50 protein-coding genes (2 of these 50 cut by a window edge) are annotated in these 57671 nt (G+C 45.9%); 18 read left to right on the top strand and 32 right to left on the bottom strand.

Annotation, left to right across the window (positions count from 1 at the left end; all coding sequences use genetic code 11):
• From betA to R7R24_RS01365, 11 genes are all read right to left on the bottom strand, one after another.
• On the bottom strand, window positions 1–1125 hold the 5' portion of the coding sequence (gene betA, locus R7R24_RS01415) for a choline dehydrogenase (RefSeq protein WP_005382647.1). The gene continues 591 nt to the left of window position 1, outside the view; the window shows 1125 of its 1716 coding nt (coding positions 1–1125); the start codon lies at window positions 1123–1125; its stop codon lies off the left edge, out of view.
• Window positions 1126–1305: 180 nt separating this feature from the next.
• Window positions 1306–2766: a betaine-aldehyde dehydrogenase gene (gene betB / locus R7R24_RS01410; RefSeq protein WP_191115745.1), complete on the bottom strand. Its 1461-nt coding sequence runs from the start codon at window positions 2764–2766 to the stop codon at window positions 1306–1308.
• 18 nt (window positions 2767–2784) lie between these two features.
• Entirely contained in the window at window positions 2785–3384 is a 600-nt protein-coding gene (betI, locus tag R7R24_RS01405; protein ID WP_017820329.1) for a transcriptional regulator BetI, read from the bottom strand.
• Between the two features lie 605 nt (window positions 3385–3989).
• The gene (locus tag R7R24_RS01400) at window positions 3990–6011 is read right to left on the bottom strand and encodes a diguanylate cyclase (RefSeq protein ID WP_373920862.1); all 2022 of its coding nucleotides are present in this window, start codon (window positions 6009–6011) and stop codon (window positions 3990–3992) included.
• A gap of 462 nt (window positions 6012–6473) precedes the next feature.
• Complete coding sequence (locus R7R24_RS01395; protein WP_033906450.1) at window positions 6474–7232, bottom strand: SDR family oxidoreductase; 759 nt, start codon at window positions 7230–7232, stop codon at window positions 6474–6476.
• A 9-nt stretch (window positions 7233–7241) separates the two neighbouring features.
• Window positions 7242–8138, bottom strand: coding sequence for a 3-hydroxyisobutyrate dehydrogenase (gene mmsB / locus R7R24_RS01390; RefSeq protein WP_206946536.1), 897 nt, complete (start codon window positions 8136–8138; stop codon window positions 7242–7244).
• 19 nt (window positions 8139–8157) lie between these two features.
• Window positions 8158–9288 (bottom strand): enoyl-CoA hydratase/isomerase family protein, encoded by a 1131-nt coding sequence (locus R7R24_RS01385; protein ID WP_206946538.1) that lies wholly within the window; start codon window positions 9286–9288, stop codon window positions 8158–8160.
• A gap of 10 nt (window positions 9289–9298) precedes the next feature.
• On the bottom strand, window positions 9299–10075 hold the full coding sequence (locus R7R24_RS01380) for an enoyl-CoA hydratase (RefSeq protein WP_005382662.1): 777 nt from the start codon (window positions 10073–10075) through the stop codon (window positions 9299–9301).
• A gap of 49 nt (window positions 10076–10124) precedes the next feature.
• Window positions 10125–11279 carry an acyl-CoA dehydrogenase family protein gene (locus R7R24_RS01375; RefSeq protein ID WP_005373226.1) on the bottom strand — a complete coding sequence of 385 codons (1155 nt, stop codon included), beginning with the start codon at window positions 11277–11279 and terminating at the stop codon, window positions 10125–10127.
• 93 nt (window positions 11280–11372) lie between these two features.
• The gene (locus R7R24_RS01370; RefSeq protein ID WP_005373229.1) at window positions 11373–12866 is read right to left on the bottom strand and encodes a CoA-acylating methylmalonate-semialdehyde dehydrogenase; all 1494 of its coding nucleotides are present in this window, start codon (window positions 12864–12866) and stop codon (window positions 11373–11375) included.
• A 70-nt stretch (window positions 12867–12936) separates the two neighbouring features.
• Window positions 12937–14115: a thiolase family protein gene (locus R7R24_RS01365; protein ID WP_005373232.1), complete on the bottom strand. Its 1179-nt coding sequence runs from the start codon at window positions 14113–14115 to the stop codon at window positions 12937–12939.
• Window positions 14116–14324: 209 nt separating this feature from the next.
• Here R7R24_RS01365 and R7R24_RS01360 point away from each other — a divergent pair, with 209 nt between their 5' ends.
• From R7R24_RS01360 to R7R24_RS01330, 7 genes are all read left to right on the top strand, one after another.
• Window positions 14325–14711 (top strand): MerR family transcriptional regulator, encoded by a 387-nt coding sequence (locus R7R24_RS01360; protein WP_005373242.1) that lies wholly within the window; start codon window positions 14325–14327, stop codon window positions 14709–14711.
• 45 nt (window positions 14712–14756) lie between these two features.
• Window positions 14757–15926, top strand: a complete 1170-nt coding sequence (locus R7R24_RS01355) for an isovaleryl-CoA dehydrogenase (protein WP_005373245.1) — start codon at window positions 14757–14759, stop codon at window positions 15924–15926.
• 115 nt (window positions 15927–16041) lie between these two features.
• Window positions 16042–17649 (top strand): carboxyl transferase domain-containing protein, encoded by a 1608-nt coding sequence (locus R7R24_RS01350; RefSeq protein ID WP_005373247.1) that lies wholly within the window; start codon window positions 16042–16044, stop codon window positions 17647–17649.
• Window positions 17650–17753: 104 nt separating this feature from the next.
• Window positions 17754–18536: an enoyl-CoA hydratase-related protein gene (locus R7R24_RS01345; protein ID WP_005373249.1), complete on the top strand. Its 783-nt coding sequence runs from the start codon at window positions 17754–17756 to the stop codon at window positions 18534–18536.
• A complete protein-coding gene (locus tag R7R24_RS01340; protein WP_005373251.1) occupies window positions 18529–20577 on the top strand; it encodes an acetyl/propionyl/methylcrotonyl-CoA carboxylase subunit alpha in 2049 nt (682 codons plus the stop codon). Before R7R24_RS01345 ends, R7R24_RS01340 begins: the two co-directional genes overlap by 8 nt.
• A complete protein-coding gene (locus R7R24_RS01335) occupies window positions 20558–21460 on the top strand; it encodes a hydroxymethylglutaryl-CoA lyase (RefSeq protein ID WP_005373253.1) in 903 nt (300 codons plus the stop codon). Before R7R24_RS01340 ends, R7R24_RS01335 begins: the two co-directional genes overlap by 20 nt.
• 173 nt (window positions 21461–21633) lie before the next feature.
• Entirely contained in the window at window positions 21634–21954 is a 321-nt protein-coding gene (locus R7R24_RS01330) for a DUF1840 domain-containing protein (protein ID WP_005373256.1), read from the top strand.
• 98 nt (window positions 21955–22052) lie between these two features.
• On the opposite strand, the gene R7R24_RS01325 is transcribed toward R7R24_RS01330, so the two are convergent.
• On the bottom strand, window positions 22053–22919 hold the full coding sequence (locus R7R24_RS01325) for a mechanosensitive ion channel family protein (RefSeq protein ID WP_005373258.1): 867 nt from the start codon (window positions 22917–22919) through the stop codon (window positions 22053–22055).
• A 337-nt stretch (window positions 22920–23256) separates the two neighbouring features.
• Between R7R24_RS01325 and R7R24_RS01320 the strand changes: the two genes are divergently transcribed.
• Window positions 23257–23805 carry a sugar O-acetyltransferase gene (locus tag R7R24_RS01320; protein WP_005373259.1) on the top strand — a complete coding sequence of 183 codons (549 nt, stop codon included), beginning with the start codon at window positions 23257–23259 and terminating at the stop codon, window positions 23803–23805.
• A gap of 9 nt (window positions 23806–23814) precedes the next feature.
• On the opposite strand, the gene R7R24_RS01315 is transcribed toward R7R24_RS01320, so the two are convergent.
• The gene (locus tag R7R24_RS01315) at window positions 23815–25248 is read right to left on the bottom strand and encodes a PLP-dependent aminotransferase family protein (RefSeq protein ID WP_005373261.1); all 1434 of its coding nucleotides are present in this window, start codon (window positions 25246–25248) and stop codon (window positions 23815–23817) included.
• Window positions 25249–25384: 136 nt separating this feature from the next.
• On the opposite strand from R7R24_RS01315, the gene R7R24_RS01310 reads away from it, so the two are divergent.
• The 3 genes from R7R24_RS01310 to R7R24_RS01300 are packed head-to-tail and all read left to right on the top strand — an operon-like array spanning window position 25385 to window position 27934.
• Window positions 25385–26749, top strand: a complete 1365-nt coding sequence (locus R7R24_RS01310) for a cytochrome ubiquinol oxidase subunit I (protein ID WP_005373264.1) — start codon at window positions 25385–25387, stop codon at window positions 26747–26749.
• Window positions 26750–26777: 28 nt separating this feature from the next.
• Window positions 26778–27785, top strand: coding sequence for a cytochrome d ubiquinol oxidase subunit II (cydB, locus tag R7R24_RS01305; protein ID WP_005373265.1), 1008 nt, complete (start codon window positions 26778–26780; stop codon window positions 27783–27785).
• A 20-nt stretch (window positions 27786–27805) separates the two neighbouring features.
• Window positions 27806–27934, top strand: coding sequence for a DUF2474 domain-containing protein (locus R7R24_RS01300; protein ID WP_005373267.1), 129 nt, complete (start codon window positions 27806–27808; stop codon window positions 27932–27934).
• A 69-nt stretch (window positions 27935–28003) separates the two neighbouring features.
• Here R7R24_RS01300 and R7R24_RS01295 read toward each other — a convergent pair whose 3' ends face one another.
• Together R7R24_RS01295 and R7R24_RS01290 are read right to left on the bottom strand one after the other, a co-directional pair.
• Window positions 28004–28759 (bottom strand): PhzF family phenazine biosynthesis protein, encoded by a 756-nt coding sequence (locus tag R7R24_RS01295; protein WP_005373270.1) that lies wholly within the window; start codon window positions 28757–28759, stop codon window positions 28004–28006.
• Between the two features lie 178 nt (window positions 28760–28937).
• On the bottom strand, window positions 28938–29819 hold the full coding sequence (locus R7R24_RS01290; protein ID WP_047101317.1) for a LysR family transcriptional regulator: 882 nt from the start codon (window positions 29817–29819) through the stop codon (window positions 28938–28940).
• A 97-nt stretch (window positions 29820–29916) separates the two neighbouring features.
• Between R7R24_RS01290 and budA the strand changes: the two genes are divergently transcribed.
• Genes budA through R7R24_RS01275 form a run of 3 tightly spaced genes read left to right on the top strand, consistent with a single transcriptional unit; the run spans window position 29917 to window position 33190 of the window.
• Window positions 29917–30702 (top strand): acetolactate decarboxylase, encoded by a 786-nt coding sequence (gene budA, locus R7R24_RS01285; protein ID WP_005373273.1) that lies wholly within the window; start codon window positions 29917–29919, stop codon window positions 30700–30702.
• Window positions 30703–30731: 29 nt separating this feature from the next.
• On the top strand, window positions 30732–32435 hold the full coding sequence (gene alsS / locus R7R24_RS01280) for an acetolactate synthase AlsS (RefSeq protein ID WP_053349211.1): 1704 nt from the start codon (window positions 30732–30734) through the stop codon (window positions 32433–32435).
• Window positions 32432–33190 carry an SDR family NAD(P)-dependent oxidoreductase gene (locus R7R24_RS01275; RefSeq protein ID WP_017820351.1) on the top strand — a complete coding sequence of 253 codons (759 nt, stop codon included), beginning with the start codon at window positions 32432–32434 and terminating at the stop codon, window positions 33188–33190. The genes alsS and R7R24_RS01275 overlap by 4 nt, the downstream gene beginning before the upstream one ends.
• 288 nt (window positions 33191–33478) lie before the next feature.
• Here the strand turns inward: R7R24_RS01275 and R7R24_RS01270 are convergent, their stop codons facing one another.
• The 9 genes from R7R24_RS01270 to R7R24_RS01230 all read right to left on the bottom strand — a co-directional run bounded on the left by R7R24_RS01270 (window position 33479) and on the right by R7R24_RS01230 (window position 44220).
• Window positions 33479–34075 carry a methyltransferase domain-containing protein gene (locus R7R24_RS01270; protein ID WP_053349212.1) on the bottom strand — a complete coding sequence of 199 codons (597 nt, stop codon included), beginning with the start codon at window positions 34073–34075 and terminating at the stop codon, window positions 33479–33481.
• A 136-nt stretch (window positions 34076–34211) separates the two neighbouring features.
• A complete protein-coding gene (locus R7R24_RS01265; protein WP_053349213.1) occupies window positions 34212–35414 on the bottom strand; it encodes a phenylacetate--CoA ligase family protein in 1203 nt (400 codons plus the stop codon).
• Between the two features lie 9 nt (window positions 35415–35423).
• Window positions 35424–36245 (bottom strand): ABC transporter ATP-binding protein, encoded by an 822-nt coding sequence (locus tag R7R24_RS01260; protein ID WP_005373283.1) that lies wholly within the window; start codon window positions 36243–36245, stop codon window positions 35424–35426.
• Between the two features lie 80 nt (window positions 36246–36325).
• Complete coding sequence (locus R7R24_RS01255; RefSeq protein ID WP_005373285.1) at window positions 36326–37570, bottom strand: ABC transporter substrate-binding protein; 1245 nt, start codon at window positions 37568–37570, stop codon at window positions 36326–36328.
• A 45-nt stretch (window positions 37571–37615) separates the two neighbouring features.
• Complete coding sequence (locus R7R24_RS01250; RefSeq protein WP_005382737.1) at window positions 37616–38683, bottom strand: branched-chain amino acid ABC transporter permease; 1068 nt, start codon at window positions 38681–38683, stop codon at window positions 37616–37618.
• An 11-nt stretch (window positions 38684–38694) separates the two neighbouring features.
• The gene (locus R7R24_RS01245; RefSeq protein WP_005373295.1) at window positions 38695–39588 is read right to left on the bottom strand and encodes a branched-chain amino acid ABC transporter permease; all 894 of its coding nucleotides are present in this window, start codon (window positions 39586–39588) and stop codon (window positions 38695–38697) included.
• On the bottom strand, window positions 39588–41540 hold the full coding sequence (locus R7R24_RS01240) for a long-chain fatty acid--CoA ligase (protein ID WP_005382741.1): 1953 nt from the start codon (window positions 41538–41540) through the stop codon (window positions 39588–39590). Before R7R24_RS01240 ends, R7R24_RS01245 begins: the two co-directional genes overlap by 1 nt.
• A complete protein-coding gene (locus tag R7R24_RS01235) occupies window positions 41540–42340 on the bottom strand; it encodes an ABC transporter ATP-binding protein (protein WP_005373297.1) in 801 nt (266 codons plus the stop codon). The genes R7R24_RS01240 and R7R24_RS01235 overlap by 1 nt, the downstream gene beginning before the upstream one ends.
• A 242-nt stretch (window positions 42341–42582) precedes the next feature.
• Window positions 42583–44220 carry an electron transfer flavoprotein-ubiquinone oxidoreductase gene (locus R7R24_RS01230; protein WP_213883420.1) on the bottom strand — a complete coding sequence of 546 codons (1638 nt, stop codon included), beginning with the start codon at window positions 44218–44220 and terminating at the stop codon, window positions 42583–42585.
• Window positions 44221–44375: 155 nt separating this feature from the next.
• Between R7R24_RS01230 and R7R24_RS01225 the strand changes: the two genes are divergently transcribed.
• The 3 genes from R7R24_RS01225 to R7R24_RS01215 all read left to right on the top strand — a co-directional run bounded on the left by R7R24_RS01225 (window position 44376) and on the right by R7R24_RS01215 (window position 48166).
• Window positions 44376–45128 (top strand): electron transfer flavoprotein subunit beta/FixA family protein, encoded by a 753-nt coding sequence (locus tag R7R24_RS01225; protein WP_213883418.1) that lies wholly within the window; start codon window positions 44376–44378, stop codon window positions 45126–45128.
• Window positions 45125–46051, top strand: coding sequence for an electron transfer flavoprotein subunit alpha/FixB family protein (locus R7R24_RS01220; protein ID WP_206954232.1), 927 nt, complete (start codon window positions 45125–45127; stop codon window positions 46049–46051). The genes R7R24_RS01225 and R7R24_RS01220 overlap by 4 nt, the downstream gene beginning before the upstream one ends.
• Window positions 46052–46138: 87 nt before the next feature.
• Window positions 46139–48166, top strand: a complete 2028-nt coding sequence (locus tag R7R24_RS01215; RefSeq protein WP_155604259.1) for an acetoacetate--CoA ligase — start codon at window positions 46139–46141, stop codon at window positions 48164–48166.
• A 177-nt stretch (window positions 48167–48343) separates the two neighbouring features.
• Here the strand turns inward: R7R24_RS01215 and R7R24_RS01210 are convergent, their stop codons facing one another.
• Both R7R24_RS01210 and R7R24_RS01205 read right to left on the bottom strand, forming a co-directional pair.
• Complete coding sequence (locus tag R7R24_RS01210; RefSeq protein ID WP_053308067.1) at window positions 48344–49894, bottom strand: alpha-glucoside-specific PTS transporter subunit IIBC; 1551 nt, start codon at window positions 49892–49894, stop codon at window positions 48344–48346.
• 55 nt (window positions 49895–49949) lie between these two features.
• Window positions 49950–51278: a 6-phospho-alpha-glucosidase gene (locus R7R24_RS01205; RefSeq protein ID WP_005373308.1), complete on the bottom strand. Its 1329-nt coding sequence runs from the start codon at window positions 51276–51278 to the stop codon at window positions 49950–49952.
• A 180-nt stretch (window positions 51279–51458) separates the two neighbouring features.
• Between R7R24_RS01205 and R7R24_RS01200 the strand changes: the two genes are divergently transcribed.
• On the top strand, window positions 51459–52166 hold the full coding sequence (locus R7R24_RS01200; RefSeq protein ID WP_053307578.1) for a GntR family transcriptional regulator: 708 nt from the start codon (window positions 51459–51461) through the stop codon (window positions 52164–52166).
• 19 nt (window positions 52167–52185) lie between these two features.
• Here R7R24_RS01200 and mnhG read toward each other — a convergent pair whose 3' ends face one another.
• The 6 genes in view from mnhG to mbhE are tightly spaced (each overlapping or abutting the next) and all read right to left on the bottom strand, a layout consistent with a single transcriptional unit that may run on beyond the window.
• Entirely contained in the window at window positions 52186–52479 is a 294-nt protein-coding gene (gene mnhG, locus R7R24_RS01195; RefSeq protein ID WP_005373314.1) for a monovalent cation/H(+) antiporter subunit G, read from the bottom strand.
• Window positions 52479–52757, bottom strand: coding sequence for a cation:proton antiporter (locus tag R7R24_RS01190; RefSeq protein WP_005373317.1), 279 nt, complete (start codon window positions 52755–52757; stop codon window positions 52479–52481). Before R7R24_RS01190 ends, mnhG begins: the two co-directional genes overlap by 1 nt.
• On the bottom strand, window positions 52750–53226 hold the full coding sequence (locus tag R7R24_RS01185) for a Na+/H+ antiporter subunit E (protein WP_005373320.1): 477 nt from the start codon (window positions 53224–53226) through the stop codon (window positions 52750–52752). The genes R7R24_RS01190 and R7R24_RS01185 overlap by 8 nt, the downstream gene beginning before the upstream one ends.
• Complete coding sequence (locus R7R24_RS01180; RefSeq protein ID WP_053307577.1) at window positions 53223–54719, bottom strand: Na+/H+ antiporter subunit D; 1497 nt, start codon at window positions 54717–54719, stop codon at window positions 53223–53225. The genes R7R24_RS01185 and R7R24_RS01180 overlap by 4 nt, the downstream gene beginning before the upstream one ends.
• Window positions 54716–55069, bottom strand: coding sequence for a Na+/H+ antiporter subunit C (locus tag R7R24_RS01175; protein ID WP_017633704.1), 354 nt, complete (start codon window positions 55067–55069; stop codon window positions 54716–54718). The genes R7R24_RS01180 and R7R24_RS01175 overlap by 4 nt, the downstream gene beginning before the upstream one ends.
• Window positions 55069–57671, bottom strand: the 3' portion of a protein-coding gene (gene mbhE / locus R7R24_RS01170; RefSeq protein ID WP_155484638.1) for a hydrogen gas-evolving membrane-bound hydrogenase subunit E. Its footprint extends 67 nt past the window's final position; only the last 2603 of its 2670 coding nucleotides appear in the window; its start codon lies off the right edge, out of view — the gene reads right to left on this strand; the stop codon is at window positions 55069–55071. Before mbhE ends, R7R24_RS01175 begins: the two co-directional genes overlap by 1 nt.

The following is a 57671-nucleotide window of genomic DNA, read 5'->3' as shown; positions in this document are numbered from 1 at the left end:
CCCGTCATAACGCATTGCCGCTGGCAAGAAGTGATATTGAATATTTGGCCACTTTAGCCCTTCTCGAGAGCGGATAAACGCACACGATTCAAAGTGGTTAGTAGCACCAAGGCCTTTGCGAGTTAATATCCACTCAGTACCAATCAAGCCCTTGCTCACCAAACCTAATTTGCTGTTGAGCGTGATAGGTTGCTTACAGTGATATTGGAAGTACACTTCTAAGTGATCTTGCAGGTTTTTACCTACCCCCTCCAACGAGTGTTTCACCTCAATGCCCGCTTTTTCTAATACTGCCTTAGGGCCAATGCCTGAAAGCTGCAACAGCTGAACGGAGCCAACCGAACCCGCACTCGAAATCACTTCATTATTCGCAAAACATTGCTGAATTGAACCTGACTTTTCAAATTCAACGCCTACCGCTTTCTTTCCTTCTGAACCAGTTTCTTCTAATAAAACTCGATGAACCGTCACCCTCTTCATTAGGGTGAAGTTTTTGCGTTTTTTAGCGCGGCTTAAGTATGCATTAGAGGTCGAAGCGCGTACGCCTTTGTCGACGGTCATATGCATTGGGCCAAAGCCCTCTTGCTGATAACCGTTGTAATCTTTTGTTTCTGGGTAGCCCGCTTCTTTGCCTGCATCAATAAAAGCTTGGTACAGTGGATTGAGCTTCATATCGTTGCCGTTACATGTGCCGACTGGACCGTGATCGCCCCGATATTCATCAGCACCACCAATCCAAGACTCTGCTTTACGGAAATAAGGCAAACACGACTGATAATTCCAGCCTTTCGCGCCTTCCTCTTCCCACTGGTCAAAGTCACAAGCGTGTCCGCGAACGTAAACCATGCCGTTGATAGATGAGCTACCGCCCAGAACTTTTCCGCGAGGACAATGAAGTTGGCGACCATCCAACCCTTGCTCTTCAACCGTCTCAAACTGCCACGCGTATTTTTCAGTGTTCATCGGGTAAGAAAGCGCTGTTGGCATTTGGATAAAAATACTTTTATCCGACCCACCCGCTTCGAGTAATAGGACCGAATTTTGACCACTTTCACTTAAGCGATCCGCTAACACACAGCCGGCCGAACCCGCACCGACGATGATGTAATCGTAGTGTTGTTGCATTTTTATTCTCCTAGGAGTTAATACTAATCACCCTAGATAAGTGAACGAAATTAGCGTAGGAAAAATGCTTGAGAACAAGGCGGAAATTTTGATAAGTAGTTAACCTACAATCAAAATTGACAACGTAGTTATCGAGCATTTTAACAAGCTAAAGTGGTCAGTTATCTACTATGAGTAGTATCATTTGTAAGGGCTTTCGAAGTCGCTTAGCTGAACCAGAACACTCTTCGTTTGTGTGTAATGTTTAAGGGTTTCGACTCCGTTTTCACGGCCAACACCTGATTGCTTGTAGCCGCCAACTGGCATTTCCGCAGGTGAGTCACCCCATGTGTTCACCCAACAAATACCCGCTTGAATTTGATGGATCACACGGTGCGCACGAGATAGGTTTTGAGTAAATACACCTGCCGCTAAGCCATAATCGGTGCCATTTGCACGCGCAATCACTTCCGACTCATCGCGGAATTTCAGAACTGACATTACCGGGCCAAAGATTTCTTGTTGAACGTGGCTCATGTCATCATCGCAATCGACAAATACGGTTGGAGCAACAAAGTTACCATTGGCTAGGCCATTGTCTGTTACTTTGTAGCCGCCAGTCAGTAACGTCGCGCCACTCGCTTTCGCGGCTTCAATCGCTCCTAGAACTTTCGATTCATGATCTTTAGAGATTAGCGCGCCAATTTGCGTGTTCTCATCAAGCGGATCGCCGACGACTAACAGCTCGGTTCGGGCTTTAAGCTGTGCGATAAAGTCGTCATAAATACCTTCATGGACAAATACACGTGTACCGTGCGTACAAACCTCACCTTGGGTGTAGAAGTTCGCCACCATGGCCGCAGAAACGGCATCGTTTAACTTCGCATCATCAAAAATAATCAGTGGAGACTTACCACCAAGCTCCATCGTTACTTGTTTTAGTGTCTTAGCGCTGTCACTCATGACGACTTTACCGGTGCCTGACTCACCCGTGAATGACACTTTTGCGATATCAGGATGCGCCGTTAGCATCTGTCCTACTCGGTAATCCCCTTGCACGACATTAAATACGCCATCTGGCATGCCCGCTTCTGAATAAATTTCGGCGAGCTTAAGCGCCGTTAATGGTGTTTCTTCTGATGGCTTGAAGATCATTGCGTTGCCCGCAGCGAGTGCTGGCGCCGATTTCCACATCGCAATTTGAATTGGATAATTCCAAGCACCAATACCCGCGCAAATGCCCAATGGCTCACGACGTGTATAGAAAAACTGATCGTCGCTGAGTGGCTGCTGTTCACCTTGTAGACTTGGAGCAAGGCCCGCGTAGTACTCAAGAACATCGGCACCTGTTGTGACATCAACCGCGATAGCTTCTTGAATTGGCTTACCAGTATCTGACACTTCCAATGCAGCCAGCTCGTCATTACGCTCACGTAAAATGGCAACGGCTTTGTGTAAAATACGGCTGCGCTCAATCGCAGTCATCGCCGACCATGCAGCAAAACCTTTTTTTGCCGATTCAATCGCTGCTTGAAGATCGTCTTGGTTCGCTTGTTTAATGTTGGCCAATGGCTCACCATTCGCCGGATTGTAAGTGGTGAAGTGTTCATCTGAACACCCGTCGTACATCGCACCATTGATATAGTGTGCTTTCATTTCCATTTTGAAGACCTGTAACTTTTATATTTTTTCAGAATAAAACGTAAGTTGTTTTTCGAGATAATCGTTGATGATGATTCTCGCTCTTTCTGCATCAATGCCTTGCGGGTTGAGCGTTCCGCGCAGCCAAATTCCATCAATAAGTGATGCAATACCATGAGCAACCAATTCAGCCTGCTCTGCATTTAATAATGCTTTGAGTTCTTTTCTTAGGTGGGACAATAGACGTCGTTCGTTGACACGCTGTAAACGCTTGAGCTGCTCGTCATGCATTGAGTACGACCAAAACGCCAGCCAAGTCTTAGCAACTTGGTTTTCTGCCTGATAGCCGACAAAGTTACCATCAATGATGGCGTTAATTCTTTGGTGATGAGCATCACTTGGCAGCTCACGTAACTTCTGTGTGATAGTGGACGAAAGCTGACGCAAGATTTCTCGCATCGTTTCCTCCAGCAATCCGTGCTTACCACCGAAATAGTGGTTGATAATCCCCGTTGATACACCGGCTTCTTTGCTGATTAACGAAATACTCGCCGCGTGTAAACCGACTCTATCAATCACTGACATTGTCGCTTTCACAAGCTGCGGTTTTCTGATTTCAGGCATCCCCACCTTTGGCATTTTGCGTCCCTGTTATTTTTAATTGAACGGTTAGTTAAATATAAAATGCCTGAAAATTAATTCGAACTCAAATTATTTTTAAAGAAAAATGTTAGTAAAAAAGGATGAAAAGTTGAGGGTGTACGAAAAATTGCTCGGTAAGAACTTGTCGGGATAACTAGATTTCAGTTTAAGAACAAACAAATGAAGCAAGTAAAATCAAACACTTAAATGTCAATCCATTTTTAAAACGATGATGAACGAGTTGATTTTTGAACAACAAAAATCTGTGCCACAAAAAATTTATATCGACCACTAATCATTTCACCTGTACATGGTTTGTTTGTACAAAGAATAGACACACTAGTTTGTTATAGTTTTGTAGACACAAGTGGCATTCGTACTTTGAAGGTGAAGGAGGCAAAAAGAGAGGTTATATTGAACGCCATGAATATGCGATTCGATATCCTTAAGCCATTTTTAAGTAATATCGCCAAGTGACTTTAAGATGTTAGATTCAGCGTTTTATATTCGAAGCAAGGATCTCAAAGTCACTTGGCTATCAAAGTAAATGGGAGGGATAAGTTCAGATTCATCGTGCGATGAGCCTGAACTTTTGATTTCTGTTACGCTAGCGAGCGACCTTTCACGCAGTTGCGTCCGTTCGCTTTCGCTTGATAAAGCAATTTATCGGCCTGATCGCAAAGTGATTTAAAATTCATCTCATTATCTTCAGTGGTAACGACTCCAAAACTACAGGTCACTCTCACTTCTTCTTTCTGTTCCGTAACAAAGCAATGTAGGGATAAAGCGCTACGTAAACGTTCGGCAGTAATAAGAGCGTTTTCATGGTCTGTATTGGGCATAACAACAACAAACTCTTCACCACCAAAGCGAGCAACAATGTCGTTCTCACGTACAGTTTCCTCCAACACTTTGGCAACGCCCGTTAGTACGGTATCTCCAAACACATGCCCATAGGTATCATTTACCTGCTTGAAATAATCCACATCGATTAACGCTAAAGTTACTGGCCCCGATTGTGGTTTATTTGGCACCATTTTCTGTTTATCGAGTTTGCTATCTACCCATTTATTTAAAGCTAGATAACCGTACTTGACTTGCTCGACTTGCTCAAAAACAAAGTGTTGTATCTTTTCTTGCTTAGATTGAGGTACCGGTTTCTCTTTTCGCTCACGCCTCACTTCTACTGGCTTAGTGAACCAGTCCTCTAAAAAACGGCGATTGAACAACCCTGTCAATGTGTCTGTCTTTGCGAGGCGACGCATTCTCAAACGCGAGCGATTGACGACGAGAAATACTACCGCCATCAAAAATAGAACACCGATGAGCGCAAGTAGCGCTTCACCCAATAAGTAAAAAGTACGACGGTTATTTTCTAGCTCCATACGCTGCAACACATTGTTCCAATTGAGATCTTCGTTCTCATATTCAAGTCGTTCCAACTCAAATAACGTCTGCTGGCGCTCAAGATTTTCAACTTCTCTTTGATTGCTAAATTGGATAAATTTATCGTGATAGTTACCGTAAGTTTCGAATGCTAGTTTAAAGTCATTGCTTCCCGCATAGGCCATAGCGGCGACTTTTAGTAGCTCCATTTGCTGTTGCTTGACGTATCGACTCTCTATAATCTCCGGCAGCATTGGCGCGATCATCGCTAAAAGTATTTCAAATTGCTGCTGCTCTAACATATATTCGGCTTGTAACAACTTAAATGTTGCCAAATACGCGCTAGACGTTTCTCTGTACTGTAAATTCTCCGCCAGCTTCAAGTGGTTAACCATCTTCTTTTCTTGTTTCGTCTCGCGATATAAAGCTGCAAGTTCAAGGTTAACTCGAAATCTAAAGCGTCCATCACCGATAATTTGAGCCAGCTTTAACGCTCGCTGATATGACGCTATCGCCTCTTCGTATTGGAACTGTGCTTTATGAAGTTTCGCTATCGTCAAAACGCTCAACAACTCATTGAACGACATACGCCTATCCCTAAAATAGCGATATGCTTGTTCCAAAAGCGCCTCAGATCGGTCGTAACCCTGAATTTTGACAAGTACGTCACCTAGCTCTAGTGCTGCACGTTCGACCAGCCCGTGAACACCTGAAGATTCAGCCGCATCCATGGACGACATAAGTGCAGCATAGGATTTTTTAAACTCACCTTGCTCATCGTAATAGCGTCCTTTTAGCAACAGGATTTCTGATTCAAGTTGCTTATCACCATTCTCACGCGATGTTTCCAACAAGCTATCCAACGCAGAAAGCGCGGTATCGATATCGCTCTTTCCAACCATAGTTCGCATCTGAATCAACTTAAACAGGAGATACTCATGGCTCTGTGGACGTACAAGCTCCAATCCTTTTTGAACGACACTCTGACTCTCTTCTACGCGCCCTAGCAGCTCTAAAACCGTGGCCTTGGCAAGCCAGTAACGCACCAACAGCGCTGTTGGTTGGTTTTGTAGTAAAGACTCTTCTTCTAACGCTTCAATCAAAGCTAAAGAACTCTGAGGTAATGCGTAAATTTGATTTTCGATGCCTTCTAACGACTGTAAAAACTTACCTTCCTGTTCCACCTTTTCTGTGGAGGCCTGAACAGAAAAACACAGACACCCCAATAATAGCGGCATCGTCCTAAGCGAATGAAATAGTGACATTATTGCTCTTCCCTAATGGGTAGTTACTTCAGTGTAATTGAGAATTCTGATTATTTATTATTAAGACAACTGAAGGTTATTCAGTCAGCCTCATATTCCCATGTATTTTGCGCTGAATAATAAATCACCATCTTTAGATGCCGAAATAGTTTTCGGTTACAATATGACCAATAAGAATGTTTTTTACACACCAAGAATAACGATCTCGTTAGTGAGACAAAAGATCGTCTTAGTTGTGAGTTAATACATTTACATGACAAGCAATATAGAACTAGCCATTCACATTAGAAATAGAATAAATTTTTATACCGTTCGATGAGATAACAGTCGACCATGCATCCAATACATTTTTCAGATAGAAGCAATAAAAGAAAGAAGAAAGTGGAAGGAAGCGGACAATCAAACTCGCTCCCCTTTTTTATGTTGCAGAGGGGGTTACATTCGCATTCCGCCATCGACTTCGAACACTCGTCCGGTCACGAATTCGTTGGTTAACACGTATTTTATGGTCGATGAAATTTCATCCGCCAAACCTAAACGTCCAACCGGAATCATTCCGATTAAACGTTCCATCGCTTCAGGTTTTATTTGGTCTGTCATGGCAGTTTTGATGACACCCGGAGCAATCGCCACTGAGCGAATTCCGAAACGCCCTAACTCTTTCGCCCACACCGTTGCCATGGTGGCTACCGCCGCTTTAGATGCTGAATAGTTGGTTTGACCAATATTCCCGGCACGCGCAACGCTGGATATGTTGATCAGAACCCCTTTGCTATCGGTGTTCAGCATTACCTTGCTCGCTTCACGGCCACACAGGAAAGTGCCTGTTACATTCACATCTAGAACAGACTGAAATTGTTCCAGCGACATCGTGTTAACCTGACCATCTTTGACTTTAATGAACATACCATCACGCATAATACCTGCGTTATTGATAACGCCATTGAGCTGCTTGAAATCTGCCTCAATTTGCTCAAAAGCAGTGCACACCTGCTGTTCGTCAGTCACGTTCGTCACATAAAAACGAGCGGTAACGCCGAGAGATTCACATTCCGCTTTCGTTTCAGCCAGTTGCTCTGAATTGAGGTCGATAAGCGCAAGATGAACGCCATTTTCCGCCAGTGACAGTGCCATTTGTTTACCCAGCCCCTGCCCTGCCCCCGTGATCGCAATGACCTTATTTGCTAACTCCATAAGCGCTCCTTAGGCCTGATTTTGCTTTTGGTAGAACTCAAACAAGCTTGAAAAATCTTTTTGCCCGTTGCCCTGACCGTTGTGAAAATTAAACAGATTACGAGCCAAGCTGCCCATTGGCGTTGATGTTTGACTGGCAACCGCCGCTTCCATCGCAAGACCCAGATCTTTAGCCATTAACTGGCTCATAAAGCCGCCTTGATAACCATGGCTTGCAGGCGTATTTTCCATCACACTTGGACAAGGGTTATAAAGCTCTAGCGCCCAGTTACGCCCTGAACTTTGCAACATGATGTCGGAAAGCACTTTGGGATCGAGTCCGTTTTCCATCCCTAAATTGAGTGCTTCACAGGTGCCGCTCATCAAAATGCCCAACATCATGTTATTGCAGATCTTCGCGACCTGACCAGCTCCAACATCGCCCGCATGGAAGATGTTTTTACCCATGTGGCTAAGCACCGCTTTGGCTTGAACAAAGTTCTCTTGTGAGCCGCCAACAATGAAAGTTAACGTACCTGCTGCTGCGCCCGCAACGCCACCAGATACTGGTGCATCAACAAAACTGATACCAAGTTGCGATGCTTTTTCGCCAACCAAACGAGCAGTCGCCGGATCGATGGTGGATGAATCAATCAGCAAGGTGCCTGATTCGACGCTATCTAAGATGCCATCTTGACCAAGATAAACGCTTTGAACGTGTTGGCTCGCTGGCAGCATAGTGACAACCACCTCCACACCTTGTACTGCCTGCTGAACGGAATCGGCACTTGAAGCGCCCAATGCGGTCAACTCCTCAACTGCGCTTGGGTTCAAATCAAATACTTCGACATTCAAGCCCGCTTTGAGTAGATTCTTAGCCATAGGCGCGCCCATGTTACCAAGGCCAATAAATGCAATTTTGTCCATATCGTATTTCTTCCTTGTACTAAAGTGCCGCTATAGCTACCGACGATGCGGTCAGTGGGTATTCTGCTGAGTCAATTGGCGAGAAGAAGCGCTCCAAAACTTGTGGCGTTACGTCAGAAACCGTGCGATGTTGCCAAGTCGGTTGATTGGTTTTATCAATAATCAGCGCACGAACCCCTTCTCTAAAATCACCTTCTAAGCCACAACGTAGTGTTAGGTTAAACTCCATATCAAAACACGCTTTCAAAGAGAGATTTTGATACTGCGTTAACTGCTGATAAGTGATACTGAGCGACAACGGACTGCCATAGTTCAGTGACTTCTGCGCATTGACGAACCACTTGTTATCAACGTTAGCACTGCTGATTGCGTCAACAATTGACGCTAAGTCACCCGAACATAACTGCTCAATCAATTCCGCATAGGGCATCAACATCCCTTCGCTTGGCTCGTCCACGTGTACCGAACGCAGCGTAGTAGCGATTTTTTCGTTGATGTTCGCTTCACCTTTCCAACTTATCGATGCAAGCAGATCCAGCAGCACTTGCTTGTTTTCTGGCTGTGCAATCCATTGGTTTAACCCCAACGCTTTCATATCTGTTGCGTTAATTTGGCAAGCCGTCAAACTTAAGAACAGTGCCAAATGTTTTGGCAACTGGTTTAGGAAGTACGTCGCGCCTACATCTGGGTAAAGGCCAATTTTAATCTCTGGCATTGCAAAGCGTGTGGTCGTTTCTGCAACGCGATGGCTAGCACCCATAAATAAGCCCACACCGCCGCCCATCAAATAACCATGTCCCCACGCGATGATCGGTTTTGGATAAGTATGAATAAGATGGTCACAGCGATATTCGAGGTCAAAGAAGGTTTCCATCGCTGAAAACGCAGAATCAAAGTCTTGCTCTTTGTTTTCAAGTGCACGGTAGATCGCTTGAATATCACCACCAGCACAAAACGCTTTTTCACCTTGAGCATGCAAGAATACCGCGATGACGCTGTCGTCCGTTTGCCATTCATTAAGCTGTTTGTACAACTTCTCAATCATCACGTAACTCAACGCGTTGAGAGCTGCTGGGTTATCAAGCTCTAGCACACCAATAACAGAGCCATCAGCGCACTCAAGTTTTGAAACATTTACTGTACCTGTCATTTGGCCTCCGCTAGCTGTTTGTCCATTGTGGCTTGCGCTTTTGCAAAAACGCATTCACACCCTCAGTCTGATCTTGTGTATTGAACAGCTGTAAAAACAGTTCACGCTCCAAAACCAATCCAGCTGCATGAGTTTGGCTGCGTCGACCTTGAATGAGCGTTTTGCACGCAGACACAGATTTCGGTGATTGACCTGCAACACGCTGTGCTAGCTCCATAGCCGCTTCGAGTGCTTGACCTTTCGCCACCACCTCTTCGACTAACCCAATTTTTTCCGCTCGCTCGGCCGTCACACGCTCGCCACACAGGATCATACGCTTCGCCCAACCTTCACCTACCAACGCGGTCAGGTTTTGCGTCCCACCCGCACACGGCAACAAACCTACCGATGCTTCAGGAAGTGCCATTTGTACTTGTTCTTCTGCGATACGAATGTCACACGCCATCGCCACTTCCAGACCGCCGCCCATCGCATAGCCATTAATCGCTGCGATAGAAACCCCATCGAATGCAGACAGCGCTTCAAACGCTTCACCAAATGCGAACGCCATGTCTGCTGCTTGTGATTTATCACCCGATGCAAAGTTATTAAGATCTGCTCCAGCAGAAAAGAATTTCTCGCCTTCGCCTGTTAAAACCAACGCATAAATAGAGCGATCATTGCTAAGTTCAATCGCCAACTCTTTTAGCTGATTCAAAGACTCAAGCGTCCAAGTGTTCGCTGGCGGATTACTAATCGTGAGCTTGGCAATATGCGCTTCGCGCTCTAATTTGATTTGTGCCGTCATAATCTTTCAGTCCTTTTTAATTTCTTTAGGTAAGGCTGTGTCTCGCTGACTAAAGCAGCTCAACGCCTTCCGTTAGTAATCGTCTTGCGACGATCAGACGCATGATTTCGTTGGTACCTTCAAGAATTTGGTGAACACGAACGTCTCGGAAATGGCGCTCGACTGGATATTCTTTGATGTAGCCATAGCCACCGTGAATTTGCAGCGCCTGATCGCAGACTTTAAAGCCCACATCAGTAGCAAAGCGTTTTGCCATGGCACAGTACGCACTTTTTTCTGCGTGCTGGGCATCGAGTTTAGCGGCAGCGAGTCGCACCATTTGACGCGCAGCGACCAGCTCAGTCGCCATATCAGCAAGCTTGAACTGCAACGCTTGAAATTGCGCCAGTGAACGGCCGAACTGTTTGCGTTCGTTCATATATTGCTTGGCTTCGTTCAGTGCTTGTTGCGCAGTACCGACGGAACAAGTAGCGATATTGATTCGACCACCATCAAGGCCAAGCATGGCGAACTTAAAGCCCTCTCCCTCTTCACCCAACAGATAGTCAGCCGGAATGCGGACATTTTCGAAGGTAATCATGCGAGTTGGCTGGCAGTTCCAACCCATTTTGGCTTCTTTTTTACCGTAGCTAATGCCTTCGCAATCAGCAGGAACAACGAATGCAGAAACGCCACCCGCTCCTTCACCACACGAACGCGCCATCACGACGAGAACATCTGTATCACCCGCACCCGAGATAAACACTTTTGCTCCATTGAGGACAAACTCATCGCCATCACGCACTGCGCTAGTCGTTAGAGAAGCGGCGTCAGAGCCGGCATTAGGTTCGGTTAAACAGTAGGAAGCGAGCTTTTCACCCGAAATTAGATCCGCGCTAAATTGCTGCGCCACTTCGGCTTTGGCAAAGCTGGTTATCATCCACGTCGCCATGTTGTGAATGGTCATAAACGCAGTAGTCGCGGTACAACCCATAGCCAACTGCTCGAAAATGATCGCCGCATCCAAACGAGATAACCCCAAGCCACCATGCTCTGGCGGCGTATAGATGCTCAGAAAACCAAGTTCACCTGCTTGACGCAGTACGTCTTTAGGGAAATGATGGTTTTCATCCCACTCGGCCGCATGAGGCGCTAACATTTGGTCTGCAAACTGCTTTGCTACTTCGGCAAACGCGAGTTGATCTTCGTTTAATTCAAAATCCATCTTGAAGTCCTAAGGTCTAATTCGTTGCATTTGTATCCGAGCCAAGCCCACTTAAACGGTGGCGCTTGGCTAGAGGTGTCGCTAATCCAGTAATTAGCTAAGTTGAATGGTCATGTTTGGACCGCTTGGAATGTCATCTTCAAACCAACGCGCGGTGACAGTTTTCGTCTCGGTGTAGAAGCGAACCGCTTGTTTACCGTAAGCATGCAGGTCGCCGTAGAAGCTGCCTTTCCACCCAGTAAATGAGAAAAATGGCAATGGCACTGGAATCGGCACGTTGATGCCTACGTTACCTACTTCGATATTGTGTTGATACTTTCTCGCGGCAGCGCCGTTCGCCGTGAAAATAGACGTACCATTACCAAAGCGGTTTGCATTGATCAGTTCAATCGCTTCATCTAGGTCATCCACTTCCATAGTTAACAGTACAGGCCCGAAAATTTCTTCCTGATAAATCGACATGTCTGTGGTCACGTTAGTAAACAGTGTTGGCCCCACCCAGTTACCGTTCGGGAAGCCAGGTACTTGGCAGTCTGTCCCGTCCAGAACACAATTCGCGCCTGACGCTTTGCCTTCATTAATCAGATTCACCACTCGCTGCTTCGCTTGAGGGCTAATCAGTGGACCATAACCGGCGGTTTCATCATCCCACGCGCCAGGCTGAACCTGAGCTAACGCCTCTTTAAGCTCTGGAATCCATTCTTTGGTTTCGCCGACAAATACGGCAACCGAAATCGCCATACAGCGTTGGCCTGCAGCACCAACTGACGCGCCAACTAGGTTATTGATGACTTGCTGTTTGTTTGCATCCGGCATGATGACCATGTGGTTCTTAGCACCTGCAAATGACTGCACGCGTTTCAGGTTGTCTGTACCTGTTTTGTAGATGTACTCACCAACGGGCACAGAGCCAACAAAAGAGATCGCACGAACAACTGGATCAGTCAGAATGCGGTCGACTTGCTCTTTGGTCCCGTGAACAACTTGCAATACGCCTTTTGGTGCGCCAGCTTGTTCAAACAGCTCCGCCAGTTTCATTGCCGTTAGTGGCACTTGCTCTGACGGCTTCAAAATAAAGGTGTTGCCACAAGCGATCGCCATCGGGAACATCCACAATGGGATCATCGCAGGGAAGTTAAACGGTGTAATGCCAGCACAAACGCCGAGCGGTTGAATGTAAGAGTAACCATCAATATTGGTCGCGACGTTCTCAACCGTTTCGCCCATCATTGAGCTACAAATGTTTGCAGCTTGCTCTACCACTTCAATTCCGCGCCAAATGTCACCCTTTGCATCCGCGAGGGTTTTGCCTGTCTCACTTGAAAGCAGTATCGCCAACTCATCGTGTTGCTCTTTTAGCAGATGTTGGTAACGCAACATCAATCTAGCACGCTCCGGCGCTGCAACTTCTTTCCAGCGTTTGAACGTTTCTGTTGCGCTGGTAATCGCCGCATTCATTTCCGATTCCGTGGCACAAGGTACTTGTGCAATCACTTCGTTGGTTGCCGGGTTAGTTACATCTAGCCATTGTTTTGAATCGGAGATGGCAAATTCACCACCGATATACTGCTTTACTTGTTCTGTCATGATGACATCCTTGTATTTTTCAGCTTGTTACTGACTACTGTTATGTAAGTGAAACTTTGTTGAGAGTGATTTAGCAGATTTCAATCGCGATAGCGGTAGCTTCGCCGCCGCCAATACAAAGCGATGCAACGCCACGCTTACCACCAGTTTGTTTTAGCGCATGAATCAAAGTGACAAGGATTCGATTGCCACTTGCGCCTATTGGATGCCCCAGCGCACAAGCCCCTCCGCGAGGGTTCACTTTGCTCTCGTCCAGTTCGAGAGCTTTCACCGCGTATTGAGTCACGACAGCAAAAGCTTCATTGATTTCCCAAAGTTCCACGTCTGATTTGTCCCAGCCCGTTTTTTCCAGCAGCGATTCAATCGCGAAGACTGGTGCGATGGTGAACTCATCAGGCTGTCTTGCATGCGTGCTGTACGCGACAATTTTGGCTAGAGGCTGAAGGTTTTCCTGACGACCAAACTCACTATCGACTAAGATCATTGCCGACGCACCATCCGAAATGGAACTAGAGTTTGCTGCGGTTACGCCGCCATCTTTGGCAAACGCAGGGCGTAAGGTAGGAATTTTAGTGACGTCGAGTTTGCTCGGTTGCTCATCATCTACAACCAAGGTTTCGCCGCGCCGACTTTTTACGTTAACAGGCACGATCTCTTCTTTGAACAAACCTTGTTCGATTGCTTGCTGCGCACGAGTCACCGACTGCTGCGCCCAGGCATCCATACTTTCACGGCTAAACTGATACTTTTGCGCCGTCTGTTCTGCAAAGACACCCATCAGCTCGCCTTGGTAGGCATCCTGCAACCCGTCATAAAACATGTGATCAAGCACTTGCTCGTGACCTAAACGGAAACCATCACGCGCTTTCTTTAATAGATAAGGAGAAGACGACATGTTTTCCATGCCACCAGCGATGACAGCATGCGCATTGCCAGATTGAATAAGGTCATATGCCAGCATGACGGTTTTCATACCCGAACCACAAACTTTGTTCAGTGTCGTACAACCAATCGATTGTGGCATTTCAGCTTTAAGACTTGCTTGTCTTGCAGGCGCTTGCCCCACACCGGCGGTTAAAACGCATCCCATCAACACTTCGTCTATTTTGTGCACATCGAGTTGGCTTTCGGCTAGCGCCCCTTGAATGGCTTTCGCACCGAGTTCCGTGACATCTGTTGAAGCTAATGCACCTTGAAAAGAGCCGATAGGCGTTCGCTTAGCGGCAACAATCCATGTTTCATTTTTCATTCCATTAACCTTTTGTTGACGTTTACGTCATAACTATACTAACATTTACGTTAACGTCAAGTTTGAGGTTATTGTTTGTTCGAGTGATTCTTTGATTTCGAGTAAATGCGAGTGATATCAAGGCTCAAGAGTGGATGTTGTTTGTTTACTTTAACGTTAACGAATTGTATATTCATGTGAATGTTATACGAAAGTCGTAAGGTTAAGGAATGAACACATTTAAGATCAGCGAGCTCGCGAAAGAGTTCGACATTACTACTCGAAGCATTCGCTTCTACGAAGATTTAGGTCTCCTAACTCCAGAACGTAAAGGCAACACTCGAATCTACAATGGTCGCGATCGAATTCGACTAAAACTGATTTTGCGAGGTAAGCGATTGGGCTTTTCTCTTGCAGATATCAAAGAGTTATTTGAACTCTACGATACCGATCAAAGTACTGAGCAGTTGAACTATATGATTCGGTTGATCGAAGAGAAGAAGGCAGCATTGCAACAGCAAGCAAACGACATTCAAGCGGTAATGATGGAGTTAAATGCTGCGCAGTTGCGATGCCAAAACACACTGAGATCCATGAAAGGCGAAAAAGTCACCTAACACCTCAACTCTGGGATGTAGGTGACGTAAAGGCAAGGACACGCAATGAAATCTACCTACTCTTCCCTGAACTTTGTTTATGACGAAAATACCGATTTGCTTCGCGAGCAAATCAATAGTTTTGCTGCAAGAGAAATTGCGCCGCTAGCGCAATCTATCGACCAAACTAACGACTTTCCAAACCATCTTTGGTCCAAATTAGGTGACATGGGTCTTTTAGGTGTGACCACCAGCGAAGAGTTTGGTGGTGCAGGCATGGGCTATCTCGCCCACGTTATCGCTATGGAAGAAATCAGCCGAGCATCCGCTTCGGTTGCGTTAAGTTACGGCGCTCACTCCAACCTTTGCGTCAACCAAATCCACCGTAACGGCACACAAGCGCAAAAAGAGAAATACCTACCTAAGCTCATCTCCGGTGAACATATCGGCGCCCTTGCTATGAGTGAACCCGGCGCCGGCTCTGATGTGGTCTCTATGCAGCTTAAAGCCGAACGTAAAGGCGATATTTTCCTATTAAATGGCAACAAAATGTGGATCACCAACGGCCCTGATGCACACACCTATGTTGTCTACGCAAAAACCGACCCAAGCCAGCACTCCAAAGGCATCACGGCGTTTATTGTGGAACGCGGATTCCCTGGATTTACTCAAGCACAAAAACTCGACAAGTTGGGCATGCGCGGCTCGAATACGTGTGAGCTGGTCTTCCAAAACTGCGAGGTCCCTGCGGAGAATATTCTCGGCGAAGAAAACCAAGGCGTGAAAGTATTGATGAGCGGCCTCGACTACGAACGTGTGGTGCTTGCAGGCGGCCCACTTGGCATCATGCAGGCGTGTATGGATATCGTTGTGCCTTACATTCACGACCGTAAACAGTTCGGTAAATCCATCGGTGAATTCCAGCTAGTTCAAGCAAAAATCGCGGATATGTACACACAAATGAATGCCGCTAAAGCGTATGTTTACGCCGTCGCTGCCGCTTGTGATCGCGGTGAAACCACACGTAAAGATTCTGCTGGCGCGATCCTCTACAGCGCAGAGCTGGCAACCAAGATGGCACTGGATGCGATTCAACTACTTGGCGGTAACGGCTACATCAACGAGTTTGATACGGGCCGTTTGTTGCGAGATGCCAAGCTGTATGAAATCGGTGCGGGCACGTCAGAAATTCGCCGCATGCTTATTGGTCGCGAATTGTTTAACGAAAGCGCCTAATCATCATACCTAGGCGGTTCGAACTCGAAACAACTTCCTTATTCAATCTAAATCTTATTCAACCTAAATAAAGACGGGTGGTGACACCCGTCTACCGAATGGAGATCGGCTATTTATGGCTTGTTTGACGACCAATATTAATACCCATTCAGAGCAGTATCAGGAAAACTACCGCTCTATGGCTTCACTTGTAGATCAACTTTATACCGTGACTGCCCAAATAGAAGATGGTGGCGGTGAGAAAGCCCGCGAGCATCAGCAGAAGAAAGGCAAACTTCCGGTACGTGAGCGCATTCTTGCCCTACTCGACCCTGGTTCGTCCTTTCTAGAAATTGGTCAATTTGCTGGCTGGGATGTGTATCCAGATTACGTTCCATGTGCTGGAGTGGTTGCAGGTGTGGGTGTGATTGACGGCACTGAGTGCATGATCGTCGCGAACGACGTGACGGTAAAAGGCGGCAGTTACTACCCACTCACCGTGAAAAAGCACTTAAGAGCACAAGAAATTGCAGAAAAATGCCAACTGCCGTGTGTTTACTTAGTCGACTCTGGCGGTGCTAACCTCCCCCGCCAAGATGAAGTCTTCCCAGATAAAGACCATTTTGGCCGTATTTTCTACAACCAAGCCCGTATGTCGGCCAAAGGCATTCCACAAATTGCGGTGGTCATGGGGCTATGTACCGCTGGCGGCGCTTATGTCCCTGCCATGTGCGACGTATCCATCATAGTCAAAGAACAAGGCACGATTTTTTTGGCAGGTCCACCTCTTGTAAAAGCAGCGACAGGTGAAGAAGTCAGTGCGGAAGATCTTGGTGGCGCAGACGTTCATTGTCGCACCTCTGGTGTGGCGGACTATTACGCAGAAAATGATCACCACGCGTTAGAGTTGGCAAGACAAGCCGTTTCTCAAATTAACCACTTGAAACCCGTTCAACTCAAGCAAAAAGCACCACAGGAACCACATTTTCCTGCCCAAGAGCTGTACGGCATCGTCGGGACCGATCTCAAAAAGCCGTTTGATGTTAAAGAGGTCATTGCCCGAATTGTTGATGATTCCCAGTTCGATGAATTTAAAGCCTTGTTCGGCGAAACCTTGGTCTGTGGCTTTGCCCATATTCACGGTATGCCGATTGGCATTGTCGCTAACAACGGCATTCTATTTTCGGAATCAGCACAAAAAGGCGCGCATTTTATTGAGCTGTGCGCACAACGCAAAATTCCTCTGCTCTTCTTGCAGAACATCACGGGCTTTATGGTCGGTCAGAAGTACGAAGCCGAAGGCATCGCCAAACATGGTGCGAAAATGGTAACTGCTGTTGCGTGTGCAGACGTGCCGAAGTTTACCGTGGTTATTGGTGGATCGTATGGCGCAGGAAACTACGGCATGTGTGGCCGCGCTTATGATCCAACCATGATGTGGATGTGGCCAAACGCGCGCATCTCCGTCATGGGTGGAGAGCAAGCGGCTGGCGTGATGGCGCAAGTGACCCGCGATATCAAAACTCGCAAAGGTGAAAGCTGGAGCGTAGAGGAAGAAGAAGCGTTCAAACGTCCAATTGCGGAGCAATATCAGACTCAAAGCCATGCATACTACGCCAGTGCACGCCTGTGGGACGACGGCATTATTGACCCTGCGAAAACCCGTGATGTTGTCGGCATTGCTCTGTCTGCTGCGCTTAATGCGCCAATACCAGACAGTAAATTTGGCATCTTCCGCATGTAGCCGGATGCAAGGCAAACCTTAACTCCTCGCGAATACCGATGTTTAAAAAGTAATGGTTAGCGAGCATTGAAATACAGACTGAAATGTCAGACAAAGGAAGTCACATGACCGGACTACTGCTTGAAAAAGACAGCAATGGCGTTGCTTGGTTGAGCCTCAATCGACCAGAGAAACACAACGCGTTTAATGATGAATTAATTGCTTCACTTATCGACACCTTGGAAAAACTTGAGAGAGACAACTCTCTACGTGCATTGGTACTAACGGCGCAAGGTAAACACTTTTCTGCGGGTGCGGATCTTGGCTGGATGCAGTCAATGGCCACCAAAACCGAGGGGGAAAATCTGCAAGATGCACAGCAGTTAGCGTTGCTCTTGCACAAACTGGATACCTTTAGCAAACCAACCATTGCTATGGTGCATGGCGCTGCATTTGGCGGCGCACTTGGGCTTATCTGCTGCTGCGATATCGCTATCGGTACACCTGAAAGCCGCTTCTGTTTGAGTGAAGTGAAACTCGGTTTGTTACCCGCGACAATCGGACCCTACGTCATTCGAGCGATTGGACAACGACAAAGCCGACGCTACTTTTTAACCGCGGAACTGATTGATGCCGAAACCGCACTATCGATGAGTATTCTTCATCAGATAGACTCTCAACCACGTGAAGCCGTCAATCGCACCATTGATCACCTGCTTAACAACGGTCCACAAGCCATGCAGGCAGCAAAAACGCTCTGCTTACGTTGTGACAATCAACCTATCGAGCATTCATTAATTGAATACACCAGCCAAGCTATTGCAACCGCCCGCGTGTCCGAAGAAGGACAAGAAGGACTGAGTGCATTTTTTGAAAAGCGCGCCGCCAATTGGAGGAATCATGTTTAAAAGAATACTGATCGCAAACCGCGGTGAAATTGCCTGCCGAATCATTAAAACCGCAAAAAGCATGGCTATAGAGACGGTTGCCGTCTATTCCGAAGCGGATCGCAGCAGCTTACATGTTAAACAAGCGGATTTCGCTGAATTCATTGGCCCCGCTCCTGCGAGTGAATCGTATCTCGATATCGATGCAATTATCGGCGCTGCGAAAAAATGGCAAGCCGATGCTATCCACCCTGGGTATGGTTTTCTTTCCGAGAACCCTAAACTGGCGAAAGCGTGCAGCGAAAATGGCATTGTTTTTATTGGCCCTCCCACCAGCGCAATTGAAGCAATGGGTTCGAAGTCGCAAGCCAAAGCCATCATGTCTGAGGCGAACGTGCCCTTGGTTCCCGGCTATCACGGCACAGACAACAGCGTAGAGCACTTATTAGCGGAAGCTGAAAAAATCGGTTACCCAGTGATGCTTAAAGCAACACAAGGTGGCGGCGGCAAAGGCATGCGAGTGGTCAACAGCGCAGCCGAAATGCCGCTGGCTATCGACGGAGCGCAGCGTGAAGCACTTTCAAGCTTTGGCGATAAGCAGCTTCTAATCGAAAAATGCATATTGCAGCCTCGCCACGTGGAAGTTCAGGTATTCGCAGACCAGCGTGGCAACTGTGTCTATCTTTCTGATCGCGATTGTTCCATTCAGCGTCGTCACCAAAAAGTAGTCGAAGAAGCACCAGCTCCCGGTCTTAGTGATGAACTGCGTAAACAAATGGGTGAAGCTGCGGTTCAGGCCGCTCAAGCGATCGACTATGTTGGCGCTGGCACGGTGGAGTTCTTACTCGATAGCCGAGGTCAATTCTACTTCATGGAGATGAATACCCGTCTGCAAGTTGAACACCCTGTCACTGAATTGATCACCGGCGTTGATTTGGTGGAGTGGCAATTCAAAGTCGCAGCTGGCGAGCATTTACCTATTTCGCAATCGGAAATCACCCACAACGGTCATTCAATTGAGCTGCGAATTTACGCAGAAGATACAGACAATGACTTTATGCCGTCGACTGGCCGCATTGATTACTTAAAAGAACCCGTATCAGACAGTAGTGTGCGCCTAGCGTGCGTACGCGTTGATAGTGGTGTTACCCAAGGCGATAGCATCAGCGAATATTACGATCCAATGATCAGCAAGCTGATCGTCTGGGGGCAAACTCGTGATATCGCTCTAAAGCAGATTAAGCAGGCGTTAACTCAATATCACGTACGTGGCGTAACGACAAACATTGGTTATCTGCACAGTATTATTTCGCAGCCAGCCTTTGCCGAGATTGAGCTCGATACAGGTTTCCTCGTAAGACATCAACAAGGCATAAATGAGCAGCAAGACGTCTCGGATTCAATCTGGCTTACATTGGCGGCGGTTGCTCGTTGGAATGATCTCATTTCAAAATCAGACAGCTCAACGTTACCCGCGCCAACCAAACGAGGTTTTAGACTGTCAGTTGACAACGTTTACCGATTTAACTTCACGGATGCCAATGCCAACCATCAGGCACGTTTGCAACAATCATCGCAAGATACAGGATCTCACTTCACTGTCCGATGCGGCGAGGATCTGCATCAGGTCATCCTGCTTGAAAGTGACAACCAGTTTATCGTCGATATTGATAATGTGCGTTACACCTTTAATGCACTTAGCGATGAACAAAGAACAACACTATTTTATCTTGGTCAGCAGCGCACGTTCGCTCATCAACCTAACTTTGACTCTGCAAAAGATGTAGATGATGAACTAAGTCCAACCGCACCACTCAACGGCATAATTTCAGCAGTTATGGTGGCTAAAGGTGACGAAGTGGCGGCGGGCGATCCGCTTTTGGTACTCGAAGCAATGAAAATGGAATACACCATCACGGCTCCGGTAGCAGCAAAAGTCGACGAATTGTTTTATCAGCACGGGGACCAAGTACAGCACGGTTCCATCCTGCTGAATTTGGCTTTGATATCGGATAACGTCAGTGAAGATAAGGAGCGCGAATATGCTACCAGCGAAGGTTAATATCGTCGAAGTCGGCGCTCGTGATGGTCTGCAAAATGAAACGTCAGTGACGCTGGTTGATAAAATCCGTTTGATTAACCAACTAAGCAGCAGTGGCTTAAAGCATATTGAGGCGGGATCTTTCGTCTCTCCAAGGTGGGTGCCTCAAATGGCCGATTCCGATCAGGTGTTTGCTGGTATCTCAAAAAAGCCTGAAGTGGTTTATAGCGCGCTCACACCAAATCTCGCAGGGTTAGAACGTGCGCTGGAAAGCGGTGTAAAGCGAATTGCGGTGTTTGGCTCCGCTTCAGAAACGTTCAGCCAGAAGAACATCAACTGCAGCATTACCGAAAGTCTCGCTCGATTTGAACCCGTTATCGAATTGGCGAACCAGCACAACATTCCTGTACGCGGGTACTTGTCTTGTACCATGGTGTGTCCATATGAGGGAGTAATAAAGCCAGAGCAAACTACCAAGGTCGCCAATACGTTGTTTGATATGGGATGTTATGAGATTTCGCTCGGTGATACTGTCGGTAAAGCAACGCCTAATCGCGTTATCGCCATGCTGGATTCGTTGTTAACGCTACTGCCAAAAGACGCGCTCGCAGTACATTTTCATGACACTTATGGACAAGCATTAGCCAATATCTACCAAGCCTTGTTAATGGGCATCAACACCATTGATAGCGCAGTAGCGGGGCTCGGCGGCTGCCCTTACGCGAAAGGAGCCAGTGGCAATGTTGCAACGGAAGATGTACTTTATCTGTGTGAGCAACTTGGGATTGAAACAGGCGTTGACCTTGGCGTCATCAATGAAGCGGGTTGGCAAATTTGCCGTGCGTTAGGAAAGTCTCCTGCTTCTAGGGTCGCATTAGCTCTGGGCGATCCGTATAGCTTGTAAATCATCAACAACCAATCAGGTAATGTATTTAAACGGGCATGCAGACGTACGTGCCCGTTTTTTATTGTTACTCATAAAAACCTTAACGCTCAACGGTCTTCATCACATTAATTAGTGCCTGATTTCAGCTACAATTTAGTTTCAAAGCGAACATATAAAACAGGATCAGGTAAATGCTCATAACATTTCGTTGTCGAAGCCACTCAAACGTCACAATGTTTGGTGATATTGCATTAGATATGCTCAAAATGATGGGTCACAGCGGCACGGTGCCGGGATCAATTTCCGCTCAAGATGTTCCTGACGCGTTATCAAGATTAACTTCTGCTCTATCTGCGAAAAATGCAGCTGAAGAAAACCTCCCTACTGATGTAGACGAAGAGGAAGAACAAGCAGAGCCCGCGGTAAGCCTAGGACGCAGAGCGTTTCCACTGATTGAGTTGCTAAAATCAGCAATCAAAGAAGAATGCGAAGTCATGTGGGACAACCAATAACGCCTTCAAACTGGTTTCTAGCGAGGTGAATCCGTGTTGTGACCGCCTCGCTATGGTTACTCGACACCAAGATAAGAACACCAATACCGCTTATCGCCCTATCCGTTTCTCTCCCTAGACAACTTGATTTGCCCATCAATGTGCACATCTCGTTGTGGAAACGCGATTTCAATGCCGTGCTTTTCGAAAGCTTCGTAGATTTCAAAACGCATGGCACTTGCGACCGAGCGAATACCGCCCTCAACCGTTGAGTTAATCCAAAAATAAGATTCGAAGATCAAAGCATTGTCACCAAAGTCTTGAAAAAACACATCTGGCGCTGGCGAACTCAGAACTTGCGCTTGCTGCGAAGTCACTTCCGCCATTAAGGCAGCAACCTGTTTGACATCGCTCCCATACGCGACGCCGACGACGACCGAGCCACGAACTAATCTGTCACATAACGTCCAGTTGATCACCACGTTCTCAATCAACTGACTGTTGGGTATGAGCATATGAACACCATCGGTTCGTCTGATTCTCGTTGAACGTGTATTTATTTGCTCGACAGTGCCTTTGGCGCCCTCAACCTCTAAAAAGTCCCCAATTCGAATTGGCTTTTCACCAATCAAAATCCAGCCACTTATGAAGTTGTTAATGATGTTTTGCGCACCAAAACCGAAGCCGATAGCGATGGCACCAGACAGAAAGGCAAACGCGGTAATTGGCACATTGATCATCGAAAGTGTGGTCATAAAAATAATGGCGAGAGCGATGACAAATAATATCCGTTTAACCAAATGAATCACGTTTGGGTCTTTCCCCGATGAGGACATTCTTGACGTAACGGTTTTGATCAAAATTTTTGATAACCATAAAGCGACAATCACCCATGTCGGCACCATCAATATCGCCCATAACGTGATAGGTTGTTCGTTAAAGGTAAACAGCGTTGTTTCTAAAAATGAAATGACCCGTTCGAACATAAAGTGCTCACTCTTGATTCATCGTTGCCAGCAAGCCAGAGCGCATAAGTCTTAAATTTTTAGGTCAATCGATAGCGCAAGCGGCTCAACTAAGTTCTTCTTATTAACTATATTGTAATCTACGTAAAACGCTTCGAGTGGTTTCCCACTTTGGCTTCAACCGATTAAGCCATTTAGGGAGCACGTCTTTGTGAACTAAACGAGCCAATCAACCAACTGGATACGCAAGGCAAATCAGTGATAACTTTCTGATTTTTAAGCGTCAAATTTTCACTTCGAATCACTCTCACTTATTATTATGCACCTTATTGCAATTTATATTGATGGAATGATTGTTATGTCAGAACTGACTCGGATGCGCTCTGGAGAAACCTATAATTGTCTGGATGAAGAACTAAAGCTAATGCGCGCCAAAACTGCGCAGCTTGTCTTCCAGTTTAACCACGAACCAAACCCAGATATCCGTAGACAGCTATTGGCGGAAATGGGCGTCCAATTAAAAAATAGCGCCTGTATAGAGCCACCGCTACAACTTACCTACGGTTGTCACTTGTCCATCGGAGAAAACACCTACATCAACTGGGATGCCATTATTCTGGACAATGGACAGGTTGAGGTTGGCGCGAACGTCATGATTGGGCCTAGAGTGCAAATTTACACAGCCGCTCATTCACTCGATACACAAAGACGCTTAGCCGGAGATGAGATCGCCAAACCGGTAAAAATCGGCAATAACGTTTGGATTGGTGGGGGCGCTATCATACTGCCAGGCGTGACCATTGGTGATGAGGCCGTCGTCGGCGCTGGCTCTGTCGTAACCAAAGACGTTGCGCCGGGCGATCGAGTTGTTGGAAATCCGGCGCGCTCCATTAAACCAAAAAACTGAAGAAAGTCGCTATTTCGCCAAATGATCGCGAATAATATTAGCGAGCAGATTGAGAGCATGAACATATTTGTCATTGAGCTCAAAAGAAGCGTTAAGACGAATACAGTGATCGTATTGTTCTGTCAGGCTGAACATCTTTCCCGGTGCGATGCTGATATTACCTTTTAGTGCTTCTCGATATATCGGCAAGGCATCAATATGCTTGGGGAGCTCTAACCAAATAAAGTACCCACCGCTTTGGCTTAACACTTTGACTGCTTCAGGTAACAGCTCACTAAGCAGAACCGTCATCTTACTTTTACGTTCAAACAGCTTTTTCCGTAACTGCTTCAAATGCGATTCATAATTGCGGCTTGTTAAATAGTGCACCAATGTCATTTGCACTGGTGCACTCGTCGCTAATGTACTCATTAGCTGTAACTTTTGTACCTCTAGCGCCCGCTTTCCCGCCGCAACCCAACCAATACGTAGCCCTGCGATTAATGATTTTGAAAACGAGGAGCACAACATGGTATTACCCGTGTCATCAAACATTCTTAGTGGGTAAACCGAGTCATTCTCGGCATGCAGTTCGCTGTACACATCATCTTCAATTACTGGCACGTTATATCGCTGTGTCAGTTCAATCAGCTTTTGTTTTTTCTCGTTGGAAAGCGTAAAACCCAGAGGATTCTGGAAGTTCGACATCAGCCAACATGCTTTCACATCGTGTGTTTGCAGCGCTCGTTCCAATGAGTCTAGGTCAATGCCCGTGACTGGGTCTGTTCTTACTGAGAGCGCTTTCAAACCTAACCGCTCTAAGGATTGCAAAGCGCCATAGAATGCAGGCGACTCCACAACCACCCAATCTCCCGGTCTTGTACAAGCTTGCAAACTGAGCGTTAACGCCTCCAGCGCGCCTGCCGTAATGACAATTTCATCGGGTGAAATTTCAATGCCTTTCGCAGCATAACGCTTCGCGATGATGGTGCGTAATTGTTCATTTCCCGGCGGTAAGTTATCAAAGGTGGTGGAAATCGGCATATTGCGAGCGGCTGCGCTCATCGCCCGATTCACGTGATAGCGTGGATACAAACTTGGGTCTGGATAGGCAAAGCCAAAATTGATCATGGATGGATTTTTGCTCGCCTGCAGAACATCAAAGATAAACTCATTGATGTCTACCTGCTCTGTCCACGAAACCGCGGCTGGCGCTTGGGGTTCATTTGAACTCTTAATATTGGGCGCGACTCGATAACCAGATCGCGGCTGTGACGTTACCCAGCCTTGAGATTCCAGAATTTGATACGCGTGCAACACCGTCATCAAGCTCAAACCCGAGTGTTCAGATTGGCGACGCAGCGAAGGCAGCTTGTCACCCGGATGCCATATCCCCGATTTTATCTGCCTTTTAAGCTGTTCCACTAACTCTTGATACTTCGCCAAACGCAAATCCCCTTCCATAAAGCCGAATTCAAAATAATAACACTTCAATATTTAATCTGTTATAGGTTTATAGTCACTGTCTGTACCTACTTCCCTCATTCCGCTCCTTTTAAAATAGCTCTCTCATAAAACTTAAAAGATCAAAGGAAGTTTAATGTTTGGCCTCGACGCATTTATGCTTGCACGGATACAGTTCGCCTTTACGGTATCCTTTCATATTATTTTCCCCGCTATCACCATAGGTTTGGCCACCTATCTCGCCGTGCTGGAAGGCTTATGGCTAAAAACACGTAATCCCGATTACCAAAAGCTCTATCACTTCTGGTCGAAAATTTTTGCGGTTAACTTTGGAATGGGTGTTGTATCTGGTCTTGTCATGGCCTATCAATTCGGCACCAACTGGAGTGGTTTCTCCGACTTCGCTGGTTCTATCACAGGCCCATTACTGACTTATGAAGTGTTAACGGCTTTCTTTCTCGAAGCCGGATTTCTTGGCGTAATGCTGTTTGGGTGGCGTCGCGTCGGCGAAAAGCTGCACTTTTTTGCAACCTCGATGGTGGCGTTAGGAACGATCATTTCGACGTTCTGGATTCTCGCCTCCAACAGTTGGATGCAAACGCCACAAGGCTATGAAATTGTCGACGGACGTGTGGTGCCAACCGACTGGTTTGCTATCGTTTTCAATCCTTCATTTCCTTATCGTTTGGCGCACATGAGCGTCGCGGCTTTCGTCAGTTCAGCACTCTTTGTAGGCGCGTCAGCCGCTTGGCATTTATTGAGAGGCAATCAATCGACTGCGGTAAAAACCATGTTTTCGATGTCGCTCGGGATCTTAGTGTTCCTTGCGCCACTCCAAGCCGTGATTGGCGATGTGCACGGGCTAAACACTCTGGAACACCAGCCCGCCAAAATCGCTGCCATCGAAGGACATTGGGATAACAGCGATGGCAAACCAACCCCATTGATATTGTTCGGCATGCCAAACATGGAACAAGAACGCACAGACTATGCCTTAGAAATTCCTGTTTTAGGAAGTTTGATCCTACGCCACAGTTTAACTGAGCCAATCCCGGCGCTGAAAGACTTCCCGAAAGAGGAACGACCGAACTCACCTATCGTCTTTTGGTCATTTCGAATCATGGTCGGGCTAGGACTTCTGATGATTTTTCAGAGCTTCTACAGCATATGGTTACGAAAAAAGAACACGCTTTATACTTCGCGTTGGTTCCTCAAGTTTTCATTGTTTATGGGGCCATCTGGTCTTATCGCAATACTCGCTGGCTGGTTTACGACAGAGGTTGGTCGGCAACCTTGGGTCGTGTATGGCGTACAAAAAACGCGTGATGCGGTTTCTGCACACGGAGACCTACAAATGAGCATCAGCCTGCTGTGTTTCCTTGTTGTATACAGCTTGGTATTTGGTTTTGGTTATTACTACATGATCCACCAAATCAAGAAAGGCCCCGATGCAATCGAACACGATGAGCACGACATGACGACCGTTTCAGGTCGCATTTAGAATTTGTCACAAAGTGAAGGTAGAAAATATGCATTTTGATTTATCCGTGATTTGGTTCGCGATCATCGTTTTTGCCACTTTGATGTACATCATCATGGACGGCTTCGATTTGGGTATTGGAGTACTGATGCCCTTCATCAAGGATGAAAAGCAAAAAGACGTCATGGTCAACAGTGTCGCACCTGTTTGGGACGGTAACGAAACTTGGATTGTACTTGGAGGCGCATCTCTATTTGGCGCTTTTCCGATGGCTTACGCTGTGATTATTGAAGCGCTAACCATCCCTTTAACGTTGATGTTGATTGCTTTGATCTTTCGTGGCGTCGCGTTTGAGTTTCGCTTTAAAGCATTGGAAAGCCACTTAAAGTTCTGGGATCGCTCTTTTATGGTCGGCTCGATTTTAACCACGTTTTTCCAAGGCATCGTTGTTGGCGCGGTAATTCAAGGCTTTGCGGTGGAAAACCGCGTCTTCGTAGGTAGCCAACTCGACTGGCTCAGCCCTTTTCCCATCTTTTGTGGTTTGGGTTTAGTCGCAACGTACGCGCTGCTTGGTAGCACATGGCTCATCATGAAGACGGAAGGTGAACTGCAAAACACGATGTACCGCTTCACTAACAAAACACTACTGGCAATGATCTCCGCATTAGTCATTGTGAGCGCTTGGACTCCACTTGCTTACCCTGCCATTGCGGAAAGATGGTTTTCTCTGCCTAATTTGTTCTACTTACTGCCCGTACCTGTCATTACTGGGCTGGTATGTTTGAAGATTGCCGACTCCGTTAAAAAGCGTAAAGAGCGCAGCCCTTTCGTGATGGCATTGGTGATCGTGATTCTCGGGTTCGCTGGGCTTGGCATCAGTATCTGGCCAAATATCATTCCTCCTAGCATATCAATATGGGAAGCAGCGGCTCCTGCAAGCAGTCAGCGCTTTATGCTCGTTGGAGCAGTGATCATCATCCCGATCATTCTGGCTTACACCTTTTGGAGTTACTACGTCTTCTCCGGAAAAGTAAAAGAAGGCGAAGCGTACCATTAACGAGTTGATAAGGAGTGAGTATGAAAATCAAAAATTGGTGCCGCCAATGGGCTTGGATGGTTGGAATTTGGGTCGTTAGCGTCGCTGCATTAGGGTTAGTGTCTATGTTATTTCGCGTCATGATGACCGCTGCCGGGTTAAAATCTTAGCTCGGCACTTTTAAGTCAATAAAAAATGGATGCCTCTAGATCTTGTGTAAGAGCTAGAGGCGTTTGCATTCAAGTCCGACTTTTCACGTGTGCAGACAATACGATCGTAGATTCTAAACCGCGAGCCACTTCAAAATAACCACCAGCACGAGATAGCTGACGAGCCGTCAATTTTTCTTTGCCTAGCTTTTCAAACCAATAAGGCGCCAATGAGCACTGAGCCGAACCTGTGGCAAGATCTTCTGAAATACCGATTTTAGGTGCAAAGTAACGCAGCACATAGCCACTATCAGAACTTTGAGCCGTCACGATGACCGCATGAAACTCATCAATTTTAATCAGCTCATCAAAGTTAGGTTGATAGAGAACAACATCATCTTCGGACTCGAGAACAACAACCAAATCACGCGTTGTAAAAGCATCTACGGGGCGATTGGAAAAACCTGAAATATCCAAGGGGATGGCATGAGGCTTGGCTTGCCAACTTGGCATCACGATCCTGTACATTCCATCAAGTTCAGTAACGGTAATATGGCCATACTGGCTTTTTAGAATGATCTCATTCTGATGATAGTTGGAAATGATTGCAGCGCCTGCGCCCAAACTTCCGTGTCCGCATAGGTTGATCTCTCCTTCTAGGCTAAACCAGCGAATGTGGTAGTCAGTGCCAGACCGAACCACAAATGATGTGACAGGTTGAGCGACCTGATGAGTGATTTGAAGTAATTCAGAATCACTCAGCCAGTGATTTAGTTCGACAACGCCACATGGGTTACCTTGAGCTAACTCATCACAAAATACATCATATATTTGTGCTTTAATCATCCATCACCCTTGCGGTTTAACCATGCATTAAATCAAGGTCCTCGTCATTATCATCTCGATAAAAACGAGAGTTCAGCTATCAAGTCAACTTGATGTAGGTAATATATACGACAACAGAGTCGCAATCTTCAGTAAGTTTTGTTCGTTGGGTACAATCGACAGGTTATATGACAAAGCTTTAAGCCTCAACATGACCGATGTGCATGGCTACTTTTAGCGCTTGTTTATTGAGATTAGATGCCTCCCAAGCAACGACAACACGACTGGTTAGGGGGATATCATCAATCTCGGCGACTGTCGCGGAATCATCGAGATGTTCAGCCAGTGAGCGCGGAACGAGAGCAATACCTAACCCAGCCTGCGCCATGGCAATCGTCGTACGAAGTTGCGGTGCTGCGAACTGTGGTTCGAGCCTTACTCCTGCGTCGGCAAAAAGTGTGCTCATGCCATCAAACAATGCGGGTCCAGTCTCTCGTGGAAACAGTAAAATTTTATGGCCTCTCAACTGTTTCATCTGGATACAGGGATATTTTGCCAGTTCGTGGCCCGCCGGAATCACTGCGACAAACGGGTCGTTAAACAACACCTTATGCTCAAAAGGCTCACTGGCGTAACAGGGTAGCCGCATGATTGCGAGATCAAGTTGTTTGCTTTTTAACTGAGTGGCAAGCTCTGGCATTGACAGTTCCGCCGTCTGTAAATGAACCCCATTCTCTTGAATACGCCCAATCCTCTCCAATACCTTAATGCAGGTTGATGTTGACGTCGCGAACCCAATTTTAACCTGCGTATTTTCACCACGGGCAATCTGTCGGGCTTTTGCTTTAGCGCGTTCCACATCAGCAAGAATATTTACCGCATCCGTATAAAAGACTTGCCCTGCATGGGTCAGTTCTACTCCTCTAGACAAGCGCTTAAATAAGTCCACGCCAAGCTCGTGCTCTAGCTTTTTGATTTGTTGACTCAAAGGAGGTTGCGCAATCCCTAACTGTTCAGCTGCTCGGGTAAAGTGACGAGTCTCGGCGACCGCGACAAAATACTTCAGGTAGCGAAATTCCATATATTTTCCATATCAAAATAAATCTTTTTTATATTGGATTTAGCACCGTGTAGAAGTCAATCTAAATATACTCTTCATTGCATAACTGGTCTTACTCATGCGTGGATTTTATAACCCTCTATGTGCTTGTTCGCTTGAAGTAGCGAAAGAATTTTCTGAATACCATCACGTTACCGGAGATGGTGAGATTTATCAGACTTCGTTAATGAGTGCTTTGATCGCTGGTGTTTACGAAGGCTCAACAACCATAGAAGAACTACTGAAACATGGGGATTTTGGTTTAGGTACGTTCAATGAATTGGATGGTGAGTTGATTGCGTTTGATAAGGAAGTTTTTCAACTCAAGTCGGATGGCTCCGCAAACCCGGCAGACCTGGCGCAAAAAACGCCCTTTGCTGTCATGACTTTTTTTAAGCCTGATATCGAGCTGCCACTGACATCGCGCATGTCACGTCATGAAGTCCATAGCCTCATAGACGACATGGTTCCAAGCGATAACCTATTTTGCGCAGTGCGCATTGATGGCGTTTTCGATTCAGTTCGTACTCGCACCGTACCTAAACAAACACGCCCTTATCGGCCAATGCTTGAAGTGGTCAAAGAACAACCAACGTTCCGCTTCACGCATAAGCAAGGCGTGGTCGCCGGCTTTCGCAGTCCTAAATATACGACTGGCATCAATGTGCCCGGCTATCACGAACACTTTATTACCGATGACCGCCAAGGAGGTGGTCATATTCAGGATTACAGCATTTCGTCAGGGTTCCTCCAGATTGGCAAAGTCTCTCGGCTAGTGATTGATACCCCGGTATCGACAGACTTCCTCAACGCCAATTTGGCTCCGGAAGATATAAATACCGCCATAGAAAAGGCGGAAAAGTAACAAAGTCAGGCAAATAATAAGGACAACAAATGCAATCCAAACCTTCAAATAAAAATGGAGCTCAGTTGATCGCTCAACAGCTAGAGTCTCTCGGCATTAAGTACATTTTCGGTATTCCCGGTGCAAAAATCGATCGACTGTTCGATGCGATTGAAGACACTAACATCCAAATGATTCCGGTACGCCACGAAGCTAACGGCGCATTTATGGCGGGCGTTATGGGAAGACTAACCGGCAAAGCAGGCGTCACCATGGTTACGTCAGGCCCTGGCTGTGGAAATCTAGTTACGGGGGTGGCAACAGCAAACTCCGAAGGCGATCCGCTGATTGCTATCGGTGGTGCGGTGAAACGAACTGACCAGCAAAAACAAACACACCAGAGCATGGATACCGTCAGTATTTTTCGCTCTATTACTAAGTTCAGTGCTGAAGTGCAGCATGTGGACGCCGCAAGCGAGATCATGGCGAACGCATTTCGTATCGCAGAGTCAGGTCGTCCTGGGGCTTGCTTTTTGAGTCTCCCCCAAGATGTTTTATCCGAGCAAACCCAAACGGACATTATTGTCCCCTCGCCTTACACACAGCCTGGTTGCGCTGACATCGCAGCAATCGAAGATGCGGTCAGTCGAATCAGTAAAGCAAAGCGCTGTGTGGTTTTACTTGGCCTTCACGCGAGCCGCAGTCAAAACGCTGCTGCTATCGCCCGATTTCTTCAAAATACGCAGCTACCCGTTGTCGGCACTTACCAGGCCGCCGGCACGGTAGATATCAATTACTATCATCACTTTGCTGGGCGTGTCGGTTTATTTAACAACCAACCCGGCGATGTTTTACTGCGTGATGCCGATTTAATTCTCACCATCGGCTTTAGCCCAATAGAGTATGACCCTGAGCTTTGGAACAGCCACCGCAACCCAGTGATTCACCTCGATATTGAACCGGCAGAATACCAACTTAATTATCAACCTTGTGTTGAAATCGTCGGAAACATTGCGCAGTCATTAGACAAGATGGGCAGCTATATCTCTGAATATGCTCGCCTTTCCCCAACGGCACTTTCAGTACTGGAAGAGGTAGCACTGCAACGGCAAGTGATCAAGACCTATCCCAATGTCTATCACAAGCAAGGGTTTCATCCACTGGCGCTAATTAAAGCCATGCAATCTATCATCACACCAGATACCACGCTATGCCTTGATATGGGGAGCTTCCACATCTGGATCGCTCGTTACTTAAGCTGTTTTCGAGCTCGCCAAATGCTGGTGTCTAACGGCCAACAAACGATGGGCGTTGCACTGCCATGGGCCATTGGTGCCAGCCTACTAAAACCTGGTAGCAAAGTGGTATCGATATCAGGAGACGGCGGTTTTATGCAATCGAGCATGGAGTTAGAAACCGCGGTTAGACTGAACTGCAATATCGTCCATATTGTGTGGGTTGATAACGCCTACAACATGGTAGAAATGCAAGAGATCAACAAATATCAGCGCTGCTCTGGTGTGAAATTTGGACCAATTGATTTCAAGGCGTACGCCGAATCATTTGGCGCGAAAGGCTTCGCAGTGACTAGTCAACACGAATTGCTACCGACATTGAATAAAGCCATGGACGTTGAAGGACCAGCAGTGGTGGCTATCCCCGTAGATTACAGCGACAACGACAAACTGATGTTGCCGCGCACAGAGAAAAATCAAGATCCCGTTTTTGTAAGTTTCGAAGGAGAAATCGCATGAGAGGATTAAAAAATAAAGTCGCACTCGTCACTGGTTCTGCCAATGGTATTGGTTTGGCCATCGCAAAACGTTTGTATGAAGAAGGCGCAAACGTCGCTCTTGCCGATTGGAATGAAGAGCAATTGGCAAACGCCGTTGAGGGCTTTGATAAACAGCGTGTGTCTGCGCATTCTATTGATGTTTCTGACCCAGAAAAAGTCGCAGCACTGATTTCTGATGTTGTTACCCGTTTCGGTAAACTGGATATTTTAGTAAACAATGCTGGCGTACATGTCCCTGGTTCCGTGATTGAAGGTAGTGTGGAAGACTGGAAGAAGATCTCTGGTGTAAACATTGATGGTGTTGTTTATTGCGCGAAGTTTGCTTTGCCTGAACTCTTAAAAACGAAAGGTTGTATGGTAAATACCGCGTCCGTTTCCGGTTTGGGTGGTGACTGGGGTGCCGCATTCTATTGCGCGAGTAAAGGCGCAGTGGTGAACCTTACCCGAGCGATGGCATTGGACCATGGTGCGGATGGGGTAAGAATTAACGCCGTATGCCCAAGTTTAGTAAAAACCAACATGACAAACGGCTGGCCGCAGGACATCCGCGATAAATTCAATGAGCGCATTGCGCTTGGCCGAGCAGCCGAACCTGAAGAAATTGCGTCTGTCGTGACTTTCTTGGCAAGTGATGACGCATCTTTCATTAATGGCGTAAACCTACCTGTAGACGGCGGTGCCACCGCATCAGATGGTCAACCTAAAATAGTATAAGCATGAAATAGACAGATCAGTGAGAGACGTTCTACTACCTTTCGGATCGATGCTGATCTGTCGCTTTACGCTCTGAGCACACAACCCGTGCCGGCAATAAACTCAACCACTCGACCGCTGTTAGAGATATCTCAACAACTTAAACCAGCAACGAGAAATTAATGTTTCACACAAACCGACAAACTATGTGAGCATTCCATCAGGCATAGAGTGAAGACTTATGTATCAGCGATTCACAAAGAACCAGACAGTTTCCGCGAATATTTTCTAAAGAAGTCTCAGTGACGACTAACGTTTCTGCCACACCATCCATTGCTCTCTGCCTTTAAAAACCTCAACACTGTTTGCCACCACTGAGGACTTCACAAGTTCAAACGTGGGCTCTAGAAAAGATGCCAACTCCCCACTTCGCAAACAAAATGGAGGAAAGCGTGATAGGTAATTATCATCAATGACGAAAAAACCAATTAGAAAACCTCCGCTTGGCAACAATTTATCCACCATAGAGAAATATTCTGACCACATGTCTCTCGGTAGTGCTGCGAGAAAGGCCCGCTCGTAAATGACATCAAACGAGTGAGAAAAATCGGCATTAAATACATCGCCCAATACGACTTTATCTTTGTAGTTACCTAACGCTGATTGCGCCATTTTTACCGCTTCTTGGCTGTAATCCATCGCGATCACGTCATGCCCATATTGAATAAAAGTGCTCAGTTCATAAGCGGCACCACACCCAGGAATAAACACTGACTGGCCTACATGAAGTGAATTGTCGAGATAGTCCTTGAGTTCTTGAGGTGTCGATTGGGCATCCCAAGGCATAGTGCCTCGGATAAACAAATCATCCCAGAATTGTGTGTTAATCATTGGTGCCTGTTTCATTTACCCGCTCCCTGATTGCGGTAGTAAAAAATAAAGGGATACGCAGCGCAATGTGGTATCCCTTTTCTAGCCTTTTGTCTGACGTTGTTAGTTTTTTATGACAACCACTTTCTACTGCACTTATGCCACCAATGAGTTAACTGCGAAGATCATTGATTAACGGCTGCTCCGCTTGGTTCGGTACAAACTGGACATTGCCTTTCAGTTTAGTGACAGACTGGAGTGTTGCTTGAATGTCCTCTGCTGATACATGCACATCATGACAACAGAAAGTAATGGCATCGTTGAAGCCATCGCGCTCAATTTTCAAGGAGCCTTTAATATCGTGGCGACGACAGACTTCTTGGATTTGATGCGGATAAACAAACAGCCCTTTTACTTTCACCGCGGAGTCTGCTCGTCCCATCCAGCCCTTAATTCGTGCATTCGTGCGTAGCGAATCCGAGCCCGTTTCTAGGTATGCCGATAAATCTCCCGTTGCGTAGCGAATCAGCGGGAACTTCTCATCGAGCGACGTTACAACGACTTCACCGACTTCTCCCGGTTGTACAGGAACACCATCAGGATCAACGATTTCAACAATAATATCTTCGGCAATCACTAATCCTTGTTCACCAGACACTTGATAAGCAATCAAACCAAGCTCTGCACTTGCGTAGGCTTGAAAGACTGCAATGCCTTTTTCCTCAAACATCTGTTCCATGTCTGCTGTAACCGCTTCACCAGAGACCAGAGCTTTCTCAAAGCTAGGCAGCTCATTGTATTTCTCTTGATACTTTTGTAGCAACGTCAGCAAATACGAAGGTGTACCAGTGTAACCATTAGGTTGAAGCTGTTTAATTGCCTCTATTTGCGCTTCGGTATTGCCTACTCCAGCCGGAAATACCGTACAGCCACAAGCCCTTGCGCCACCATCCATAATAAATCCGCCAGGAGAGAAATGGTAAGAGAGCGTGTTATGCACTAAATCACCCGCACAGAACCCAGCAGCGTGAAACGCGCGCCCCATACGCCAGAAATCGGCCTCATCCGTTTGAGCCTCATACAACGGCCCAGGAGATTGGAATACGCGCGCCATTTGACCAATGGCAACGCTATTTAAGCCACCAAACGGCGGTTTAAGTTGCTGCTGATTAGGTACATTGAACTTACGTGTAATCGGGAGCTGAGCAAGCCCTTCACGATTGTTTGCCAATATAGGATCAAACTCAGAAAAATGCGCTGCGTAATGTTCGCTATTGGCTTTCGAATTTTCAATCAGCGCTGGCAGACGTTGAAACAGCGACTCTTCTCGCGCCTGTAGAGACAACGATTCTTTCGCATCAAATAGTTCGTTCATCCTTGCTCCTTACAACCAACGCTTACGACGTTTGTAAGATTTCAGATTCTTAAAGCTCTTGCGATCTTCATCGCCGCCGCCAAGGTAGAATTCTTTTACGTCTTCATTGTTTAGCAATTCGTGCTTGCTGCCATCTAGTACGATTTTGCCTGATTCCATGATGTAACCGTAATCGGCCGCTTGAAGAGCGAAGTTGGCATTCTGTTCAACCAAAAGCATGGTAATACCTTGCTCTTTGTTGATCTTGTTAATAATGCTGAATACTTCTTTAACTAGCAGTGGAGAAAGCCCCATAGACGGTTCGTCCAACAAAATCATCTTCGGTCGAGCCATTAACGCTCGGCCAATCGCTAACATTTGTTGCTCACCGCCAGACAAATAGCCCGCCAGGCCAGTGCGCTCTTTGAGTCGCGGGAAATAGTCAAACACCATTTCGATGTCTTGTTCAACTTCGTTGTCAGTGCGTGTATAAGCGCCTAAGCGAAGATTTTCTATCACCGTCATATCTTCAACAATTCGGCGCCCTTCCATAACTTGGAAGATGCCCGAACGGACGATCTCTTCCGGGCTTTTGTTGTCTATACGCTCGCCCATGAAGTTGATTTCGCCGCGCGTCACTTCACCATCTTCGGTTTTCAATAAACCAGAAATGGCTTTCAACGTTGTGGATTTACCCGCACCGTTGGCGCCCAGTAAGGTCACAATCTGCCCTTTTGGAACTTCTAAACTCACACCGCGAAGTACTAGTATTACTTCGTCGTAGACGACTTCAATGTTGTTCACTGAAAGCAGTATTTCTGCCGGTTCGATATTCGTTGCTAATTCAGCCATCAAGCTACTCCTTGCTAGGGTGAGAGTGTTCTCTCACCCATCCTTATTTTCAGTAAGCTTTGTTATTAATAAGTCGTAGATTAGTAACCTAGCCAATCGTCACGACGTGACAATGTCACCTGAGATACTTTCTTAATATCAACTGCGCCGCCATCGTTGTTGCCCATAAAGACGTTCACGGTTGTTGTGCCTCGGTGATCTTCCGGTTTCCAGTTCGCAGGGACACAAACACCTTCTAAGCCTTGTGGTACCCAGTTGTCATGGACATACATGCCCTTCTTGATGTTTTCACCTGTGATGCCACCGTTGTCTTTCGCCCACTCCATTGCTTCTTTCATATAGAACGCAGAACAAATACCGCGAATGTAATGGTGAGTTCTGAATTCGCCCGGCTCTGATTCAGACTGCTTAGAAATCTCACGGACCAGTTTCATGCCTTCATTATCATCTCCCCAAAACGCTGTCATACCTGGGAAAACGTAATCTTTAAGGCCATCGCCTGCTGCTTCAAGCACTGGCTTGTCGCCGCCCCAAATGTTTGCCATGTACTGGAACTCTGTCCCAACCGTGTTACAAGACTTCACTAGTGAGATAACCGAGCTACCGATATTAGCAATGTAACCGTAGTTGGTGCCTGACTCTTTCAGCGACAAACATTGCGCTTTGAAGTCCCCTGGTTTTAGTGACACAACGACTGGGTTTTGCACATCAAAACCAAGCTCTTTGGCGTACTCTGCACACGCTTCTTTTGGCGCATTCGGGAATGGATGGTTATCGCCAATGTGCGTAAATTTCGGCGCACCTTGATTGCCCTTAGATTCCCAATCTTCTTTCGCCCACTTAACTAGCGCACGGCACGCATCTGAGTACGACGCACCATAAAAGAAATTATAAGGCGCTGGTTTCGCGGTTTTTGGGTTTTTGCCAGTTGGGTCAGTTAAGTGACCAGAGTAAGAAGCAGAGAACACCGGCACTTTGTCTTTGGTAACAAACGAAATAAGTGCTTCGGTATCCGCCGTACCCCAACCTTGCAGCGCAACCATGTCTTTACGCGCCACCCAACGTTTATAGTTGGAAATCGCCACTGGTACTTTGTACGCCATGTCTACTGTTTCAAATTCGAGCTCGGTACCGTTAATGCCACCGTTTTGGTTAATCCAACGCAATGCGTCTCGCACGCCAGAACCATAAGGCTTGCTCACATAGGCCGTTGGTCCAGAAAAATCGACTAATTGCCCGACAAACACAGAATCTTTTGCCCAAGTTGCGGTAGTAAACAGTGCAGATGACAGCACCAACGTTGTCGCTAAATGTCCTTTGTTCATAACTCGTTGTCCTTGTTATTGAGGTATATTCCACTTAATTCCACGTTAATATGAGAACGGATAGTGTTTCCAATATGCTCGAATCTGTTGCCAGCGATGCGATAATCCTTGAGGTTCGAAAATGAGGAACAGCATGATGACTAAACCAATCGCCATTTCTTTGAAGTAAGCCAGACCATCAGTGAAAGCGGTGGTATCACCAAACGCTGAAAGCCCCGTTACGCCAAACTCCAAAACTTCAGGCAGCAGTACGATAAATATCGTCCCCATCAGCGTACCTTTGACTGAGCCTAAGCCACCAATGATGATCATGGCCAAAAACTGGATAGACATCATGATGGTGAAGCCTTCTGCTGATACAAACCCTAGATAATGTCCGTAGAGTGCGCCCCCGATGCCTGCATAGAATGCACACACTCCAAATGAGAGCAGACGATACTTGGTTAGGTTGATGCCCATGATCTCTGCTGACAGATAGTGATCTCGTACTGAGACAAACGCGCGACCGTCACGAGAACGGATTAAGTTTGATGCCCACATATACATGAAGATCAGCGCAAACAGAGCGATGTAGAAGAAGCTTTCGTCGGTCGTAAACTCAAAGCCAAACAAATTAATTGGGTTCGCGCTTGCACCGTATGAGCCGCCACTGAACCAATCTGCGCGAGCAAAGAAGTCCTCTAGAATAAACTGCGCCGCCAACGTTGCGATAGCTAGATATAAACCTTTAATTCGAGCCGCTGGCAGACCAAACAGCATCCCCACAATCATGGTTAAGTAACCCGCAAGCGGAATCGCAAACACGACTGGAATGTTAAACTGGTTATTTAGCCAAGCCGATGCAAAGGCGCCAAAGCCAAAGAACGCACCGTGACCTAGCGAGATTTGTCCGGTAAAACCAACCAAAATGTTTAAGCCCAATGCCGCGATACCGAGGTATGCAATCTGAATAAACAGGTTTAGGAAGTAAATATCCAAGACCAGCGGTGCTGCCAGCATGGCGATGACACCAGCAATCGCAAGGCTTCTGATGGTTTTGGTTTCAAAAATTGGCGTATCGCTTTTGTATGTGGTTCGAAAATCCCCACATGGGCGCATGCTAAGTTGAGCCATGTTATTTCTCCTTAAATACGCTCAATATCTTTGGTACCAAACAGGCCATATGGCTTGAAGGCAAGAATGATTAACAGCACATAGAATGGTGCGATGTTGTACAGGTTACCCACTTGCAGGTATTGGCTATCAAAAAACTCAGCCAAGTTTTCTAGCACCCCGATGGTAATACCACCGACAATTGCGCCGACCACCGAATCTAAGCCACCTAAAATAACGGCTGGGAAAACTTTGATACCAATAATGGATAGCGCGTCAGATACGCCGTTAACGATACCGATAACAATCCCTGCGGTTGCAGATACCATTGCCGAAATGGCCCAACTGATGGCGAACACTTTCTTGATGGAAATGCCAAGACTCTGGGCTACTTGCTGGTTGAATGCCGTTGCGCGCATTGCCAGACCCATTTTGCTGAATTTGAAGAACCAGTAGAACGCGCCCATGATGAGCATTGAGAAGATCAAGCTCAGAATGTAAGCAAACTCAACATTCAAACCTCCGATATTCACCACGTTGGTTTCGAACACTTGCGGGTACGACACAGCAGAGACGCCGAATATCCACTTCATCAGTGCTTGGAAAAACATCGATAGACCAATGGTCACCATGATCACAGAGATAATCGGTTCACCAATCAACGGTCTGAGCACAATGGTTTGCACGGCGATACCAAAAATCATCATGAACGCGAGCGTGAGTAAAAAGCCAATAAAAAACGGTAACTGTAGGTGTACCAATGCCGCCCAACATACCCATGCGCCAATCAACAAGAACTCCCCCTGAGCAAAGTTGACCACCTGGGTCGATTTGTAGATCAATACAAAGCACATGGCGACAACGCCATACAACATGCCAACGATCACGCCATTAATGACGAGTTGCAGTAATAAATCCGTATTCACTATGCGATCCTCCGTTGTTCGCTATCCACTAGTGTTGGCTCATGCTCAATAAGCGTTTCAATAACTAGCGACGTTTGAATGCGTGTTTTAGTGCCATCTTGATAAGTGATCACCGTATCGACATCGACTTTTGGATCGTCGCTGTAGATGGTTTCGATGATGTCTCCGTATTTCTCTGCAACCACACCACGGCGTACTTTACGTGTGCGAGTTAGCTCTCCATCGTCGGCATCCAACTCTTTGTAAAGTAGAATGAATTTGCTGATCTTCTGTGCATCCGGTAGGGATTCGTTCACTTTTTGAACTTCTTCACGAATCGCTTGGTACACTTCTGGTTGAGCAGATAAGTTGGTGTAGTTGGTAAATGCCAAGCCGCGTTGCTCTGCCCACTTCGCGACGATCGCATAGCGAATACAGATGATGGCAGACAGCCAAGGTCGACCTTTACCTACCACCACGGCTTCTGCAATAAACGGCGAGAACTTGAGTTTGTTTTCAATGAACTGTGGAGAGTAGCGGTCGCCGTGGCTGGTTTCCGACATATCTTTCAGACGATCAATCACCACCAAGTGACCGGAATCTTTAAAATAGCCCGCATCGCCTGTGTGCATCCAACCATCTTGAACATCTTCATCATATGCTGCTTGGTTGTTTAAGTAGCCAGTAAACATGCCTGTACTTTTCGCGATGATTTCACCAACGCCATTGCTGTCTGGGTTGATGACTTTCACTTCTGCATTATCAAACGCAACACCAACGGAATCGTAATCCACATCATCCGCTTGGTGCACGGTGTATGCGCCACACATTTCGGTCTGACCATAAAGCTGCTTAAGTGGCACACCAATAGCTTGTAGGTAACGGAAAGTATCCGGTCCCATCGCCGCACCGCCGGTTGCCGCAGATGTCAGGTTCGAAAACCCTAAACGGTCACGCAGAGCACGCAGAAGAATCCATTCAGCCAACTTAGAGCGTTTACCCTGCTCCAGCGCTTTGTTGGCTAAGCTCATGCCCAGTTTGTACATCTTTTGCTTAAACGGTGTCGAATCCATCATTCGTGCAGACACGTCTGCCACAATGTTTTCCCACACACGTGGCGCTAACAGCACAAAGTTTGGACCGATTTCACGCAAGTCGGACATCATGGTTTCTTGTTCTTCCACAAAGTTAACGATTTGACGAGAAATCAACGCCTGACCAACCACGTAAACCTGCTCCATAATCCAAGGCAAAGGCAGAACAGAAACGTAGTTGTCGCCTGGGGAACGAGGGTCTGCACGCAAGTAAGCCGCACAGTGATCCAAGAACGTGCCACTGTGTAGCTGAGCCAATTTTGGTTTAGAAGTCGTACCCGACGTTGTACAAAGAATTGAAAGATCGCTGCCTTTGGTTTCAACAACCATATTGAGATATTTGTCTGGGTCCGCTTTATCAATCAGCTGACCTTTTTTGTAGACCTGTTCAACATCAATCAATCTTGGATCATCGTATTTACGCATTCCACGAGGATCGCAGTAAATAATGTATTCAACGCTAGGAATTTCATCACCAAGCTCAAGCAGCTTGTCGCATTGCTCTTCATCTTCGGCAATCACGACTTTTGCTTTGGCATAGTTGATAAGGTACGCCACCTCTTCGTGCATAGAATCTTGATAGATGCCCAGCGAGAAACCTTTGATCGCATGTGCCGCTAACTCGCCCCATACCCATTCCGGGCGGTTATCACCTAACAAACCAACGACATCTTGCTCACCAATACCCAAATCTTGTAGTGCCAGTGCCATCCACTTGACGCGGTTTTCGTAATCCTTCCAAGTGAACTCTCGCCAAATACCAAACTCCTTTTCACGCATTGCGACTTGTTCGGGCCAGTTCTTGGCATTGTGTTGCAACACTTTTGGAAAGGTATCTAAGCGGGTTATATCTGCCCAATCATTATGTTGCTGTGCCATTATGCACTCTCCTCTAATGTCGGTAGCTCTTCGCCTAAGTACGCTTGTTTCACATGTGGGTTGGCCATCACTTCTTCAGGCTCACCCGTAGCAATGTGTTTCCCGAAATCCAAAACCAAAACGCGATTAGAGATGTCCATGACCACGCCCATGTCGTGCTCAATCATGATGATCGTGATATCTAATTCTTCATTCAGATCCATGATGTAACGTGCCATGTCTTCCTTTTCTTCCAAGTTCATACCTGCCATTGGTTCATCAAGCAGCAGTAACTTAGGTTTTAAGGCAATGGCACGAGCAAGCTCTACACGCTTACGTAAGCCGTAAGATAGCGTGCCTGCAGTCGCTTTTCGGATGTGCTGGATTTCTAGAAAATCGATCACGTCTTCCACATATTTGCGGTGCGCCATCTCTTCTTTCTGCGCATTAGAGAACCAATAGAGTGGCCCCGTGACGAAGTTGTTTTTTAGTAGGTGGTGTCGGCCAACCATGATGTTGTCCAGTACCGACATGTGAGAAAAGAGCGCTAAGTTTTGGAAGGTTCTTCCCAACCCTAACTCAGCTCGTTGGCTAGGTGTCCGTTTAGTTACATCATCTCCAGCGAAGATTACAGAGCCTTTGTTTGGTGTGTATCGACCAGAGATGCAATTGAGCATTGAGGTTTTACCTGCACCGTTTGGACCAATGATTGAAAAGATTTCCTTTTCATTCACATGGAAGCTCACGTCAGTTAAAGCTTTCACCCCACCAAAAGCCAATGAAATATCGTTTACCTGCAACAGAGGCGATTCCGATACCATAGTTGATCTCCCTTTCGTTATTTTAAGTGCGTTCCATTGAGCACTATTTGATCAAATCTAACTTTGATACTGGTAACCGCTTTTACACCTATGCATCAACTTTGTATTCAGTTTACGTAAACGTCAATTTAAAATCAGAATAGTGCCTGAAAGATTAAGTTGCAATCGAGTTCATTGAGAAAGATTTGAACTAACGCAAACTTTAAGTAAATAAATTGTTAATAAAAATTATTCTCAAACGCTTACATATTTGGATAGTTAGGACCACCACCACCTTCTGGCGGAGTCCAAGTAATATTTTGACTTGGATCTTTGATGTCGCAGGTCTTACAGTGGATACAGTTGGCCGCATTTATTTGCAGCTCTGGCTGCTGCTCCCCCTGTACGATTTCATACACGCCAGCCGGACAATAGCGCTGTGCTGGCTCTGCATATAATTCAAGGTTCTGCTCAATAGGGATCCGCTGGTTCTCCAGTCGTAAGTGGCATGGTTGATCTTCCTCATGGAAGATATTGGATAGATAAACAGAAGAGAGGCGATCGAAACTTAACACGCCATCAGGCTTCGGATAGACAATTTCATTGCTGTTTTCCGCCAATAACAGAGACTGATGATCAGGCTTATCACAGCGGATATGCCACTTAGCTTTGCCTTTTAATACGTTATGTTCCAGCAGCGCTAAACCACCGCCCAGCCACGATCCAAAGCGGTGAATACCACTTGAGAAGTTACGTGCTTGATAAAGCTCTTCATACAGCCAAGACTGTTTGAAATGCTTTTGATAATCAGCAGTAACTGACTGACTCTCAAGGGCTTCACATACTGCTTCAGCGGCAAGCATGCCAGATTTCATTGCGGTGTGTGTGCCTTTGATTTTAGCGCCGTTAAGTGTTCCTGCATCACAGCCAATTAACAAGCCACCAGCAAACTGCTGCGTGGGAAGCGAATGAAAGCCGCCCTTGGTAATCGCTCTCGCGCCATAGCTAATACGCTTCCCATTTTTGAGGTATTGCTCAATCAACGGGTGGTGTTTAAAACGTTGAAACTCATCAAATGGACTCAAGTGCGGATTCTTATAATTCAAGTCAATAATCAACCCGACGGCAACTTGGTTTCCCTCTAAATGGTAGAGATAACTGCCACCTGTAGCTTCATTTGATAACGGCCAACCTAATCCGTGCACTACTAAACCTGGCTGATGCTGCTCTGATGGGATTTCCCACAGCTCTTTAAAACCGATAGCGTAATGTTGAGGCGTTTTCTCTTCAGCAAGATTAAATCGGTTAATCAACTGCTTACCAATATGCCCCCGTGCGCCTTCAGCAAATAAAGTAAACTTCGCTCGCAGTTCAATACCAGGTTCGAAATTTCCTTTTTGTTCACCATTTTTATCTAATCCCATATCGCCCGTGATCACGCCACAAACACGACTATCTTCATCGATGATCGCTTGACTGGCGGTAAAACCTGGGTAGACCTCCACCCCCAAGTTCTCAGCCTGCAACGCCATCCATCGGCATAGACTGCCCAAACTTATGATGTAATTACCTTTGTTATGTAACGTATTAGGCACCGCCCAAGAAGGCAGTTCATGACCATTGATGTGATTGCCTAGATAGTAGGTTTTATCTTGGTTTACTTTGGTATTGAGCGGAGCGCCTTTCTCTTCCCAGTCGGGAAAAAGCTCATCCAAACTCCGCGTTTCAAACACCGCACCCGATAAAATATGCGCTCCAACTTCAGAACCTTTTTCTACCACGCAAACAGAGAGGTCTTGTTTTTTTTCTGCTGCTAATTGTTTGATTCGGCATGCCGCAGACAAACCTGCGGGACCAGCGCCTACAATCAGAACATCAAATTCCATGCAGTCTCTTTCCATGATTGCATTCCTTTTTCTTTGCATGTTGCCAACTTGTTAATCAACAATATATTTAAAGTTGACGCAAACGTAAAGGTAAATTAACATCATTTTAAAGACGTCATCACATCGTCTTCACTGTAAACACATAGTCTTCACTGTAAAAGGAATCTAACGTGAAAATACTAGTGCCAATCAAAAGGGTCATTGATCCCTACGTTAAAGTTCGCGTGAAAGCGGACCATAGCGATGTTGAAACCAATAACGTCAAGATGACGATTAATCCATTTTGCGAAATAGCCGTTGAAGAAGCCGTACGACTAAAGGAGCAAGGTATTGCAGATGAAGTCATCGTTGTCAGTGCTGGCGGTAGCCAGTGTCAGGAGCAACTACGTACTGCGCTTGCGTTAGGTGCCGATCGCGCTATTCATATCGATACTGAAGACAAAATAGAGCCATTGGTCGTCGCTAAGCTGCTCAAAGTTCTGGTTGAGCAAGAACAAGCACAGCTTGTGATTACGGGTAAACAATCCATTGATACTGACAACAACCAAGTGGCTCAGATGCTGGCCGCCCTACTTGACTGGCCTCAAGCAACTTTCGCTTCCGACGTGAAGATTGAAGATCAAAAAGTTCAGGTCGTGAGAGAAGTGGACGGCGGCTTGATGACGGTCGCGATGAACTTACCTGCGGTGATCAGTACTGACTTACGCCTGAATGAACCGCGTTTTGCCTCTTTGCCTAATATCATGAAAGCTAAGCGCAAGCCGTTAGATACCATCACACCTGACAGTCTGGGTGTTGAAGTGGTATTTAGCCAAACCATTCAAGAAATCACACCGCCAGCGCAAAGAAAAGGTGGCATCAAGGTTGAATCTGTCTCAGAGCTTCTCGATAAGCTGCGTAACGAAGCGAAGGTGATTTCATGAAGAACTTAATCATAGCAGAGCATGACAATAACCAATTGCATGCGGACACACTCAAAGTGGTTAATGCAGCAAAACAAGTCAGCCAAGACAATGTTTTGATCGTAGTGGGCCACCAGTGTGAAGAAGTCGCTCAACAAGCTTGTCGCGTTGATGGTATATCAAACGTAATTTGTGTCGATGATGAGCAACTTAAGCATCAATTTACCGAGAGTATCGCACCTATTGTAGTGAGTGTTGCTGAAGGTTTTGACGCAATCTGGGCTAGCTCATCATCAAAAGGGAAAGATCTTGCACCGCGAGTAGCAGCGAAGTTCGGCGTTGGGCAAATTTCCGATATTGTCCAAGTTATCGATGAAAACACTTTTATCCGCCCTATTTACGCAGGAAACGCATTTGCCAAAGTGACCACCAGCGACAAGGTTCGCGTCATCACCGTGCGCGCGTCTGCGTTTGAGCCGGTTACTTGTCACAACCAAGCTGATATTAAGCATCAGCAGGTCACTATCTCAGCTCCAATGGTTGAATTGGTTTCTGTCGATAAAACCGTGTCAGAACGTCCTGAATTAAGCGCGGCAGAGGTGGTTGTGTCAGGTGGACGCGGGGTCGGTAGCAAAGAGAACTTCGCGTTGATCGAACAAGTTGCCGATAAACTAGGTGCTGCCATTGGCGCTTCTCGCGCGGCAGTTGATGCCGGGTTTGTTGCCAACGACTTACAAGTGGGTCAAACCGGTAAAATCGTTGCACCTAAGCTTTATATAGCGGTTGGGATTTCCGGTGCCATCCAGCATCTTGCAGGAATGAAGGAATCCAAAGTGATTGTCGCGATCAACAAAGATCCAGAATCTCCTATCTTTGAAGTTGCCGACTATGGATTGGTTGGTGATTTATTTGAGGTACTACCTCAGCTTGCCGAACAACTTTAAACGATCAGATAAGGGGCGAACACCGCTATGTTCGCCCCTTTATTTTGTTTTTGGTCATATTCAAAAGAATTGAAATTAGAGGGACCTATGCCAAATTCTGCACCTATTTGGTCACCATCTGCTGAGCGCGTCAGCAATAGCAACTTATTACGGTTCATCGAAAAGGTTAATAAAGACAAAGCCGAAGGTACCGTAATCAACAATTACACGTCTCTACACCAGTGGTCCATTGAGCACAATGATGAATTTTGGCGACATACTTGGCAGTTTTGCAACGTAATCGGAGATATAGGTTCGCAAATCAAGAGCCTTGGCAGTCCCAAATGGACACAAACAGGTTCTAATCATCACCATGTAAATAGAGACACAGTATGGTTTGCTGACGCCACGCTGAACTACGCAGAGAACCTCCTATCTCAGGCTGAGCAATCACCAGAGCGTGAGTTTATTGTTTTTAGCAATGAAAGCGGTGAACACCGACAACTCACCGGTAAACAGTTGCTTGAACAAGTTTCTGCCATTCAACAATGGCTACTCAATTGTGGTGTCGGTAAAGGCGATGTCGTTGCGGGTTATTTGCCCTACCTTCCTGAAACCGTTATAGCCATGTTGGCTACTACAAGCCTTGGCGCTATTTGGACTTCAACCTCTCCTGATTTTGGTATCGATAGCGTCGTAGAGCGTTTTGGTCAGGTTAAGCCGAAAGTTCTTTTTTGCTGTGATGGCTACCAGTTCGGAGGCAAAGCTTTCGATATGACGGACAAGAACACCACTCTTAGTAGTAAGTTAAGCAGTGCCTCCGAAGAGACTACTATTAGCGTATGCCAAATCGAATATTTACAAAACGCTAAGAGAGCTACCACTTCTGACTTTGTCTCTTGGTCCGATATTACTCACCACTTTTCTCCACAATCAATTCAATATCAACCAACGCTGTTTAATGACCCATTATTCATTTTGTATTCTTCTGGTACAACAGGTCAACCTAAGTGTATTGTTCATTCCGCAGGCGGTACCTTGCTCAATCACCTCAAAGAACATCAACTGCATTGCGACATCAAATCGCAAGACAAGGTTTTCTACTACACAACATGTGGTTGGATGATGTGGAACTGGCATGTTTCCGCTCTTGCGAGTGGTGCAGCCTTAGTGATTTACGACGGTAGTCCGGTTTACCCTGATCACTCCGTCTTATGGCGATTAGCTGAAGAACATAACGTGTCGCTGTTTGGTACTTCAGCGAAATACTTAGAGGCACTGGAGCAGGCAAACTGCTCTCCAAAACTAGAACATAACCTGAAGTCACTCAAAACTCTGTGCTCAACTGGTTCGGTGCTTTACCCAGAACAATTTAATTATGTCTATCAGCACATCAAGCAGGAATTGCATCTCGCTTCTATCGCTGGCGGCACAGATATTTGCGGATGCTTTGTACTTGGAAACCCTATTTCACCAGTTTACAAAGGTGAATGCCAAGGCTCAGGGCTGGGAATCGACGCACGTGTTCTAGAGGATGATGGACATACTATTACGCAAAAACGCGGCGAACTGACTTGTAATAACTCGCTACCTAACTTCCCTATTGGCTTCTGGCACGACAACGGCGAACGTTATCACAACGCTTATTGGAGCAAGTTTACCGATATCTGGCACCATGGCGACGATGTGATGCAAACCGAACATGGCGGCTTTATTTTTTATGGCCGTAGTGACGCAACCTTAAATCCAGGCGGCGTACGCATCGGTACCGCTGAAATCTATCAGCAAGTGAACGCGTTACCCGAGGTTGAAGACTCCATCGCTGTCGGCAAGTTAAACCAGCAGTCTGAAGAAATCTGGTTACTAGTAAAACTCGCTCACAACGTCGAGTTAACCCAACAACTCACCGATTCAATTCGCCAAACATTGAAAACAAAATGTTCACCGCGCCATGTCCCACGACAAATTTTTGCTATCAGTGATATTCCTAAAACGCGCTCAGGCAAATTGGTTGAGCTAGCAGTGAAACAATTGGTAAACGGACAAGCTGTAAAAAACATTGGTGCTATTGCTAACCCAGAAGTGCTGGAAGAAATTAAAACGCTTTTCAACATAGAAGGCGCCACCGTCACTTAGAGACCCAACAAGTCTTCCCACAATACAGACGGGTATAACCTAACTATATTTTAGCTCGCTCGATAACTCCTCCCCACTTTCGTGGAAACTGAGCGAAATATGCTTCATGTACACAAAAAAGGTGAGATAATTCTATCTCACCTTTGAGCCATATGAGCTGGAGCATTAGTTTGGGGATTAAGCTTTTATCAGTTGGCTCATATCTTCGCGAACTTGTGGCACCGTTAAACCAACGATGATTTGAAGGCTCTCTTGATTTCTAACAATATTCACCGCTCCGTGCTGTGTGAAAAATGCGTTCTCCTTTACAAGAGAGACATCTTTAACTTTAACACGCAGACGCGTCGCGCAATTAGTTAACAAGTCAATGTTTTCTTTTCCACCCAAACCTTCAATAAAGGCACTAGCTTGTGACGGACTTGCGCTACTGTTATGGACCGCTTTCGCTTCTTTGTAGTCAGCTTTGGAATACAACTTACTATCTGCACCTTCACGTCCCGGAGTAAGTATGTTGTATTTTAAAATAAGCGCGCGAAACGTAACAAAGTAAACACCAGTAAACATGAGACCAATAATAATCTGAATCACGTATGTTCCTGCATGGTTACCAGCCAAAGGCAACCAGTTTTGGAAAATGAAGTCTATCAAGCCAGTCTGAAAGTTACCGGAAACACCAAACATAAAGGCGATCGTTGCCATTGTCGCAGATAACAACGCATGCAAAGCAAACAGCGCAGGTGCGATAAATAAGAATGTAAACTCTATTGGTTCGGTTATCCCTGTAAGAATTGCTGTGATTGCGGCTCCGAGCACTAACCCCATCACCATCTTTTTATTTTCTTTTTTCGCAACTGAATAGAGTGCTAGTGCGATACCCGTACAACCAAACACTTTACCCATTCCCGTCAACATCAAACCACCCTGAGGAAATTGTGTCGTTAAACTTTCCGAGCTCTGGGCGAATGTCTGTATATTTTGAATCCAATAGGCAACCGTTCCGCCATCGACTGCAACTGGCCCATAAAAAACGGGACCATATACGAAATGATGCAACCCCGTTGGTATCATGATTCGCTCTAAAAACGTAAATAGCCATACCCCTAACGATCCAGCAGAAACCAAAAATGATTGCAGATTGTTAATACCATGCTGAATACTTGGCCAAGTCAAACAAGTTAGAATTGCCATCACGACCATAATGGGGAAACTAATGATCACAACCAATGGCGTTCCGCCAAATACAGCCGCCCAATCCGGTAGCTTTTTATCAAAGAATCGGTTGTGAACCCAAACAGAGAGACTTGCAATTAAAATGGCACCTAGTAAGTTGGTATCAAGCGTTAGAATGCCACCAACTTCAGTCAAACCTCGCTCACCTTCCGTATAGTTCACGCCCAGTTCTGGTCCCCAAAATTGAAGGATTCCACCAATAACGTAGTTAAACGTAATGTAGGAAACGAGTGTTGCAAGTACAGCGCGACCAGATGCTTTTTTAGCTAAAGCGATAGGTAACCCAACGGCAAAAATAAGTGCCATATTTTTAAATACAGCGAGAGATGCCTGTAAAATGATCGTCGAGACTTTAACCCAAGCACTCCCCTCTAGTGCCCAAGGAAACACTTCTTGATTTAACAGCACAACAGAGAAACCCAATAACATGCCCGCTGCTGGAAATAATAGAACGGGAACAAACATCGCGGCTCCGAACCTTTGAATAATGTCTTTCATATAAACCTCTTGTTTCATTCACGGAGCCTACAAGTAGGCCCCGAACGTCCAGTTGTTATTGAAAAAATTGAGGAAGGTAGGCTTTATTTTCTTCTAGTAATTGTTTTGTTATTTCTTTAGCTTTTGGCACATTAACCACGGTACGGTTAAGTGTGAGTGCATTAATCAGCTTTTGCTGACTTCCTTCGTACCAAGCATCCACGACTAATTTCTCGTAACCAAGTTGGCTCTCAATCATGGCTTTTTGGAAGGTTGGGATTTTTCCTACAGTAAAAGCTTTCGGTCCATCACTAGTTAGCGCAGCTGGAACTTCTACCATGGCATCATTTTGTAAATTTGTAATAGCACCATTATTCGGTACGATGACGAGATACACATCGCTCAAGTTGTAGGCTAGCGAAGCCGCGACTCTCACCATGTATCGACCATGGATATCGGCATGCAGTGTTTCGTGCTTCGTGGTGCCCGCTTCAATTATTCTTGCGTTCAATTCGAACACTCGTTTCTCACGGCCGTTAATTACCTGCCTTGCGCGAGTATTATTGATATCCTCTTTCGCCACCATTTTTTCAGGGTACAAATAGTATTGAAGATACGTATTCGGCAAAAACTCTGGATTATCAGCAAGCATTGTTCTCATGTTTTTGAATGTGGCTTGCCACGATGGGTCATCCGCTATTTCCGCATCAACCGCACTGATCCCTTCTTTTAGGATGATATTTTTAATTTTATCCGTTAAGTCTTCACCCTGTTTGTTACGAATTTTGGTAAACCAGCCATAATGATTAAGCCCAAAATATTCAGGAACAAAGTCCCAAATTTCACACCCTAACAATTGCGCATAGCTGACCATAATCGCTGCTGGCATATCACAAATATTTAGAATTCGCTTATCATGCGGAAATTCACGATTTAAAGCTTCAGCGACAATTGCCGCTGGGTTGGTGTAATTAAGAATCCACGCATCTGGACACGTTTGTCGGATCTCGTTCACTAGCTGGATCATATCGCCGATAGAGCGAAGTCCATATGCCATTCCTCCCGCGCCACATGTCTCTTGCCCAACACAAGAGTTGGATAGCGGGATTTGTTCATCGCGCTCGCGCATGGCCAACCCACCAGTGCGGATCTGGATAAAGAAAAAGTCCGAATCTGCGAATGCGACAGATTTATCCGTTGTATAAACAAACTCTTCAACTTCTGGATAGTGTTCTCGCAATAGAATTTCAGTAGCTAATGCATTCGACTCTTGGCGTTTCTCATCTATGTCGTAAAACACGACTTTTGCGAGTGGAAAGTTATCTTTTTCGGCAATCAGGCTGTTCATCATACCAAGAGTGTATGTACTGCCAGCACCAACAATCGTTAATTTTTGACGTTTCATTTCGCTACCTCAAATGTTTACCCTGAAAATGTATAAAATAAGTATTAATACTTTTATGATACATTTAAAGTGTAAGCACAAAGATACGAGATAAAAATCACACAAAGATCCTAAGGAAAAGTATTAACTACATCTCAGATCACATTCTTGCTATCATGATCCAAGACTTAGCGAGGTATTATGAAACCCAAATACATAGACATTGCGGAACGATTAGAAAAAAAGATCAAAGATGGGGAACTACAACCTAAATCGATGCTTCCAAAAGAGAGTGATTTGCAAGAAGAGTTTTCCGTAAGCCGCGTAACCATCAGAAAAAGCTTACAAATTCTGGTCGACAATAATTTAATTAGTCGGACAAGAGGTAGTGGAACTTATGTAAACGATCTAAAAGCCCAACATGATGCCTTACATTTGCTGGGTTTTATCGAGGAAGTCAGTAAACAAGGGAAAACACCTAGCTCTCAAGTCATAAAGTTCGAACTTAAAAAGCCGAATGAGCAGGTTGCTAAGCAGTTAAATCTCTCGCCCAATGATGATACATATGAAATACATAGACTCAGGTGTATTAATGATGAGCCTGAAATTTACGAAGTCACTCATATGCCAGCAATGTTATTTCCAGACTTGAGCATAGCCATAATGAATGGTTCTAAATATGAGTACATTGAAAATAGCAAAGGATTGAAAATTGCGAAAAGCAGTCAGTCTGTCAAACCGTATTTGTTAGATGCAGAGACGGCCTCATACCTGAATGAATCAGAAGCTTCCCCTATTCTAAAAGTTGAGTCCACTGGTTACCTAGAAGATGGTCGTGCATTTGAATATACCGTCAATTACTTCCGACTTCATCAATACAGCTTCGAGTTTATTTCAACTAGGACGTAGTACTATTCGACGCTAATGGTTAATCATTGCGCCAAATCTTATATCCGACCTCTCGCATTGCTCTGCCGAGCAGGTGGGAGGCGACTGGCGCAGTGAGAACGATAAACAACATCGTACCGATAACCCGAGAGATCACGGTAACTTCAGGGAGTGAGAAAGCGACCGCTAATAACAAGCAGCTCACTCCGACAGTTCCAGCTTTGGTCGCTGCATGCATTCGGGTATACAAATCAGGAAGCCTCAGGACACCTAGACTTGCAACCAAGGTCAACAATGTTCCTAAGCATAAAAATAGTCCAATCAACACGTCCATTATTCTTTCTCCTTTCTTTTAACGATCAAACGTGCAAATGCGATCGTGCCGAGAAATGCGACCAAACCTAATGTAATGGCGATGTCTAACAGAGCGTCCTCACCGCTGTCTAAGGTGTAAACCGTAATAAATCCGATAGTGATAAATGAAATCAGATCTAACGCCACAACTCGATCAGCTAGCGTTGGTCCTAGAATTAAACGAGCAAAAGCCATAACAAAGCTGAGTAGTAGCCCAGAATAGGCAAAAGTGACCGTTATTTGCAGCCAACTATCCACGCGTCACCTCCAAAATTCGATGCTCTAACCCATCTTTAATTCCGCGAATAACCTCTTCATGTTCAGGTGCAAACATGGCATGAACGATAAGATACTTTTTATCAGCCGTAACATCCAAACTAAGCGTGCCCGGTGTTAAAGAAACCATGTTCGCCAGTAATGTGATTTCTAGATCAGAATCGACCTCCAGAGGGACATAAACGATATCAGGCTGACTCAAATGAGTAGGTGTCACGACGTCCCACACCACTTTCGCAACCGATATAACCATTTCATAAGCGAAGTACACCAATAACTTCAATGCAGATGCAAAACGTTGAAAATAGCTCGTTTTCAATCCAAATGGTTGACTCAACCTTAAAGCAAAAAAACCGACCGTAAATCCGACAACAAAATTCAGACTCGAATAGCTGCCGTTAAGCATCATCCACGCTAACGCTAAGAAAAAATTGAGGAATAGATAGATCATGCATTTCCTCCTAACACCACTCTGATGTATTCAGTCGGATTTAACAGTTGTTCTGCAGCTTGAACGGAAAATTGATAAAAAGGCTCCGCCACTAAGCCAATGATTAGCGTCAACGTCGTCAATACAATAATTGGAACGCAGTACAACCAATGTACTTTGGCCTGCAGAGTCTGTTCTGGCTTCTCTCTAAATGGCTTTTTCCAAAATGCCTCACTCCAAATTTTCGTCATCGAGTAGACGGTAAGCAACCCCACCAATAACGCGGTACCTGCTAACCAGTAATATTCAGCCTGTATGCTCGACTTGATGACCAATAGCTTTCCCCAGAAACCCGATAGCGGTGGAAAACCGGCCAGAGAAAACGCAGGGACAAGAAACAAGAACGCCAACCAAGGCATAGCTTTGTATACCCCACCCAAATGTTCAAGTTGACTAGAGCCATATTTGCGCTCGATGAATCCACCTATTAAGAACAAATTCGCTTTTACAATGATGTGATGAACAATGTAGAAAATGGCACCGGCTAAAGCTAAGGGAGTGTATATAGCCAACCCCATGAGCATATAGCCTATTTGGCTAATAATATGAAAAGAAAGAATTTTCTTAATGTCGAATTGGCTAGCCGCTCCTAAAACGCCCGTTAACATGGTTAGCCCTGCGACCCAAATTAACGTCGGTTGCCAGCCACTCTCGGCGAGCGGAAATACTAAGGTGAAGACTCTTATCAACGCGTATACACCGACTTTAGTAAGCAACGCGGCAAACAGTGCCACCACACCGCTTGGCAACGTGTGATAAGAAGCGGGCAACCAAGCAAATAAAGGAAAGAGTGCCGCTTTAATAGAGAAGGCAAACAAAAACAGCGCGGACAGCATCATGTTGATGCTCAATTCATTTTCCCCTACTTTGGTGTAGAGATCGGCCAGGTTCAAGGTGCCCGTTGCGCCATACAACAAGCCGATAGCAAGCAAAAATACCAGCGTCGAAATCAGATTCAACATCACGTACTTTACTGCACCATCAACTTGAGTTTTCGTTGCATCTAACACCATTAAACCAAATGATGAAATGAGCATGACCTCAAACCAAACGTACAGATTAAAAATATCTCCAGTCAGGAAAGCGCCATAAACGCCAGCAAGCAACATGTGCATTAACGCATGGTAATTGCTATAGGAGGGCTTTCGGTGAAGGTCCGCCATCGCGTAGAAAACACATATCGCACCAATCACCGCCGTTATCATCACCATAGCAACGCTGAGGTAATCTGCGACAAACACGATACCAAATGGCGCACTCCACTGACCAAAAGCAACGGCTTGAATACCATTACTTATGATGTTTTCTGTGAGAAAGCCCGCAACGAAAAGGTTCGAAATCGCACTTACACCGCTCAACCACTCAACACTTTTTGTTGAGCGACGGACGAAGAAGATAATCAACGCCGTACTCAGCGAGAGAACTACCGGTAACGTAAGCAAAATCGAACTCATTGACCCTCCTCAGAACGTTGCATTTCATCGACGTTTGCAGTTCCAGTGTCTTTATAAGCTCGATAGAACAGCATTAAAGCAAAAATAAGTAGTCCAAAACCGATGACTATCGCAGTTAAGATAAGCGCTTGAGGTAAAGGATTTGCCGCGCTATCTGGTGGTAAAAGAGCATTATCGCCAATCAATGGCGGTTCTCCGGGCGTCAGCCTCCCAGCTGTAAAAATAGCAAGGTTAACCGCACTACTGAGTAACATGATGCCGAACAAAAGGCGCAAGATATGCTTTTCAAGCATTAAATAAACACCTGCTGCGACAAATACTCCAACGACAACACTCCAGACTATTTCCATCACTCTAGCTCCTCATTAATACGAAGCAGCATACCCATCACGCCACCTATAACGGCAAGGTAAACACCAACATCAAAAACCAATGGCGTCCCTAGTGGTATCACGTCTTTCCACCACAGTCCGGTCAAAAACGGTTTATCAAACGCAAAGCTCAAAGCACCAGAAACTAAGCTCAATGCGATGCCAGATAACGCAATGAGAAACGGTTTGAAATACAACCTAGAACGAACGTATTTCGGTGATTCCGCGAACATGAGAAGTGATAAACCAATAACGGCAATCAACGCACCAATAAAGCCACCACCCGGTTCATTATGACCACGTAACAACAGATACACTGAAAATACGAGCATGAGTGCCGAAACGATGTGTGCCGTGGTTGCAAAAATTAATGATTGGATACGATTTTGCTTTTTCGCTCTTGTCTTAAGCAAACTCACTGCCGCAATCCCAGCAATAACAACGACGACAACTTCTCCCAATGTATCAAATGCGCGAAAGTCGACCAGAATAACGTTAACAATGTTTCGCCCATGTCCACCCGGGACACTGTTTTCTGCAAAGAAATCTGACACCGAAGAGTCCATCGGCTGAGACGTGATTCCTAACAAAAGTAAAGTAACCGAAACTCCTATCACACCTGCTATGCAAATATTCGCTACTTTACGTCTTATTGAATGCTTGGGCACGGTGGTTAGACGTGGCATATGACGCATTAACAATGCAAGAAAGACCACCATTAATGTTTCCACTAACAGTAAAGTCTTCGCAACGTCCGGGGCGCTATAAATCATAAAAACAAGCGTGGTCATGAAGCCAATCATACCAAGCGCAGAAATCGCAAGAAGTCTTGCGTGGGACAACGTACATACGAGCGCAGCACCAATCAACAATAAGGCAATACCAATCTCATAGAAAGTGACACTTGAAAGTTCGCCAACCAAAGGCAGAGGAATAAGCGCTACCTGACTCAGTAACGCAACGGCAAGTACCGTGAAAAATAATAGGACATAGCGACTCAATTTCTTTTGCTGTAACCGCGCCGTTTGCCACTTCGCCACTGTCATCATGCCATCTAATAGTCGTTCAAAAATATTCTCCGCTTTGGGGACGAATAGATGTAACCGCTGAAAAAATGCAGACACAGCTGGATAAACACGGTACACCACATACCCCAACGCTAGCGTAATAACGCTTAACACTAACGGTACATTCACGCCATGCCATAGTGATGTCTCTTTAAGAGCTGCTGTGGGCAGAATGTCAGCAGAGCCCGGAAAAATAATATTGCGATCTAACCAATTTAAACCGAATAACGGAACTAGGAGGCTGCCAACTGCCAAGAGCAAAGGCGAGATCCACATGGCTTTTTTTGTCTCAACTGGCTTAGTTTCAATCGGCACGAGATCACGGCGAGCAAAGAATGGTCTCGCAATAAGCATAATGGTTAGCGCAACCATCAGTATATTCACGATTAATAGTACAAAGGCGATCCAGTTATTGAGCTCTACTGCGGACTTGTACATGTATTCTTTGCTCAAAAAGCCTAACAACGGCGGGAACCCCGCTTTAGACAATGCAGCCAAACTCCCCGCAACCATGCTGATGACGAGAACTGACTTCAGACCGTACAATTGATCAATATCTCGTGTTCCTGTCGCTTTGTCGATATTACCCACCACCATAAACAGCGCAGCTTTATAGAAAGAGTGAGCGAGAATAAACATCAATACTGCACTAACAGCCAAATCTGTGCCCATACCTAGTAATAATGTTAATTTACCCAAAGCAACATTTGTGCTGTAGGCTAGCATCAGCTTCAAGTCAGTTTGTTTTAATGCGACAAATGTGCACCAAATGGCCGTGATACTCCCAGTGATGACTAAAGCATAAAACCAGATCTCGCTGTGGGCATAAACTGGCGATAAACGTGCTAATAGGTAAATGCCTGCCTTTACCATTGTTGCCGAGTGTAAATACGCACTGACCGGAGTGGGAGCTGCCATCGCGTTAGGTAGCCAAAAATGAAACGGGAATTGCGCAGATTTAGTAAATGCACCGAGTAGTATGAGCACTAGAGATGGGATAAACCATTCATGCTGCGCAATAGTGTCTGCCTGCTCGATAATGGTATTTAGCTCATAACTCCCTGCCATTGCTCCCAGCAAGATAAGACCAGCTAGCAACGCTAGTCCACCAGCACCGGTAACAATCAGCGACTGCAAGGCGTTTTTCCGAGACGTTTTATTTTCGTGATTAAACCCGATCAGTAAGTAAGAAGTGATGGTGGTGAGTTCCCAGAAAACAAATAACAACAGAATGTTATCGCTCATCACAATCCCTAGCATGGCAAGCATGAATAGGGTTAGATACAAATGAAAGGAAAACCGGCTATCACTTTCTCGTAAATAAGCCAAAGCGTAGATTTGAATCAGTGCACCAATCCCACTGATCAGTCCCGCAAAAAGAAATGAAAGACCATCTAATCTAAAGCTAAGGTTGATATCGAGGCTTGGTATCCATTCCGCATTCCAGCTCACGCCTGCAGGAGTATAGATATAGAAGAGAAAAGAGAAGATTAAAACTGGCAGCGCAGGGAAAA

Source organism: Vibrio sp. 704 (genome assembly GCF_033339295.1).
Note: the sequence above shows the minus strand (reverse complement) of the source record. Positions and strands in the feature narration are given on the sequence as shown.

What these genes read in the sequence shown, in the direction of transcription:
- betB (WP_191115745.1), bottom strand. Translation starts at nt 2,766, where the DNA reads ATGGAAATGAAAGCACACTATATCAATGGTGCGATGTACGACGGGTGT.
- betI (WP_017820329.1), bottom strand. Translation starts at nt 3,384, where the DNA reads ATGCCAAAGGTGGGGATGCCTGAAATCAGAAAACCGCAGCTTGTGAAA.
- R7R24_RS01400 (WP_373920862.1), bottom strand. Translation starts at nt 6,011, where the DNA reads ATGCCGCTATTATTGGGGTGTCTGTGTTTTTCTGTTCAGGCCTCCACA.
- R7R24_RS01395 (WP_033906450.1), bottom strand. Translation starts at nt 7,232, where the DNA reads ATGGAGTTAGCAAATAAGGTCATTGCGATCACGGGGGCAGGGCAGGGG.
- mmsB (WP_206946536.1), bottom strand. Translation starts at nt 8,138, where the DNA reads ATGGACAAAATTGCATTTATTGGCCTTGGTAACATGGGCGCGCCTATG.
- R7R24_RS01385 (WP_206946538.1), bottom strand. Translation starts at nt 9,288, where the DNA reads ATGACAGGTACAGTAAATGTTTCAAAACTTGAGTGCGCTGATGGCTCT.
- R7R24_RS01380 (WP_005382662.1), bottom strand. Translation starts at nt 10,075, where the DNA reads ATGACGGCACAAATCAAATTAGAGCGCGAAGCGCATATTGCCAAGCTC.
- R7R24_RS01375 (WP_005373226.1), bottom strand. Translation starts at nt 11,279, where the DNA reads ATGGATTTTGAATTAAACGAAGATCAACTCGCGTTTGCCGAAGTAGCA.
- R7R24_RS01370 (WP_005373229.1), bottom strand. Translation starts at nt 12,866, where the DNA reads ATGACAGAACAAGTAAAGCAGTATATCGGTGGTGAATTTGCCATCTCC.
- R7R24_RS01365 (WP_005373232.1), bottom strand. Translation starts at nt 14,115, where the DNA reads ATGAAAAATGAAACATGGATTGTTGCCGCTAAGCGAACGCCTATCGGC.
- R7R24_RS01360 (WP_005373242.1), top strand. Translation starts at nt 14,325, where the DNA reads ATGAACACATTTAAGATCAGCGAGCTCGCGAAAGAGTTCGACATTACT.
- R7R24_RS01355 (WP_005373245.1), top strand. Translation starts at nt 14,757, where the DNA reads ATGAAATCTACCTACTCTTCCCTGAACTTTGTTTATGACGAAAATACC.
- R7R24_RS01350 (WP_005373247.1), top strand. Translation starts at nt 16,042, where the DNA reads ATGGCTTGTTTGACGACCAATATTAATACCCATTCAGAGCAGTATCAG.
- R7R24_RS01345 (WP_005373249.1), top strand. Translation starts at nt 17,754, where the DNA reads ATGACCGGACTACTGCTTGAAAAAGACAGCAATGGCGTTGCTTGGTTG.
- R7R24_RS01340 (WP_005373251.1), top strand. Translation starts at nt 18,529, where the DNA reads ATGTTTAAAAGAATACTGATCGCAAACCGCGGTGAAATTGCCTGCCGA.
- R7R24_RS01335 (WP_005373253.1), top strand. Translation starts at nt 20,558, where the DNA reads ATGCTACCAGCGAAGGTTAATATCGTCGAAGTCGGCGCTCGTGATGGT.
- R7R24_RS01330 (WP_005373256.1), top strand. Translation starts at nt 21,634, where the DNA reads ATGCTCATAACATTTCGTTGTCGAAGCCACTCAAACGTCACAATGTTT.
- R7R24_RS01325 (WP_005373258.1), bottom strand. Translation starts at nt 22,919, where the DNA reads ATGTTCGAACGGGTCATTTCATTTTTAGAAACAACGCTGTTTACCTTT.
- R7R24_RS01320 (WP_005373259.1), top strand. Translation starts at nt 23,257, where the DNA reads ATGTCAGAACTGACTCGGATGCGCTCTGGAGAAACCTATAATTGTCTG.
- R7R24_RS01315 (WP_005373261.1), bottom strand. Translation starts at nt 25,248, where the DNA reads ATGGAAGGGGATTTGCGTTTGGCGAAGTATCAAGAGTTAGTGGAACAG.
- R7R24_RS01310 (WP_005373264.1), top strand. Translation starts at nt 25,385, where the DNA reads ATGTTTGGCCTCGACGCATTTATGCTTGCACGGATACAGTTCGCCTTT.
- cydB (WP_005373265.1), top strand. Translation starts at nt 26,778, where the DNA reads ATGCATTTTGATTTATCCGTGATTTGGTTCGCGATCATCGTTTTTGCC.
- R7R24_RS01300 (WP_005373267.1), top strand. Translation starts at nt 27,806, where the DNA reads ATGAAAATCAAAAATTGGTGCCGCCAATGGGCTTGGATGGTTGGAATT.
- R7R24_RS01295 (WP_005373270.1), bottom strand. Translation starts at nt 28,759, where the DNA reads ATGATTAAAGCACAAATATATGATGTATTTTGTGATGAGTTAGCTCAA.
- R7R24_RS01290 (WP_047101317.1), bottom strand. Translation starts at nt 29,819, where the DNA reads ATGGAATTTCGCTACCTGAAGTATTTTGTCGCGGTCGCCGAGACTCGT.
- budA (WP_005373273.1), top strand. Translation starts at nt 29,917, where the DNA reads ATGCGTGGATTTTATAACCCTCTATGTGCTTGTTCGCTTGAAGTAGCG.
- alsS (WP_053349211.1), top strand. Translation starts at nt 30,732, where the DNA reads ATGCAATCCAAACCTTCAAATAAAAATGGAGCTCAGTTGATCGCTCAA.
- R7R24_RS01275 (WP_017820351.1), top strand. Translation starts at nt 32,432, where the DNA reads ATGAGAGGATTAAAAAATAAAGTCGCACTCGTCACTGGTTCTGCCAAT.
- R7R24_RS01270 (WP_053349212.1), bottom strand. Translation starts at nt 34,075, where the DNA reads ATGAAACAGGCACCAATGATTAACACACAATTCTGGGATGATTTGTTT.
- R7R24_RS01265 (WP_053349213.1), bottom strand. Translation starts at nt 35,414, where the DNA reads ATGAACGAACTATTTGATGCGAAAGAATCGTTGTCTCTACAGGCGCGA.
- R7R24_RS01260 (WP_005373283.1), bottom strand. Translation starts at nt 36,245, where the DNA reads ATGGCTGAATTAGCAACGAATATCGAACCGGCAGAAATACTGCTTTCA.
- R7R24_RS01255 (WP_005373285.1), bottom strand. Translation starts at nt 37,570, where the DNA reads ATGAACAAAGGACATTTAGCGACAACGTTGGTGCTGTCATCTGCACTG.
- R7R24_RS01250 (WP_005382737.1), bottom strand. Translation starts at nt 38,683, where the DNA reads ATGGCTCAACTTAGCATGCGCCCATGTGGGGATTTTCGAACCACATAC.
- R7R24_RS01240 (WP_005382741.1), bottom strand. Translation starts at nt 41,540, where the DNA reads ATGGCACAGCAACATAATGATTGGGCAGATATAACCCGCTTAGATACC.
- R7R24_RS01235 (WP_005373297.1), bottom strand. Translation starts at nt 42,340, where the DNA reads ATGGTATCGGAATCGCCTCTGTTGCAGGTAAACGATATTTCATTGGCT.
- R7R24_RS01230 (WP_213883420.1), bottom strand. Translation starts at nt 44,220, where the DNA reads ATGGAAAGAGACTGCATGGAATTTGATGTTCTGATTGTAGGCGCTGGT.
- R7R24_RS01220 (WP_206954232.1), top strand. Translation starts at nt 45,125, where the DNA reads ATGAAGAACTTAATCATAGCAGAGCATGACAATAACCAATTGCATGCG.
- R7R24_RS01215 (WP_155604259.1), top strand. Translation starts at nt 46,139, where the DNA reads ATGCCAAATTCTGCACCTATTTGGTCACCATCTGCTGAGCGCGTCAGC.
- R7R24_RS01210 (WP_053308067.1), bottom strand. Translation starts at nt 49,894, where the DNA reads ATGAAAGACATTATTCAAAGGTTCGGAGCCGCGATGTTTGTTCCCGTT.
- R7R24_RS01205 (WP_005373308.1), bottom strand. Translation starts at nt 51,278, where the DNA reads ATGAAACGTCAAAAATTAACGATTGTTGGTGCTGGCAGTACATACACT.
- R7R24_RS01200 (WP_053307578.1), top strand. Translation starts at nt 51,459, where the DNA reads ATGAAACCCAAATACATAGACATTGCGGAACGATTAGAAAAAAAGATC.
- mnhG (WP_005373314.1), bottom strand. Translation starts at nt 52,479, where the DNA reads ATGGACGTGTTGATTGGACTATTTTTATGCTTAGGAACATTGTTGACC.
- R7R24_RS01185 (WP_005373320.1), bottom strand. Translation starts at nt 53,226, where the DNA reads ATGATCTATCTATTCCTCAATTTTTTCTTAGCGTTAGCGTGGATGATG.
- R7R24_RS01180 (WP_053307577.1), bottom strand. Translation starts at nt 54,719, where the DNA reads ATGAGTTCGATTTTGCTTACGTTACCGGTAGTTCTCTCGCTGAGTACG.
- R7R24_RS01175 (WP_017633704.1), bottom strand. Translation starts at nt 55,069, where the DNA reads ATGGAAATAGTCTGGAGTGTTGTCGTTGGAGTATTTGTCGCAGCAGGT.